The organism is Flavonifractor sp. HCP28S3_F3, from assembly GCF_052065355.1.
Taxonomy (GTDB): domain Bacteria; phylum Bacillota; class Clostridia; order Oscillospirales; family Oscillospiraceae; genus Flavonifractor.
Window position 1 is genome coordinate 230687 of record NZ_JBQHUF010000002.1, and the last position, 41567, is coordinate 272253.

Genomic DNA, 41567 nt, shown 5'->3' on the forward strand with positions numbered 1-41567 from the left:
GCCGGTGATCGAGGCTGCGGCTGCCCTGGCTGCCTGCGCGGTGCTGGGCATTTAAAGGAGCGAATGAACATGACCGAACTGGAAGGATACCGGCAGGAGATCGACCGCATCGATGGGGAACTGGTCAAGCTGTTCCTGGAGCGGATGGCGGTCACCGGCAAGGTGGGGGAATACAAGCAGCGAGCGGGTATCCCGGTGCTGGACGCCGGCCGGGAGAAGCAAGTCATTGCTGCCAAGACCGCCCTTACCGACGATCCCGCCCGGAAGGCGGACATTGCTGCCCTGTACGAGTCCATTATGGCCATCTCCCGCCGGCAGCAGCGCCATCTGGTGCATGAGGGAACGGAAGATCCGGGCTACGCCGCCTACCTGGCTGATTTGGCTCGTGCTCGCCAGCCGGTAGAGCATCCCCGGGTGGTGTACCAGGGGGAGCCGGGCTGTTACAGTGAGGAGGCCGCAGCCGGCTTCTTTGGGGATGACGTGGACAGCCGGGGCCTTGCCTGGTTTACCGACGTCTTTGCAGCCCTGGAGCGCGGCGAGGCTGACTACGCCGTGGTTCCGGTGGAGAACTCCTCTACCGGGTCTATCCGGCAGGTATACGACCTGATGGCCCAGTACCGCTATTCCATTGTGGGAGAGTGGCAGGTGAAGGTGGAGCACTGCCTCATGGCTCTGCCGAGTGTGGAACTCTCTGATATTAAGACCGTCTACTCCCATGAACAGGGACTGATGCAGAGCGAGAAGTATCTGGATGCCCACCGGGACTGGAAACGGGTGCCCACCCTGGACACCGCCGGTTCGGCCAAGCTGGTGGCTGAGACCGGGGACCGCACTGCCGCCGCCATCTGTTCCCGCCGGGCGGCCAAGCTCTACGGCCTGAATATTCTGGTGGAGGGGGTCAACTACAACAGCATGAACCACACCCGGTTTGCCGTGGTGTCTCCCGTGCCCGAACTGCGGCCTGACCGGAACAAGATCAGCGCCATGTTCCGCCTACCCCACCAGAGCGGCTCTCTCCATGAGATTCTGACCATCTTCGCCGTTCAGGGCCTCAACCTGCTGAAGATCGAGTCCCGACCCATTCCCGGCCGGGGCTGGGAGTATCTGTTCTTCCTGGACTTCACCGGCGATTTGGCCGCCGAAGGCATGGACGGCGTGCTCCATGAGCTGAGCCAACTGGCGGCGGAGATCCGTATTCTGGGCAACTACAAGGGGTACGAGGGATGAAGGACAATGTGGTGCTCATCGGCATGATGGGCTGCGGCAAGACCACGGTGGGGGAGCTGCTGGCCAAGCGCCTGGGATTTAGCTTCGTAGACACCGACCAGTACATCGAGGCGGCCGTGGGCCGTACCATCCCCGATATCTTTGCCAAGGAGGGGGAGGCCGTTTTCCGGGACTGGGAGCTGGGCGCTGCGGAAGAGCTGGCCCTGAGGAAAAAGCAGGTCATCGCCTGCGGCGGAGGCCTGCCCACCCGGTGTGATTCTATTGCCAGTTTAAAATACAGCGGCACGGTGATCTTCCTCCGGCGGGATCCGGGGGAGATCTACGACAACGTCTCCATGGGGGGACGGCCCCTGGGCCAGCAGGGAAGGGAAGCCTTCCTGGAGCGGTACGCTGCCCGGGAGCCTATCTATCTGGAGTGGGCCGACCATGTGGTGGACGTACAGCCCACCCCGGTGGAGACGGTACAGCGGATTTTGGAGGTGCTGAACAAATGAAGTTCCTGGTCATCAACGGACCTAACCTGAACCTGCTGGGCCAGCGGGAGCCCGGCATTTATGGGGAGAATACCTACGAGAGCCTGTGCAAGCGACTGAAGGACTTTGCCGCCGCCCATGACTCCACTGCCGAGTGCTTCCAGTCCAACCACGAGGGCGCTATCATTGACGCTATCCACGCCGCCCAGGGGAAATTTGACGCCATTATCATGAATCCCGGTGCCTACACCCACTACTCCTACGCCATTTTGGACGCCCTGAAGGCGGTGGATGTGCCCTGCATCGAGGTCCATATTTCCAATGTCCATCAGCGGGAAGAGTTCCGGCACAAGAGCGTCACCGCTCCCGCCTGTGTGGGCCAGATCTGCGGGCTTGGTTTCTATGGCTATGAAGCGGCCATCCGTTACTTCCTGGAGATGGCGGGCCGATAAAGGAGATTTTATGAGACATCCTTCCGTTCCTCTGCCCCGCATCGGTATGCGGGTAATCAAGACCGCTGTAGCGGTGATGGTGTCTTATGCCCTGTTTCTGCCCTTTGGGCTTACCTACCGGGAGGAACTGGGAGGTGTGCTGGGGCAGATGGGGCCTCTGTACGCCTGCATCGCCTGCATCATCTGCACCCAGAGCACCCTGGGCCAGACTTTCCGACAGGGGATCTCCCGACTCATCGGCGTGATCGTGGGAGGCGCTTTGGGCACGGCCACCCTGCTGCTGGGCCCCGCTCTGGAGAATCTCTGGGTCAAGACGCTGGTGCTGGGGGCGGTGTGCGTGGCAGGTGTGTGGATCTGCCTGCTCATTAAACGGCCCACCGCCTGCGGCATGGCCTGCATCCTGCCCTGCGTCATTCTCATCACCGGCGTCACCGGCGTGACTCGGTACTACTATGCCGCTGCCCGAATGATCGAGACTATTGTGGGTCTGCTGGTGGCCCTGGCGGTGAACGCGGCCCTGCCCGACCACCGGCCGGAAGGGCAGAGGGGAGAGTGTGATATGAAAGTGGAAGTGGACAACACCACAAAGAAGCTGTGTGTCATCGGTGACCCGGTGGAACATTCCAAGTCCCCTTTGATCCAGAATACCATGATTCGGGAGCTTGGGCTGGACTATGTCTATCTCTGCCAGCCGGTGCCCCGGGGGAAGTGCAGGGAGTGGCTGGACTGCGCCAAATTTGCCGATTATGCCGGATTCAACGCCACCATGCCCCACAAGGAGGAGCTGGTACCTCTGATGGATGAACTGGATGCCGACGCCGCGCTGATCGGGGCGGTGAATACCGTGTGCATCCGGGACGGGAAGGCCTGCGGCTACAACACCGACGGAGAGGGCTTCCTCCGCTCTCTGGCCGACGAGGGAATCGACCCGGCGGGGAAGCATGTTCTGGTGCTGGGAGCTGGCGGAGCCGCCAAGGCGGTGTGCCTGAAGCTGGCCCAGGCCGGAGCTGATGTGACGGTGTGCAACCGCACCATTGACAAGGCGCAGGCCATCTGCGCCCACGATCCGGCTCATCTCCACCCGGCGGGCTTCGATACAGCTACCTTATATAAAGAAGCACAGAGCTGCGACGTACTGGTGAACTGCACCTCTCTGGGTATGGCGGGGACAAAGGGGCAGTTTGAGGACTTCGACTTCCTGGACGGCCTGAAGCCCGGGGTTCCGGTGGTGGACCTGATCTATGCTCCCGCCGAGACCGAGCTGCTTCGCCAGGCTCGGCAGAGAGGGCACAAGACCGTCAACGGTTTTGGCCTGCTGGTCAATCAGGCTGTGCTGGCTCTGGAGCACTTTACCGGCACTGAAATCGACGCTGCCCGGATGAAAAAAGTGCTCTCCGGACTGCTATAAAGAAAGCCGGAAAAAATTCAAAAACCCCCTTGACTTTGGGAGAAAGTTGTACTATTATTATTGAGCGCCTGTTTAGGGCGCATTGTGCGATGATGCGGGAGATTGCTCAGCAATGAGGTAACTTCCGCGGAGTATGTCCGAGCTAGAATCGGGCGGCTGAGGGATCCGTGCACGGCGTATATCGCCGCGCATGGAAAAAACCGGCCTGCTTGTGCCGGTTTTCTTCATGTCACGGAGTGATACGCACGGAAACGTGTACTGAAATCCCTCACCGTACGAAGCGAGGAAAACACCGCGCTGGAGCCCCGTGGACCCGGCGAAAGCGCACACCACTTCGTATGTTTTAAGGAGGAACAAACACCATGGCAGCTCAGAAAGAAATGATCCGCATTCGTCTGAAGGCCTACGATCATCAGCTCATTGACCAGAGCGCTGAGAAGATCGTTGAGACCGCTAAGCGCACCGGCGCTTCCGTGTCCGGCCCCATCCCCCTGCCCACCAAGAAGGAAGTCGTCACCATCCTGCGGGCCGTCCACAAGTACAAGGACAGCCGTGAGCAGTTCGAGCGCCGCACTCACAAGCGCCTGATCGACATCCTGAAGCCCTCTCCCAAGACCGTCGAGGCCCTGATGAGCCTGGAGCTCCCCGCCGGTGTGGAGATCGAGATCAAGCTGTAAGAGACAGCGACATTCATTCCTTTGTTAGTACCGCAGTCCGCCGCGTTTTGAGGCGGACGGGTCAAGTTGGCCGAGCAATACCAGCCAATGGGTAACTCGCCCAACCAATAACCTTAATAAGGAGGAAGAAACATGGAAAAGGCCATTATCGGCAAGAAGGTCGGCATGACGCAGATCTTTGACGCCGACGGCAAGGTCATCCCGGTTACCGTCATCGAGGCGGGCCCCTGCACCGTGGTGCAGAAGAAGACCGAGGAGAAGGACGGCTACAACGCCGTGCAGCTGGGCTACGAGGACGTAGCCGAGAAGAAGCTCACCAAGCCTGAGCTGGGTCACCTGAAGAAGGCTGGCGAGGCTCGCAAGCGCACCCTGAAGGAGTTCAAGCTGGCCAACTGCGACGCCCTGAACGTGGGCGACGAGGTGAAGGTCGACGTGTTTGCCGAGGGCGACCGCGTGGACGTGACCGGCATCAGCAAGGGCCACGGCTACCAGGGCGTTATCAAGCGTCACGGCGCCGCCCGCCTGAAGGAATCTCACGGTACCGGCCCTGTGCATCGTCACGCTGGTTCCATGGGCTCCAGCACCGATCCCTCCCGCATCTTCAAGGGTAAGATCGGCGCCGGCCAGATGGGTAACGAGCAGGTCACCGTCCTGAACCTGGACGTGATCAAGGTCGACACCGAGCTGGGCATCATCGCTGTCCGGGGCGCCATTCCCGGCCCCAAGGGCGGCATCGTGTATCTGCGCAACTCCGTCATCAACGTCAAGGAGAAGGGCGCCGCTGCCGGCATCTCCAGCAACCCGCAGAAGGCTTCCGCCCGCGTCAATCCCCAGAAGGCTTCCGCCCGTAACAAGTAAGAAAGGAGAGAACTCAAATGCCTAAGGCAATTCTTGTGAATATGGCCGGCGCTCAGGTCGGCGAAGTGGAGCTCTCCGAAGCTGTGTTCGGGATCGAGCCCAACCAGACCGTTGTGCACGAGGTGGTCAAGAATCACCTGGCCAACTGCCGTCAGGGCACCCAGAGCGCTCTGACCCGCGCCGAGGTTTCCGGCGGCGGCATCAAGCCCTGGCGCCAGAAGGGCACCGGCCGTGCCCGTCAGGGTTCCACCCGCGCTCCCCAGTGGACTCACGGTGGTATCGTTTTTGCTCCCAAGCCCCGCGATTACAGCTACGTGCTGAACAAGAAGGTCAAGCGTCTGGCCCTCAAGTCCGCCCTCTCCGCCAAGGCCGCCTCCGGCGACATCGTGGTGGTGGACGGCCTGAACCTGGACGAGGTCAAGACCAAGACCATGCAGGGCTTCCTGAACACTGTGGGCGCCAAGAAGGCCGTCATCGTCACCCCAGAGGTGAACGAGACCGTCATCAAGTCCGCCCGCAACATCCCCGGCGTGGTGACCACCACCGCCAAGATCCTCAGCGTTTACGACATTGTGAACGCCGGCAAGTTCATCGTTGACAAGGCGGCCCTGGCCGTCATCGAGGAGGTGTTCGCATAATGGCTACCACCGCTTACGACATCATCAAGCGCCCCATCATCACCGAGCAGTCCATGGCTGAGACCGAGGCCAAGAAGTACACCTTCGAGGTGGCCAAGGACGCCAACAAGATCGAGATCGCCAAGGCGGTCGAGGAGATCTTCGGCGTGAAGGTGGCTAAGGTGAACACCCTGAACATGCAGGGTAAGGCCAAGCGCACCGGCCGCTTCCCCGCCGGCCGCCGGGCCAACTGGAAGAAGGCCATGGTCACCCTGACCGAGGACTCCAAGACCATCGAGTTCTTCGAGGGCATGGTGTAAGGAGGAGAATGAGAAATGGCGATCAAAACTTATAAGCCCACGACGCCCTCCCGCCGCCACATGACCGTGAGCGCCTTCGAGGGCATCGACAAGAAGGCTAAGCCCGAGCGCAGCCTGACTGAGAACCTGAAGAAGAACGCCGGCCGCAACAGCTACGGCCGCATCACCGTCCGCCACCGCGGCGGCGGCAACAAGAAGAAGTACCGCATCATCGACTTCAAGCGGGACAAAGAGGGAACTGCTACCGTTATCAACCTGCAGTACGATCCCAACCGCTCCGCCAACATCGCCCTGATCCAGTATGAGGACGGCGAGAAGCGTTATATCCTGGCTCCCGTGAACCTGAAGGCCGGCCACATCATCATGACCGGTCCCGACGCCGACATCCTGCCCGGCAACTGCCTGCCCATCGCCAACATCCCCGTGGGCGAAATGATCCACTGCATCGAGCTGTACCCCGGCAAGGGCGCTCAGCTGGTGCGTGCCGCCGGCGAGGCTGCTCAGCTGATGGCTAAGGAGAACGGCATGGCTCAGGTCCGTCTGCCCTCCGGCGAGGTTCGCTACGTCCGCGAGGAGTGCAAGGCCACCATCGGTCAGGTTGGCAACACCGACTGGTCCAACATCCAGATCGGTAAGGCCGGCCGTAAGCGCCACATGGGTTGGCGGCCCACCGTCCGCGGCTCCGTCATGAACCCCAATGACCACCCCCACGGCGGCGGCGAGGGCAAGAGCCCTGTCGGTCGTCCCGGCCCTGTTACTCCTTGGGGCAAGCCTGCTATGGGTTACAAGACCCGCAAGCTGAAGAACCGCACCGAGAAGTTCATCGTCAAGCACCGCAACGCGAAGTAAGGGAGGCAGTAAAAGATGAGCAGAAGTATCAAGAAAGGCCCCTTTTGCGCTCCCGAGCTGCTGAAGCGGGTCGACGAAATGAATCAGACCGGCGAGAAGAAGGTTCTGAAGACCTGGAGCCGCGCCTCCACCATCTTCCCCTCCTTCGTCGGACACACCTTTGCCGTGCACGACGGCCGCAAGCACGTTCCCGTCTATGTGACTGAGGATATGGTTGGCCACAAGCTGGGCGAGTTCGCCCCCACCCGTACCTTCCGCGGCCACGCCGGCGCCAAGTCTGGTAAGTAAGGAGGAGAGAGAACATGGAAGCAAAAGCACATCTGAGATATGCCCGTATCTCTCCCCGTAAGGTCCAGGTCGTGTGCGACCTGATCCGCGGCAAGAGCGTGGCCCAGGCCAACGCCATCCTGATGGCGACTCCCAAGGCTGCCTCCGAGCTGCTGCTGAAGCTCCTCAAGAGCGCCGCGTCCAACGCGGAGAACAACCACCAGATGGACCCCGAGAAGCTGTACGTTTCCCAGGTGTTCGCCTGCCCTGGCCCCATCATCAAGCGGATGCGTCCCCGGGCTCAGGGCCGCGCCTATCGGATCAACAAGCGCACTTCTCACATCACCATCGCGGTGGCTGAGCGCTAAGGGAGGAGGAAGAATATGGGACAGAAAGTGAATCCCCACGGCCTGCGCGTGGGCGTCATTAAGGACTGGGACTCCCGCTGGTATGCCCGCAACGAGAAGGTGGGCGACCTGCTGGTGGAGGACAAGAAGATCCGGGACTACCTGAAGAAGACCCTGTATTCCGCCGGTATCCCCAAGATTGAGATCGAGCGTGACAACGCCAAGGTGCGCATCTACCTGCACTGCGCCCGTCCCGGCGTGGTCATCGGCAAGGGCGGCGAGGCTATCGAGGCCCTGCGCCTGAAGCTGGAGAAGATGCTGGGCAAGGCTGTTGCCCTGAACATCGTCGAGGTCAAGAGCCCCGACATGGACGCCCAGCTGGTGGCTGAGAACATCGCCCAGCAGCTGGAGAAGCGCATCGGCTTCCGCCGCGCTATGAAGAACGCCATGGGCCGCGCCATGCGGATGGGCGCCCGGGGCATCAAGACTCAGGTGTCCGGCCGTCTGGGCGGCGCCGAGATCGCCCGCACCGAGCACTATCACGACGGCACCATTCCCCTGCAGACCCTGCGCGCCGATATCGACTACGGCTTCGCTGAGGCTGCCACCACCTACGGCCGCATCGGCGTGAAGGTGTGGATCTACAAGGGCGAGGTGCTGACTCAGACCCTGCGCACCACCCCCCGCACCCTGGACACCAAGAACTTCAAGGAGCGCTCCGACCGTCCCCGCCGCGACCGTCGCGACGGCGACCGTAAGGGCGGCTTCAACCGCAACGGCGGCGGCTTCAACCGCGGCGCCGGCCGTCCCCAGGGCGGCTACAACAACAACCGTCCCCAGGGCGGCTTCAACCGGCCCCAGGGCGGCGCCCGTCCTGCTGCTCCCAAGGAAGGAGGATCCAACTAATGCTGCTGCCTAAGAGAGTGAAATATCGCCGCGTGCACCGTGGCCGCCTGAAGGGCAAGGCCATGCGCGGCAACACCGTGACTTACGGTGATTTTGGCCTGCAGGCCACCGAGCCCAGCTGGATCACCAGCAACCAGATCGAGGCCGCTCGTATCGCCATGACTCGTTACACCAAGCGTGGCGGTAAGGTGTGGATCAAGATCTTCCCCGATAAGCCCATCACCGAGAAGCCCGCTGAGACCCGCATGGGTTCCGGTAAGGGTTCTCCCGAGTACTGGGTGGCCGTGGTTAAGCCCGGCCGTGTGATGTTCGAGATCGCCGGCGTCTCCGAGGAGATCGCCCGCGAGGCCCTGCGTCTCGCTTCCCACAAGCTGCCTGTCAAGTGCAAGATTGTGGCGAAGGAGACCGCCGAGACCGAGAATGGTGGTGAATGAAGATGAAGGCTACTGAAATCCGTAAGATGAGCGCCGCCGAGCTGGAGAACAAGCTGGGCGACCTGAAGAAGGATCTCTTCCAGCTGCGTCTTCAGCACGCCACCAATCAGCTGGAGAATCCGGTGAAGATCGCTGAGGTCAAGCGGGACATCGCCCGCGTGAAGACCATCATCCGTGAGCAGCAGCTCGCAGGCCGATAAGAAGGAGGAACTAGGACATGGAAAACAGAACTTCTTCCCGCAAGACCAGAGTCGGCCTGGTAGTCTCCGATAAGATGGACAAGACCGTGGTGGTGGCCATCGCCGACCGTGTGGCCCACCCCCTGTACAAGAAGATCGTCAAGAGCACCTACAAGCTGAAGGCTCACGACGAGAAGAACGAGTGTGGCATCGGCGACCGCGTGCGGGTCATGGAGACCCGGCCCCTGTCCAAGGACAAGCGGTGGCGCGTCGTTGAGATCATCGAAAAGGCGAAGTAAGGAGGTGTCGGTATGATTCAGCAGGAGAGCTATCTGAAGGTTGCCGACAACACCGGCGCCAAAGAGATCAAGACCATCCGCGTGTTGGGTGGTTCCAGCCGCAAGTTCGGCAACATCGGCGATGTGATCGTCGCTTCCGTCCGCAAGGCTCAGCCCGGCGGCACCGTGAAGAAGGGCGAGGTCGTGAAGGCTGTTATCGTCCGCTCTGTGAAGGGTGTGCGCCGCAGCGACGGCAGCTATGTCCGCTTTGACGAGAACGCCGCCGTCCTGATCAAGGACGACAAGAATCCCCGCGGTACCCGTATCTTTGGGCCCGTGGCCCGCGAGCTGCGCGACAAGGATTATATGAAGATCCTGTCTCTGGCTCCCGAAGTGCTGTAAGGGGGTAGGAGTAGACATGAATAAGATGAGCATTCGTAAGGACGACCTGGTGGTCGTTCTGTCCGGCAAGGACAAGGGCAAGCAGGGCAAGGTCCTGGAGGTCATGCCCAAGGAGGGCAAGGTCGTCGTGGAGAAGGTCAACATCGTCTCCCGTCACCAGAAGCCCCGCAAGCAGGGCGAGCAGGGCGGCATCATGAAGAAGGAAGCCCCCATCTACGCCTGCAAGGTGCAGCGCGTCTGCCCCAAGTGCAACAAGCCCACCCGGCCCGCTCACAAGCTGCTGGCCGACGGCAAGAAGGTCCGCGTCTGCAAGAAGTGCGGCGCCGAAATCTGAGAGAGGAGGAGTATAGACAATGGCTGATAAGAAAGTGCCCAACCTGAAGGCCAAGTACCAGGCCGAGGTCGCTCCTGCTCTGATGCAGAAGTTCGGTTACAAGAGCGTCATGGAGATCCCCAAGATCGACAAGATCGTGGTCAACTGCGGCTGCGGCGAGGCTCGGGACAACTCCAAGGTGCTGGAGGCCGTCGTGGGCGATCTGACCAAGATCACCGGCCAGAAGGCCATCATCACCAAGGCTAAGAAGTCCGTGGCTAACTTCAAGCTGCGTGAGGGTATGCCCATCGGCGCCAAGGTCACCCTGCGTGCCGACCGTATGTGGGAGTTCCTGGACCGCCTGTTCAACGTGGCCCTGCCCCGCGTGCGTGACTTCCGGGGCATCAACGGCAACTCTTTCGATGGCCGCGGCAACTACGCCCTGGGCATCAAGGAGCAGCTGATCTTCCCCGAGATCGAGTACGACAAGATCGACAAGATCCGCGGCCTGGACGTGGTCATCTGCACCACCGCCAAGACCGACGAAGAGGCCAAGGAACTGCTGACTCTGATCGGCGCTCCCTTTGCCCGGTAAAGGAGGAGAACGAAATGGCTAAGAAGTCTATGATCCTGAAGCAGCAGGCGGAGCCCAAGTTCTCCACCCGCCGCTACAACCGCTGCAAGATCTGCGGCCGTCCCCACGCCTACCTGCGGGACTACGGCATCTGCCGTATCTGCTTCCGCGAGCTGGCTTACAAGGGTCAGATTCCCGGTGTCAAGAAGGCGAGCTGGTAAATCCAGCCCGCCTCTTGGCCGGTAATTTGATAAATTTCCCCAGCCGGCGTGCAATAGGTCGCAGCTGCCTAACTGCGATACCTTGCCGCTGATACGGGCAAAGCCCGTAATTCTAAAAGGAGGTAAACATCATGCATATCACCGATCCCATTGCGGATATGCTCACCCGCATCCGCAACGCGAACAGCGCCAAGCATGACACCGTGGACGTCCCCGCGTCCAACATGAAGAAGTCCATCGCGCAGATCCTGCTGGACGAAGGCTATATCAAGAACTTCCAGCTCATCGACGACGGCACTCAGGGCGTGATCCGCATCACCCTGAAGTACAACCCCGGCAAGGAGAAGGTCATCACTGGCCTGCGCCGCGTTTCCAAGCCCGGCCTGCGTGTATATGCCGGTGCTGACGAGCTGCCCCGGGTTCTCCACGGCCTGGGCATCGCCATCGTGTCCACTTCCAAGGGCGTCATGACCGACAAGGCTGCCCGTGCGCAGCACGTCGGCGGTGAGGTCCTGGCGTTTGTCTGGTAAGGAGGGAGAGTAGAAAATGTCTCGAATCGGAAGAATGCCGATCTCCATCCCCGCCGGTGTGGACGTGAAGATCGAAGCCGGTAACCTGATTACCGTGAAGGGGCCCAAGGGCACTCTGACCCAGCAGCTCCACCCCAACATGACCATCACCCAGGAGGGCGATGTGATTCATGTGACTCGTCCCAATGACGAGAAGGAAAACCGCAGCCTCCACGGCCTGACCCGCACCCTGCTGCACAACATGATCGTGGGCGTCACCGAGGGCTTCAAGAAGGAGCTGGACGTGAACGGTGTTGGTTACCGTGTGGCCAAGGAAGGCAACAAGCTGGTTATGAACCTGGGCTTCTCCCATCAGGTCACCATGGAGGAGATCGATGGCATCAGCATCGAGGTTCCCAGCGCCAACAAGATCGTCATCAGCGGCGTCGACAAGCAGAAGGTGGGCCAGTTTGCCGCCGAAGTGCGTGAGAAGCGTCCCCCCGAGCCTTACAAGGGCAAGGGCATCAAATACACTGACGAGGTCATCCGCCGCAAGGAAGGCAAGACCGGCGTCAAGAAGAAATAAGGAGGTGTGCCACTATGATCAACAGACCCGATACCAACGCTCAGCGGCTTAAGCGCCACAAGAGAGTGCGCGGCAAGATTTCCGGCACGCCCGAGCGTCCCCGTCTGAACGTGTTCCGCAGCAACACCAACATCTATGCCCAGATCATCGACGATGTGACCGGCAAGACTCTGGTGTCTGCTTCTTCCCTGGAGAAGGGCTTTGAGGGCAAGGGCTCCGACTGCGAGGCCGCCAAGAAGGTTGGCCAGGCTGTCGCTGAGCGCGCCAAGGCCGCCGGCATCGAGACCGTCGTGTTTGACCGCGGCGGCTACGTGTACCACGGCCGCGTGCAGGCCCTGGCCGAGGGCGCCCGTGAGGGCGGCCTGCAGTTCTAAGGGAGGAGGAAAAGATAAATGGCTCGTTTTGAAAGAGAACCCAGCGAGTTTACCGAGAAGCTCGTTTCCCTCAACCGCGTGTCCAAGACCGTTAAGGGCGGCCGCGTCATGAAGTTCGCCGCTCTGATGGTGGTGGGCGACGAGAAGGGCCGTGTGGGTTTCGGCACCGGTAAGGCCGCCGAGGTCCCTGAGGCCATCCGCAAGGGTATTGAGGATGCCAAGAAGAACCTGGTGACCATCACCACTTCCGGCACCACCATTCCCCATGAGGTCATCGGCGAGTTCGGCGCCGGCCGCGTGCTGCTGAAGCCCGCTGCCCCCGGTACCGGCATCATCGCCGGCGGCCCCGTCCGCGCTGTCATGGAGGCCGCTGGCATCCGTGATATCCGCGCCAAGTGCCTGCGCTCCAACAATCCGCAGAACGTGGTCTCCGCCACCTTCGAGGGCCTGAAGGCTCTCCGTGGTCCCGAGGAGGTCGCTCGCATCCGCGGCAAGAGCGTGGACGAGATCGTAGGTTAAGGAGGGCCGTGAACATGGCTAATCTGAACATCAAGCTGGTCAAGAGCCTGAACGGCCGCATCGCCAAGCATAAGGCCACCGCCGAGGCTCTGGGGCTGCGCCACATTGGCGACACCACCGTACAGCCCGATAACGAGGCTACCCGCGGCAAGATTGCCCACATCGGCTATCTGCTGCAGGTGACCGAGGAACAGTAAGGAGGTGCGCGAAATGAATCTGCATGATCTGTCTCCCGCTGCCGGCTCCAACCCCAAAGCTTACCGCAAGGGCCGCGGCAACGGTTCCGGCAACGGCAAGACTGCCGGCCGCGGTCAGAAGGGCCAGTGGTCCCGTTCCGGCGGCGGCGTCCGCGTGGGATTTGAGGGCGGCCAGATGCCTCTGACCCGCCGCATCCCCAAGCGCGGCTTCAACAACATTTTTGCTAAGCCCCTGGAGGCCATCAACGTGTCCGCCCTGGAGAAGTTCGAGGACGGCGCTGTGGTCAACGTGTGCGACCTGCTGGAGAAGGGCATCCTCTCCAAGTGCGAGTACGGCTACAAGGTGCTGGGCAACGGCACCCTGACCAAGAAGCTGACGGTCCGTGCCTCCGCTTTCTCCGCCTCCGCCAAGGAGAAGATCGTGGCGGCCGGCGGAAAGTACGAGGTGGTATAAGTGATCGAAACCATCCGTAACGCGTGGAAGATCGCCGAGCTGCGCAAGAAGATCCTCTTCACTGTGTTTGCTCTGCTGATCTTCCGGCTGGGCTCTGTGGTTCCCGTGCCGTTCATCGACAGCGAACTGCTGGGCAACACCCTGAACAGCATGGGTGGTATCTTCACCCTGCTGGGCACCATGAACGGCACCGCCTTCTCCATGGCAGCCGTCTTCGCCCTGGGCGTACAGCCGTATATCAACAGCTCCATCATCATCCAGCTGCTCACCGTTGCCATCCCCGCTCTGGAGCGTCTCCAGCGGGACGGCGGCGAGGAGGGCCGGAAGAAGCTCGCGGCCATCACCCGTTACGTCACTGTGGCCATCGCCCTGCTCCAGGGCTTCGGCTACTACACCTTGATCCGCACCCAAAACGACGGTGCTCTGCTGGACACCGCCGGTCTGCCCGGCTGGTGGGCTGCCATCGTCATCATCCTGTGCTTCACCGCCGGTTCTGCCTTTGTTATGTGGCTGGGTGAGCAGATCACCGAGTTCGGCATCGGCAACGGCATCTCCATCATCCTGTTTGCCGGTATCCTGTCTCGTGTGCCTTCCATGGTGTACACCATGTATCAGGGCATCAGCTACAATCTGCAGGGTATCACCGAGGATGCTAACGGCAACAAGCTGTTCACCCTGCCCTGGTGGGGCGCCATCCTCATCATCATTGGCATGCTGGCCATCGTGGTGCTCATTGTGTTCATCCAGAACTCCGAGCGCCGCATCCCCGTGCAGTACGCCAAGCGCGTGGTGGGTCGGAAGATGTATGGCGGTCAGACCAGCCACATCCCCCTGAAGGTGAACATGAGCGGCGTTATGCCCATCATCTTCGCCCAGGCGATCGCCTCTCTGCCCGCTACCATCGGCATGTTCTTTGGTAAGAGTGTCGAGAGCGAGGGCGCTTGGGGCGCTTTCCTCCGCGTGTTCAACACCACCAGCGTGGTGTATATCGTGATCTATTTCCTGCTCATCGTGGGCTTCAGCTACTTCTACTCCAGCATGCAGTTCAACCCGGTGGAGGTGGCCAACAACCTGAAGAAGAACGGCGGCTTTATTCCCGGCTTCCGTCCCGGCAAGCCCACCGCCGACTTCATCCACAAGGTACTGGGTAAGATCACCATGTTCGGCGCCCTGTACCTGGCTGTCATCGCCATCGCGCCCATCATCACCGGCGCGGTCATTGGTCAGCAGAGCCTGGCCATCGGCGGTACCTCTATCATCATCGTGGTAGGCGTGGCCCTGGAGACCACCAAGGCTTTGGAGGCTCAGATGCTCATGCGGCATTATAAGGGCTTCCTCGAGTAAGAGGAGATTTTATCATGAAGATCATCCTGTTAGGCGCCCCGGGCGCCGGTAAGGGGACCCAGGCGGATATCATCAGCGCTAAGCTGAACATCCCCACCATCTCTACCGGCAACATTCTCCGCGCGGCCGTGAAGGCGGGTACGCCCATCGGTCTGCAGGCAAAAAGCTATATGGACGCAGGCAAGCTGGTTCCCGACGAAGTCATCATCGGCATCATTGAGGAGCGGCTGGCCCAGGCCGACTGCGCCAACGGCTTCATTCTGGACGGGGTGCCCCGCACCATCGCCCAGGCTGAGGCTCTGGAGCAGCACGGCATCCGTTTTGACGCGGTGCTCTCTCTGGAGATCGCCGACAGCGTCATCGAAGAGCGGATGACCGGACGCCGGACCTGCCACACCTGCGGCGCCACCTATCATGTCAAGGCGGCTCCTCCCCAGAAGGAAGGGGTCTGCGACAAGTGCGGCGGCGAGCTGGAGCAGCGCAAGGATGACCAGCCGGAGACTGTACGCCACCGGCTGGAGGTCTACCACAATGAGACCGAGCCTCTGAAGGACTTCTATCAGGCCCACGGGGTGCTGATGATCGTTCCCGATATGGGCGGCATTGAGGAGACCAACGATAAGATCATGGAACTTTTGGGGAAGTGACTGAGATGGATATGATCTCGCTCAAATCCCCTCGGGAGATCGACTGTATGCGCCGGGCCGGGCGGCTGACCGCCCAGGCCCGAGCGCTGGCCGGCTCCATGGTGCGGCCCGGTATCACTACTCATGAGATTGACACTGCGGTGCGCAAATTCATCGAAAGCCACGGCGCAAAGCCCTCTTTTCTGGGGTACGGCGGTTTTTCCGGCTCGGCCTGCATCTCCGTTAACGAGCAGGTGATCCACGGCATCCCCGGTCCCAGGAAGCTGAAGGAGGGCGACATCGTCAGCATTGACGTGGGCGCTTACCTGGACGGCTTCCATGGCGACTGCGCTGCCACCTTCCCCTGCGGGGAGGTCAGCGAGGAGGCCATGCGGCTGATCCGGGTCACCCAGCAGAGCTTCTGGGAGGGCATCAAATTTGCCCGTCCCGGTCAGCGGGTCTACGACATTTCCCACGCAGTCCAGCAGTATGTAGAGGGCAACGGCTTCTCCGTAGTGCGGGACTTTGTGGGTCACGGCGTGGGCGCCAAGCTCCATGAGGCACCTGAGGTGCCCAATTTCGGCCCCGCGGGCCATGGCGCCCGGCTGCAGCCGGGTATGACCATTGCGGTGGAGCCCATGGTATGCGCAGGCGACTGGCGGGTGAAGGTATTGAAGGACGGCTGGACTACGGTGTCCGCCGACGGCAGCCTGACCGCCCACTATGAAAACACCATTCTCATCACCGACGGGGAGCCAGAAGTGCTTACCGTAGCGGAGGACTGAGAATGGAGCTGGAACGACCGGAGATCGTCCGCTCCCTGGCGGGACACGACAGGGGCGGGTTGTTCTGCGTACTGGGAGCCGACGGCCCCTATCTGCTGCTGTGTGACGGCAAGCGGAGAAGGGTGGAGGCGCCCAAGCGGAAGAAGGCCGTCCACACGGCCCCTGCCGGGGACTTTCAGCATCCCGTACTGGAGAAGCTCCGTGCGGGGATCCCCACCAGCAACCGCGAGGTACGGAGGGCGCTGGCCGCTTTCCGAGCTGAGGAATCAAGGAGGGTATGACGCTTTGGCGAAGGACGATATGATCGAAGTGGAGGGCATCGTGACCGAGTCCCTTCCCAATACCACTTTCAAAGTGGACATCGGAAACGGCCATATCATTCTGGCTCACATCTCCGGCAAGCTGCGGATGAACTTCATCCGCATCCTGCCCGGCGACAAGGTGACAGTCCAGATGTCCCCCTACGACGTGACAAGAGGCCGGATCACCTGGAGAAGCAAGTGAGGCCCGGGCCTCTGAACAGGAACCAACAACGACCGGTGCGGGACAGCGGGGCCTTGCCTCCGCCGCGCCGGGGCCATAAAGGCATTCAAGGAGGTTTATCATGAAAGTAAGACCGTCCGTGAAGCCCATGTGCGAAAAGTGCAAGATCATCAAGCGCAAGGGCAAGGTCATGGTAATTTGCGAAAACCCCAAGCATAAGCAGAGACAAGGTTAACAGGAGGTGCTGAAACAGTATGGCACGTATTGCTGGCATTGATTTGCCTAAGGATAAGCGGGTCGAGATCGGCCTGACCTATATTTACGGCATCGGGCGCACCAGCGCCAATAAGATCCTGGCTGAGGCCGGTATCAACCCCGACACCCGCGTGAAGGATCTGACCGAGGCCGATGAGGCCAAGCTGCGCGAGATCATCAGCCACAGCTACACTGTGGAAGGCGACCTCCGCCGCGACGTTGCGATGGACATCAAGCGTCTGACCGAGATCGGCTGCTACCGCGGCCTGCGTCACCGCAAGGGCCTGCCCGTCCGTGGCCAGCGGTCCAAGACCAATGCGCGTACCCGCAAGGGTCCCAAGCGCACCGTCGCTAACAAGAAGAAGTAAGGGAGGGAGAAACACATGGCTACCGCTACCAAGGGTAAGAAGGTTATCCGTAAGCGCCGTGAGCGCAAGAATGTTGAGAAGGGCCAGGTGCATATCCGTTCCTCCTTCAACAACACCATGGTCACCGTGACCGATATGGGCGGCAACGCCCTGTCCTGGGCTTCCTCCGGCGGCCTGGGCTTCCGCGGCTCCCGTAAGTCCACCCCCTTCGCCGCTCAGACTGCTGCTGAGACTGCCGCCAAGGCTGCCATGGAGCACGGCCTGAAGACCGTGGAGGTGTACGTGAAGGGCCCCGGCGCCGGCCGTGAGGCCGCTATCCGCGCCCTGCAGGCCGTGGGCCTGGAGGTCACCCTGATTAAGGACGTGACCCCCATCCCCCACAACGGCTGCCGTCCGCCGAAGCGCCGCCGCGTGTAAGAGAAGGAGGAAGAACAAATGGCAAAGAATATGCAGCCTATTGTCAAGCGCTGCCGCGCGCTGGGCATTTCTCCTGCCGCCATGGGCTATGCTGGCAAGAGCAAGCAGGAGTCCAACCGCAATCCCGGCGGCCAGATGAGAAAGAAGAAGAGTGAGTACGCCCTGCAGCTGACCGAGAAGCAGAAGGTCAAGTTTGTCTACGGCGTCATGGAGAAGCAGTTCCGGATGTACTACGAGAAGGCCACCCGGATGCCCGGCAAGACCGGTGACAACCTGCTGAGCCTGGTGGAGCGCCGCCTGGACAACGTGGTGTATCGTCTGGGCTTCGCCGCTACCCGTCGTGAGGCCCGCCAGCTGGTGAGCCACGGCCACTTCACCGTGAACGGCCAGCGGGTGGACATCCCCTCCTTCCTGGTGAAGGCGGGCGACGTCATCGAGGTCCGTGAGGCCAGCCGCTCCTCCGTCAAGTTCAAGAAGCTGGTTGGCGAGGACGCTCCCACCGTGCTGCTGCCCCAGTGGCTGGAGCGGGAGAAGAACTCCCTGAAGGGCACCGTGACCAAGCTGCCCGTCCGCGAGGACGTGGATCTGCCTGTCGAGGAGCACCTGATCGTCGAGCTGTACTCCAAGTAAGTAAGATTGTACCCTCGATTATTGGTGAGCTGTATATGGCTGCGGGCCTTTGCCCGCAGCCGCGAAAAGGAGGGTAACACATGGTAGAAATCGAGAAGCCCCGCATCGAATGTGTGGAGAACCCCGGCGACGGTTCTTACGGCAAATACGTGGTTGAGCCCCTGGAGCGCGGCTACGGCACCACTCTGGGCAACTCTCTGCGTCGCATCCTGCTCTCGTCCCTGCCCGGCACGGCGGTTACCTCCATCAAAATCGCCGGCGTGCAGCATGAGTTCTCCACCATCCCCGGTGTGAAGGAAGACGTGACGGAGATCGTCCTGAACGTCAAGAGCATCATTGCCAAGCTTCACTCCGAGGGCGTCAAGACGGTCTATATCGAGGCCAACGGCGAGTGCGAGGTGACAGCCGGCGACATCAAGGCCGACGGCGAGGTGGAGGTCCTGAATCCCGACCTGCACATCGCCACCCTGGGTCCCGACGCCAGCCTGAATATGGAGCTGACTCTGTCCCACGGCCGCGGCTACGTCCCCGCCGACCGGAACAAGCCGGCTCAGACCATCATCGGGCTGATCCCGGTAGATTCCATCTATACGCCGGTGCGTAAGGTCAATTACACGGTTGAGCCCACCCGCGTGGGTGATCAGACCGACTTTGACAAGCTGACCCTGGAGGTGTGGACCAACGGTACCATCACCGCCCGGGACGCCGTCAGCCTGGGTGCCCGCATCCTGTGCGACCACTTCGTCCTCTTCACCGATCTCTCTGAGACCATGGGCTCCAAGTCCACGGTGGTGGAGAAGGCGGAGGCCCAGCGGGATAAGGTGCTGGAGCTGACCATCGAGGAGCTGGACCTGTCGGTCCGTTCCTTCAACTGCCTCAAGCGTGCCAACATCAACACGGTGGAGGATCTGATCTCCAAGACCGAGGACGAGATGATGAAGGTGCGCAACCTGGGCCGCAAGTCCCTGGAAGAGGTCATCAACAAGCTGGCCATGATGGGCCTGCACCTGGCCGACGAGGAAAACTGAGGTCAGAGAGGAAACGGGCGGTCCGGGGGCACGTAACGTCCCCTCCCGGACCCGCCGGCCATGAGGTGCCTGTTTCCGGGGAGCATAGTACTCCCTCCGGACGAATCTTGATTGCCATAGGAGTTGGAAATTATGTCTCATTATCGTAAACTGGGCAAGCCCACCGATCAGCGTATCGCTATGCTGCGTGCCATGACCACCTACCTGCTGGAGAACGGCCAGATCAAGACCACCGTTTCCCGCGCCAAGGAAGTGGCTCCCGTGGCTGAAAAGATGATTACCCTGGCCAAGAACCCCAGCCTGGCCAACTACCGTAAGGCTCTGTCCTACCTGACCAAGGAGGACGTGGCCAAGAAGCTGTTCGACGAGATCGGCCCCAAGTACGCCACCCGCAACGGCGGCTACACCCGGGTCGTGAAGATCGGCCCCCGTCGCGGCGACGCCGCCGAGATGGCCATCGTCCAGCTGGTGTAATCATAAAAAAGGATGTGCACATGTGCACATCCTTTTTTTATGCCTTTTGGCCCAGCTTGACAGGAGAGACCGGGCATTTTATAATGCAGACAACGGATCCGATGGGAAGGGAGGGGCGAATATGAGCCGGAAGGCGGGTAAGCTGGATGGCCGTTTGCTCCTGCTGCTGGTGTGCCTGGCCTACGGGGCCATGCTCCTGGCAGATGTGCCCTGCCTGTTCAATGCGTGGCTGGGCGTACCCTGTCCCGGCTGCGGCATGCGCCGTGCGCTGGCGGCCGCGGTGTCCCTGCGCTTTGGCGAGGCATTCCAGCTGCACCCTATGTTCTGGTCCCTGCCGGTACTGGCCCTGTCCATCTGGAAAAACGGACGGCTGACAGGTAAGCGGACGGTGAATATTGCACTCCACGCAGCCCTGGCGCTGGGGTTTCTGGCCCACTATGGGGCTGTGCTGCTGTGTGTTCTGTAAGGAACGGATTGAAAAGAGAGAGGAATGATCGCTATGTATTGCCCCAACTGCGGACAGCCGGTAGATGACCGCGCCTCCTTCTGCTCCAACTGCGGAGCTCCGCTGGGCCAGGGAAATTCTCAGTACATACCCGGCCAAAAATCCAGACTGGCGGCCGGCCTGTTCGGTATCTTCCTGGGCGGACTGGGTGTCCACAGCTTCTACCTGGGCTATGTCGGTAAGGGCATCGCCCAAATCCTGTTGTCCTTCTGCTTCGGGATCGGTGCTATCTGGGGCCTGATTGAGGGTATCCTGATTTTGGCCAGCGTGATCAACACCGACGCCCGTGGTGTCCCCCTGCGGGACTGGTAAGGAGAAGGAAGCCCCCATTCTCTCCTTGCATTTTTCCGGGGGCTATGATATACTACACTCCAATAACTGATAAAGGAGACGGTGAGCCCTCGTGGACGAACCTCCGCCTAGTCACAATTGCAAAAGAAAAAGCAACCAGGACAGCTCTATTCCGCCGGGATAGGGGTGTCCTTTTGCGCGTTCCTGTCAAAAATAACAGTTGGAGTTGATTGTAAGTTTATGTTAGACAGTGCCAGTATTGGGATGATCGTTGCCCTGGTGTTCCTGGTCGCCATGTCGGGATATTTTTCCGCTACGGAGACCGCCTTTACCTCCCTCAACCGGGTCCGGCTGAAAAGCCGGGCGGACAATGGAGACCGGCGTGCCGCCCGCACGCTGGCGCTGGCGGAAGATTACGACAAGCTGCTCTCCACCATTCTGATTGGCAATAATATCGTCAATAACGTGGCCACCACCATCGGCGCGGTGCTGTTCATCCGCCTGATCGACGATGTCAGGGGCCCCACGGTGTCCGCCATGGTATTGACGGTGGTTATCCTGATCTTTGGCGAGGTCTCCCCCAAGAGCCTGGCCAAGGAGTCCCCTGAGCGCTTTGCCATGTTTTCCGCGCCGCTGCTGCGCATGTTTGAGGTGCTCCTTACCCCGCTGAACTTCCTGTTCAGCCTGTGGAAGCGTCTGCTGTCCAAGGTGTTCCACAAGTCGGACGACAGCGGCATCACCGAAGAAGAGCTGGTGACCATGGTGGACCAGGCGGAGAGCGAGGGCGGCCTGGACCAGCATGAGAGCAAGCTGATCCGCTCCGCCATCGAGTTCAACGATCTGGAGGTGGATGAGATCCTCACCCCCCGGGTGGACATCGTGGCGGTGGAGGACACCGATACCATGGACGATATCGCTCAGGCCTTTGCCGAGAGCGGATACTCCCGCCTGCCGGTGTATCATGAGGACATCGACGACATCGTAGGCGTCATCCACGAAAAGGATTTTCACGCCGCCCGCTATCGTGGCATGGAGGACGTGAAGACCATCATGGGTCCCATGCTCTACACCACTGGCAACACCAAGATCTCTGAGCTGCTGCGCATCCTCCAGCGGGAGAAGGCCCACATGGTAGTTGTAGTGGATGAATACGGCGGCACCGAAGGCCTGGTCACCCTGGAGGACATTGTGGAGGAGCTGGTAGGCGAGATCTGGGACGAACATGACGAGGTCATCGAGGAGTTCAAGAAGCAGGAGGACGGCAGCTACATCATCTCCTGCTCCGCCGATTTGACCGACCTGTTCGACCTGTTCTCCATCAAGGGCGAGTGCGACGCCAATACCATCTCCGGCTGGGTGATGGAGCAGATCGGCCGCATCCCGGAGGAGGGGGACCAGTTCACCTCCGACGGACTGGACGTCACCGTGACCAAGGTGGATCACCGCCGGGTGTTGGAAATTCGCGTGGTGGTGCGTCCTGAGGAAGAGGAGACAGGCAAGGACAAGGAAAAGAACAAAGAGAACTGACAGGTTCCGTATATACAGGAGGAAACAGATATGGCAAATACATTGGATGATCTGAAGAACCGCCGCAGCTGCCGCAGCTATCAGTCCCGGCAGATCACGGAGGAGGAACTGCAGCAGGTGCTGGAAGCGGGTATGTACGCCCCCACCGGACGGGGCGCGCAGGCCCCCATCATCGTGGTGGTGCAGGATCCGGAGACTATCGAAACCCTGCGGAAGATGAATGCCGCCATCCTGGGCAACCCGGAGGCCGACCCCTTTTACGGTGCTCCCACCGTGCTCATCGTTCTGGCGGACAAGAGCCGTCCCACCTATCTGTATGACGGCAGCTGCGTGATGGATAACCTGCTCAATGCCGCTCAGGCCGTGGGCCTGGGAGCCTGCTGGATCCACCGGGCCAAGGAGGAATTTGACTCCGAAGCGGGTAAAGCCATGCTGGAGCAGTGGGGCATCAAGGGCGACTACGAGGGCATCGGCCACTGTGTGCTGGGCTATCGGGCCGACGCGGTGCCCGCTCCCGCTCCCCGGAAGGCCAATTACGTGTATTACGTCCGCTGAATCAGGAAAAATGCGCTGAAATTTCCGTATGAGACTTTACAATACGGGAAAAATGTGATAGTCTATCATAGCCTGTGTAATGCGGGCACTACCCCGGACTTCGTCTCCCGGCTTACACCGGCCGGTCACGCAGCCCGCGGGCACATTTTATGAAAGGTGGAACTTAACCATGATCCGTAAGGACGAAAAGACTGCTGTTATCGAAGCCAACCGCACTCATCCCACTGACACCGGCTCTCCCGAGGTGCAGATCGCTATTCTGACTGCCCGCATCCAGGAGCTGACCGAGCACCTGAAGGTGCACAAGCACGACAACCACAGCCGCCGCGGCCTGCTGAAGATGGTCGGTAAGCGCCGCAAGATGCTGGACTACCTGATGGCCAAGGACATCGAGCGCTATCGTGCCATCATTGCCAAGCTGGGCATCCGTAAGTAATTGTATTTTGATAGGGGTGGCGCGGGACACCGTGCCACCCCTTCTTCCCATCCGTCAGAGCACGCTTTTTAGCAGTTGAACCTGGGCCCGGAAGCCGGACATGGGTTCAAGTGCTAAAAAGAGCCCGGCTCTGATGTGTGGGGAACACCAACGAAAAAGGAGGCAAAACTCACATGTCAACCGTGATCAAGCACAAAGAATTCAACAACCGCAGAGTGTACAAGACTGAGGTTGCCGGACGTCCCCTGACCATTGACGTGGGCAAGGTCGCCGAGCTGGCTACCGCGTCCGCCATGGTGACCTACGGCGAGACCACCGTGCTGGTGGCCGTCACCGTGTCTCCCCGTCCCCGGGACGGCGTGGACTTCTTCCCCCTGAGCGTGGACTTTGAGGAGAAGCTGTACGCTGTGGGCCGCATCCCCGGCTCCTTCATGCGCCGTGAGGGCCAGCCCTCTCTGCCCGCCGTGCTGGCTTCCCGCGTCATCGACCGGTCCATCCGGCCCCTGTTCCCCTATGACTTCCGCAACGACGTGGTGGTCACCGCTACCGTCATGAGCGTGGATCGGGACTGCTCTCCCGAGGTCACTGCCATGATCGGCGTGTCCGCCTGCCTGGCCTTCTCTCCCATTCCTTGGGCCGGCCCCATCGGCTGCCTGGAGGTGGGCTATGTGGACGGCCAGATCGTCATGAACCCCACCAACGAGCAGAAGCACAACTCCCAGCTGGACCTGACCGTGGCCGCTACCGACAAGAAGGTCATCATGATCGAGGCCGGCGCCAAGGAGCTGCCCGATGACATCATGTATGACGCCATCGTCAAGGCTCACGAGGAGATCAAGGCTCAGGTGGCCTTCATCAACCAGATCGTGGCGGAGATCGGCAAGGAGAAGATGACCTACGATCACGCCGACTTCGATCAGGAGCTGTTTGACAAGATCGTGGCCGCCACCATGGACGAGGCCAAGGCCGCCATGGATACCGACGACAAGAACGTGCGCGAGGAGCGCTGGAACGCCCTCATCGAGCACTGGCATGAGCTCTTCCTGGAGGACTATCCTGAGATGGATAAGTACCTGGAGGAGATCACCTATAAGTTCCAGAAGAAGATCGTCAAGGCCTGGCTGCTGGAAGGCCACCGCGTGGACGGCCGTGCCAAGAACGAGATTCGTCCTCTGGCCGCCGAAGTGGGCGTGCTGCCCAAGGTCCACGGCTCCGGCCTGTTCACCCGCGGTCAGACCCAGGTGCTCTCCATCTGCACCCTGAATACCCTCTCCGCCGCCCAGAAGCTGGATACCATCTGGGAGGAAGAGGAGAAGCGGTACATGCACCACTACAACTTCCCCGCCTACTCCACCGGCGAAGCCCGTGCTGCCCGGTCCACCAACCGGCGTGAGAAGGGCCACGGCGCTCTGGCCGAGCGTGCCCTGGAGCCCGTTATCCCCTCCGTGGAGGACTTCCCCTACGCCATCCGCGTGGTGTCCGAGGTGCTCTCCTCCAACGGTTCCACCTCTCAGGGCTCCATCTGCGGCTCCACCCTGGCTCTGATGGATGCCGGCGTGCCCATCTCCGCCCCCGTGGCCGGCATCTCCTGCGGCCTGATCCAGGACGATGACGGCGGCTTCACCACCTTCATCGACATCCAGGGTGTGGAGGACTTCCACGGCGAGATGGACTTCAAGGTGGCCGGTACCAAGGCCGGTATCACCGCCATCCAGATGGACATCAAGAACGACGGTCTGTCCCATGAGATCATTAAGGAAGCCCTGGCCATCACCAAGGACGCCCGGTATGCCATCCTGGACGAGATCATGCTGCCCTGCATTTCCAAGCCCCGTGAGGACGTGGCTGACACCGCGCCCAAGATGGTGAAGATGAAGATCGACGTGGACAAGATCCGCGAGGTCATCGGCTCCGGCGGCAAGGTGATCCAGAAGATCTGTGCCGATACCGGTGCCAAGATCGACATCGAGGACGACGGCACCATCTATATCGCCGGTACCGACAAGGCCTCCTGCGACGCCGCCAAGAAGACCATCGAGACCATCGTGTTTGTACCCGAGGTGGGCCAGCTGTACTACGGCAAGGTGGTCCGCATCCTGCAGTTCGGCGCCTTCGTAGAGCTGGCTCCCGGTAAGGACGGCATGGTCCACATCTCCAAGCTGGCTGACCGCCGCGTGGAGAAGGTGGAGGATGTGGTGAACATCGGCGATATGATCTGGGTCAAGGTCACCGACATCGACGAGAAGGGCCGGGTCAACCTGTCCTACCGCGACGCGCTGAAGGAGATCAAGGCCAAGAAAGAGGCCGGCGAGCCCATTAAGTAAAAGCATATATTGAGGCCGGGCGGAGGGTTCCGCCCGGCCTTTTTCCCGTCCCTTGACAAGGCGGGCAGGGCTGTGATACACTCCGACCAAAGGGAGAAAAGATATGGACCCGATCATCAATTTGGAAAAATGCGTGGGCTGTGGGGCCTGTGTCCGGGACTGCCTGCGAAGCCTATTTATTGTAGAGAACGGTAAGTCCCATATGAGGGAGGGCATCTGTATCCAGTGCGGTCACTGTGTAGCGGTGTGCCCCATGGACGCCATCCGGCTGGAGGGAGCTCCCGAGGAGGAGATCATCCCCTATGAGCCGTCCGCCTTTGATATTCCGGCGGACCATTTGCTGAACTTCATGAAGTTCCGGCGGAGCATCCGCCATTTCCAGGATAAGCCGGTGGAGAAGGAGAAGCTGTCAGCCCTTCTGGAGGCGGCCCGATATGCGCCCACCGGCGGCAATCAGCAGAAGACCCGGTATATTCTGCTGGAACAGAATAAGGACGAGCTGACCGAGCTGGCCCTCAAAACTCTGTATGAAGCGGCGGAACGGATGGATACCGATCCTGCGCTCCAGAGTGCCAAGCGTTATCAGCCCAAGTGGCGGAGTATGTATCCGGCGTGGAAGGAGCAGGGGAAGGACGGACTGTTTTTCCACGCGCCCTGTGTGCTGCTGACTATATCCCGCTTCCCCAGGTCCAACAGCGGCCGGCTGGATGCGGGCCTGGCCTCCGCCAATGTGGAGCTGATGGCCCACGCGCTGGGTCTGGGCGCCTGCTATATTGGCTTTTTCACCATGGCGGCCTCTCTGGAGCCGGAGCTCTACCGGCGATTGGGTGTCGGGGAAGAAGAAGCAGTGGTGTCCACTCTGGCCATCGGATATCCGGACGTAAAGTATTACCGGACGGTGAATCGCAATCCCGCTGATGTGACCCGGCTGTAAGCGGCAAGGAGAGAAAGGAGCGGTATGTCCATGAAGAAAAAGGTAGTGGGCTATCTGGCATTGATCCTGGCCATCACGGCGGTGGTGCTGCTTTTGATCGCTCTGCGGGGGTAGGGCGGCTGTCTGCTGCGCATACTAGAGAAAACGCCACAGAAGTGCGAGGTTATTCTATTTGGATTATGAACGATTGACGCTCCCCAATGGGGTGCGGATCTTAACAGAACGGGTCCCGGGGGTGCGCTCAGCATCCCTGGGCATCTGGGTAGGCACCGGCTCCCGCCATGAGACGGCAGGGGAGAACGGCGCCGCCCATTTTATTGAGCATATGCTCTTCAAGGGCACCGCCCGCCGCACGGCGGCTCAGCTGGCTGAGGAGATGGACGCGGTGGGGGGACAGATCAACGCCTTCACCACCAAGGAATGCACCTGCTTCTATGCCCGGGTGCTGGACACCCATCTGCCTCGGGCGGCAGATATTTTGTGCGACATGTTCTTCCACTCCCGGTTTGACGATGCCGACGTGGAGACCGAGCGGGGGGTCATCCTGGAGGAAATCGGCATGTACGAGGACAATCCGGAGGACCTGTGCGCCGAGCGGCTGGCGGGCGCGGTGTTCCACGGGACCCCGCTGGCCCGGCCCATCCTGGGCCGGAAATCCACCCTGGAGAAGATGGACGGGGCCTGGCTGCGGAACTACCAGCGCACCCACTACGGTCCGGAGCGGATCGTGGTGGCTCTGGCGGGCAGCTTTACCCAGGCTGATGTGGATGATCTGACCCAACGCTTTGCCAGCATGGAACCCACCACCCGCCAACCGGCAGGTAAGCCCGCCTTCTATACTCCTGGCGTGGTGGTGAAGAAGAAGGCCATTGAGCAGAACCACCTGACCCTGGCCTTCCCCGGTCTGCCCTTTGCCGACAAGCGGCGATTCACCCTCCAGCTGCTGTCCTCTGTCCTGGGAGGCGGCATGTCCTCCCGTCTGTTCCAGCAGGTGCGGGAGAAGAAGGGCCTGTGCTACTCCATCTACACCTACGGTACCTGTCACGACGACACCGGTTACTTCGGCATCTATACCGCTTTGGGGAAGAAGACCGAGGGCCAGGCCCTGGACACCATCCTCACCGTGATCCGGGACTTTACCGAGCAGGGAATCACCCAGGAGGAGCTGGACCGGGCCCGGGAACAGTCTAAGGCCAACGTGCTTATGGGCCTGGAGTCCACCCAGTCCCACATGAGCAGTCTGGGCCGGGGGGAGATCCTCCAGGGTGAGGTGCTGGATGAGGACCAGATCATCGCCGCCTATGATGCAGTCACCCGGGAGGATGTGCGGGATCTGGCCCGTGAGCTGTTCCGCTTTGAGAACGCATCCCTGTCCGCTGTGGGCCGGGTAGGTACCCAGGCGGAGTATCAGGCTCTGCTGCAATAAAAGAAAGCACGGGCCCGCTGCCATGGCAGCGGGCCCGTGTTTTTTATTCATATAGCTTGTCCAGTACCCGGATGATCTGGGCTATGCAGCCTTCCTCGCAGCTGCCCATGATGTAGGCGCCCCAGTCCTTCACTTCCTGTGCACAGTTGGAGGGAGCGAAGGGAACGGCAGAGCGGGCCAGCATGGGGATGTCGTTCTGGTTGTCACCCACGCAGTAGACCTTCTTGGGGTCCATGCCCAGGTATTTTACCAGGTAGTCCACCATACCACCCTTGTTGCTGCCCTTCCGGGTCATCTCTAACAGTACTGCGTTGGAGAAAATGATTTCGTAGTGCTCGGCCCATCGCTCCAGCATATAGCGCTGGACCCGGCGGAGCACCTCGTTGTCCTGCTGGAGGATCACCTTGCTCCAGGGCAAGGGCATCTCCCCGATGGGCACCTCAGCAGCGTCCATCCCTGCCCGTTTCAGATGGTTGAAGGTGACACGGTTGGGCTGGTAGACGTAGATGTCGTCGTGGTTGTAGGCCTCGAACCCGATCTCCGGGATGTCCTGGGCCAACTGCTGAAGGTCTTCCCTGGCCCGGTCGGGCAGGAAGGTCTCATGGATCATGCGGTCGGCCTTGAAGTCGTACAGGGCGGAGCCGTTGGACAGAATCACCGGTGCGTTGATATTTACAAGACGGGCGTGGGGTGCAAAGGTAGGATGGGCCCGGCCGGTGGCTACCGTAAAAGTGCCGCCGTTGCGGGTAAAGTACTCGATGGCCTCCACATTGACGGGCGGTACCCGCAGATCGGCCCCGTAGAGGGTGTCGTCAAAATCGCTGACCAGCAGCACGCCGTCAAATTTGCCCAAATCAGTCAAACCTTTCTTATTTCAGATCGGCCCCTGTAAAGTAGCGATTCAGAGGCTTGAAGAGCAGGCCAGCCACCACCCCGGTGATAATGATCTCGGGGATCATGTAGCTGGCGTTGTACGCGATGGACCACACAGGAGCAGCCCAGCCCAGTTCGTTGGGCCAGAGAACTTCCCAAATCAGTACGCCGGAGAGAAAGTGGCACAGCAGCCGGACCAGGAAGGTAAAGACGATGCCAACCTCCAGGCTCACCAGCCGGTTTTTGATGACGCCGTTGAACATGGAGGACAGGCCGACCACGCTGAACGCGATCACATAGTCCAGCAGGATAATGGCGATGGCCATGCCCACGGAGGTGGCGTACTGCACATTCTGGATACCCAGGAGCATCTGCAGCAGGCTGTACACAAAGGCGGTAAACAGGCCCCACTTACAGCCGTAGCGATGGGAGACGATCACCAGGGGCAGCATAGAACAGAAGGTGATGCCTCCGCCCAGGGCCCAGGGACCGGAGAAAGTAAACATGCTGAGTACAGTGCCAATAGCCAGCATGATGGCGCTTTCCACCAACCGGAGCACCAACAGGCCGGAGCGGGAACGTCGGGAAGCGGCTGCGTTTGACATGAAAATATTCCTCCTAAAAATTTGTACCGCAACGCAAACCGGGCTGCGCAATGCGGTACGGGAGGAACGACAAAAGCCGAATCCGCTTCCTACGCCGGCATTACCCGGATCAGGTTCTAGGGACACGGGCGGCAATACGCCCTGATCTCAGCCGGACTTGCGTCCAGCGCCCCTGTATTCGATTTGTCCTGCGGCCAAGCAAAGTTTATACCAAATGCCCCAGCTTTGTCAATATATCCTGGAACCACGGAGGCAGAGGACATTCCAGAGTGAGGCGTTCCCCAGTACGGGGGTGGATAAAGGACAGCCGACGGGCGTGAAGGCACTGGCCGGCCAGGCCGGGATAGGGCTTTTTGGACCCGTACACCACATCGCCCAGCAGGGGGTGGCCGATATGGGCCATGTGGACCCGGATCTGGTGGGTACGTCCCGTCTCCAGCCGGCACTGGATGTGGGCATAGCCGGGGAAGCGCTCCAGCACGGTCCAGTGGGTGATAGCCTCCCGTCCCTGGAGGAAATTCACCGCCATCTTCTTTCGATCGGTGGGATGGCGGGCGATGGGGGCGTTCACCGTTCCCTGATCCTCCTTTAAATTACCTACGCACACCGCCTCGTACTCCCGGTAGAGGGAGTGGTCCTGGAGCTGCTCTGCCAGGGCCAGGTGTGCAAAATCGTTCTTGGCAGCGATAATGAGCCCGGAAGTGTCCCGGTCGATACGGTGGACGATGCCGGGACGGAGGGCTCCGTTGATTCCGGAGAGTGAATCTCCGCAGTGATATAACAGAGCGTTGACCAAAGTGCCATCGGGATGGCCTGCCGCCGGGTGGACCACCAGGCCCACTGGCTTGTTGACGGCGATAACGTCCTCGTCCTCATATACCACGTCCAGGGGGATATCCTGGGGTACGATGTCCACCGGCGCAGGGTCGGGAAGAACTACCACCAGCTCGTCTCCCGGGACGGTTTTGTAGTTCTTTTTCACCGGCTTGCCGTTCAGGGTCACGGCCCCCTCCTCCAGCAGCTTCTGGGCCGCCGAGCGGGTGAGCTGAGGCAGGGCATCGGCCAAAAACTGGTCGACCCTCCTGCCGGCCTGGTCAACCCTCAGATGCAGGGGCGTCATGCTCTTTTTCCTCCTTGCCGTAGAACAGCAGATAGTATGCGCAGAAGGCGATGCCGCCGCATACCACGCAGATATCCGCCACGTTGAACACGGCAAAATTCATAAACAGGGTCTGGAACATATCGGTGACGTAACCCAGAAAGGCCCGGTCAATCAGGTTGCCCACAGCCCCGGCCAGCACCACCGACAGGCAGACCATGGCGAAGGGGTGGGGGAATACCTTTTTAATAAGCAATACCGCCAGCAGGATGGAGGCGGCCAGAGACACCAGGGTCAGGATCCAGGTGTGCTCCTCAAAGAGGGAAAAGGCAGCGCCGGTATTCTTCACATAGGTCAGCTGCAAAATGTGGGGGAGAAAGGGCACGCCCTCACCCAGATCAATGTTGGCCCGGACCAGAAATTTGACCAGCTGGTCCAGTGCCACCAGGGCCACCACAAGAACGGCGTAGAGCATAAGACAGGGCTCCTTTGCAAAAAGTAAGGGCCGGAAGGCCCGATCAAGTTTTTTTTATTGTACCATGCCCGTCTCCGGCGGGCAAGTCCCAGCTGCGCTTGTTTCCCTCAGATGAGTGTGATACAATGGGAACGGATGGAAGCCGCCGGAACTTTTTTGGCATTGTATCATGGTTTACATTCTTTTCTCCGACGCGGTGCCATACTACCAAGTATAAAGTGAAGCAATTAGGAGGCCGTTCCTATGAAGGAATATCCGGTTCAGCGGGCCGCGGTGCTGAAAGAAAAGCCCGACCCCAATACACTGGTTTTCGGTAAGACCTTTACCGACCATATGTTTATCATGGATTATACTGCCGGCCAGGGCTGGCACGACGGGCGCATCGTCCCCTACGGTCCTATTCCGCTGGAGCCCTCCGCCATGGTGTTCCACTATGCCCAGGAGGTTTTTGAGGGCCTGAAGGCCTACCGCGCCCCCGACGGCGGTGTGCAGCTCTTCCGGCCCACCGAGAACATCAAGCGCATCAACTCCTCCTGTGAGCGTATGTGCATTCCTCAGCTGAATGAGGAGGACGCTCTGGCCGCCATCGAGCAGCTGGTTCGTCTGGAGGCTGACTGGGTGCCCAGTGCCCCCGGCACCTCCCTGTATATCCGTCCCTTCATCATCGCCACCACGCCCTCCCTGGGTGTCCACGCCGCCCACAATTACATCTTCTGCATCATCACCTGCCCTGTGGGCGCCTACTACGCCGAGGGCATCAACCCGGTGAAGATTTATGTGGAAAATGAGGACGTCCGTGCCGTCAAGGGCGGCACCGGCTACACCAAGTGCGGCGGCAACTACGCTGCCTCCATCCGCGCCGGTGAGCGGGCGGAGGAGAACGGCTACGCCCAGGTGCTGTGGCTGGACGGTGTCCACCGCAAGTACATTGAAGAAGTGGGCTCCATGAACGTCATGTTCCAGATCGGCGACACGGTGGTTACCCCCAAGCTGACTGGCTCCGTGCTGCCCGGCATCACCCGTAAGTCCTGCATCGAGCTGATGGAGAGCTGGGGCCTGAAGGTGGAGGAGCGGCTCATCACCGCTCAGGAGCTCTTTGACGCCGGAGCTGACGGCTCCCTGAAGGAAGCCTGGGGCACCGGTACCGCCGCCGTCATCTCTCCCATCGGCGAGATGGGCTGGGAGGACAAGCATGTTGTGGTCAACGGCGGCAAGATCGGCCCTCTGGCCCAGAAGCTGTATGACACCCTCACCGGCATCCAGTGGGGCACTCAGCCTGATCCCCATGGCTGGGTCGTCAAGCTGTAAATTTGCGTTCTTCTAACCTTCCTATATACCTTCCCAGACCAAGGGGCGGGACATTTGTCCCGCCCCTTGGTCTATTTTCTTCAGAGAATCTGATATTTCCCTTTTGGTTTCTTTAGCTTTCACCTCTGACGGGGGTTGTTATGGTACAATGGCCCAAATGAAATGAGGTGCTGCTATGAAACGATGCAAATATATCCCCGCGCTGCTGGCCCTGCTCCTGCTGTTGTCTGCCTGCGGCGGGCCTTTCGGGCTGGCCGACTCCAAGGTCCGGAGCGAGGCCAGCCGTCTGGCTGTCGCCCAGCTGGGCAAGCTGGACCCGTATGTCACCGGGGAGGAGCGGCGGCAGGTGACCCAGCTGCTGGAGCGGATGCTCTCCCTCCGCCAGGTCCGGGAAGATGCGGGCATTTGGACGGTCTCCGCCGGGGAAGAGCAGCTGGCAGTCCAGCTCAACCAGCTCTATGAGGACTTCACCCGCCGCAGCCTGGGAGAGCCGGAGAGCTGGAGTGCAGACGAGGAGAAAATGGAACTGCTGGCCGAATATGATGTAAAGGGCAGCGGCCTGGAACTCTCCGAGGGGGAGGACTCCTACCGGGCCCTGTGGGAGCAGGTGGAAGCCATGCTGCCTCAGGGCAGTCTGGACGCCTTTGACCGCTTTACCGTCTTTACCGACGGGGAGGAGGAAATCCTGGCCTATGTGGTACCCACCGACGATGAAGGCGCCCGTTGGGAGCTGGCGGTGGACCCCAAGGACGCGGGGGACGAAACCTATTTTGCCGAGACAGTGTTCCACGAGTATTGCCACTACCTGACCCTTAACGACCAGCAGGTGGCCTATGAGACGGCTCCCTCCCAGGGCCGCTATACGGAGGAGGGCATGATTACCCGTCCCGGGTCCTATCTCAATGCTTTCTATCAGGAGTTCTGGACGGACTACCTGTCCGACCGGCTGGCCGACCCGGAGAGCACCGGCTTCTACCTCCGCCACTCCGATGACTTCCTCACCGGCTATGCGGCCACCAGCCCTTCTGAGGATATTGCCGAGAGTTTTGCCTTCTTCATCATGGGCGACAAGGCTGAGGGAGAGAGCGTCCAGGCCCGGAAGCAGAATTTCTTCTACGCTTATCCCGAGCTGGTGACCTTCCGGGACCAGGCACGGGCGAAGCTGGGCCTGTGAGATTCAGCGGGTCAGACCGCGGAAGCCCTTGGGAACCTCCGCGCGGAAGACCCGCTTTTCTCCTGTGAAGGGGTCGGTAAGGATCAGTTCATGGGCGTGGAGACACAGCCGGCCCAGGGGATCGGTGGCTGCACCGTAATCCCGGTCTCCTGCCACCGGACAACCCAGCTCGCTGAGATGGGCCCGGATCTGGTTTTTCCGACCGGTGTCGATGTCTACCTCCAGCAGGGTATAGTCCTTTCCGCTGCTCAGAGTGGTATAGTGAGTGATTGCTTCTTTCCCGCCGGAGCGGACGGAGTATACCTTGTGGGCAGCGTTCTCCCGCAGCAGGGTGCGGATGGTGTCCGACTCTTTGGGCGGGTGGCCTTCCACCGCCGCCAGGTAGCCACGGCGGGTCACCAGGGTGTCCCAATTGTCCTGATAGGCACGCTTGGTCTCCTCGTCTTTGGCAAAGAGGAGCACGCCGGAAGTGTCACGGTCCAACCGATGGACGATGAACACCCGGCCTTTGGGCTGGGTCCGGCGCACATAGTCGGTGGCCATGTGGTAGGCGGTGCGTACCTTTTCCCGGTCATTGGCCATGCTCAGCAGTCCGGCAGGCTTTTCGATTACCAGGATCCGCCTGTCCTCATACAGAATGGGGAAGGGGGCCTTCCTATCCCGGCTCCCCTGAGGGCGGATGGTGACACGCTGACCCGGTTCCAGAGGATGGTCATGGCGAGTGACGGTGGCCCCGTCCACCTGTACCTGGCCACGGGTGAGCAGACCCTTGATGTTGTTGCGGCTCTGGCCCTTTACCTGTTCCAGCAGAAAGGGGAGCAGGGGGCCGGCCTGGGTGACAGAATAGGTTTTTTCCTGCATAATTTCACATCCTAACAAAAGCGCGGCGCAAGCGAATGCTGCTTGCGCCGCGCTGGCACGCCTGAGGGGATTCGAACCTCCGACCTACCGCTTAGGAGGCGGTCGCTCTATCCTGCTGAGCTACAGGCGCATGTAAATAATATGGTGACGTTTTCGTCAGATACCGGACCATTGTAACCCAACTTTCCGCATCTGTCAACGGCGGCGGGGAGAAATGGAACGGATTTCGGCGGATTTTTTGCGGAAACCGGTTGCATGGCGGAAAGTCATACGGTATAATAAATGGTCGAGCTTATTGGAATACTGTATGATATCGGATTGAGGTGTACCATCTTGCAGGATACAAAATTGCGTAACGTAGCCATTATTGCCCACGTCGACCACGGCAAGACCACCCTGGTGGACGAGATGCTCAAGCAGGGCGGCATCTACCGGGAAAACCAGGCCACAGTGGATCGCGTCATGGACTCCAACGACCTGGAGCGGGAGCGCGGCATCACTATTCTGGCCAAAAACACCGCTGTCCATTACAAGGACGTCAAGATCAACATCGTGGACACCCCGGGCCACGCCGACTTCGGCGGCGAGGTGGAGCGCATCCTGAAGATGGTCAATGGCGTCATCCTGCTGGTGGACGCTGCTGAGGGCCCCATGCCCCAGACCCGGTTTGTGCTGTCTAAGGCCCTGGAGCTGGGCCACAAGGTCATCGTGGTGGTCAACAAGATCGACCGCCCCGACCAGCGCATCCACGAGGTCATGGACGAGGTGCTGGAGCTGCTGCTGGACCTGAATGCCACCGACGAGCAGTTTGAGTCTCCCACTCTGTTCTGCTCCGGCCGTCAGGGCACTGCTTCCTATTCTCCCGACGTGCCCGGCACCGACCTGGTGCCTCTGTTCGAGACCATCCTCAACTATATCCCCGCTCCCGAGGCGGATGTGGATGCCCCCTTCCAGATGCTGGTGTCCTCCATCGACTACAACGAGTTCGTGGGCCGTATTGCTATCGGCCGTATCGAGCGGGGCACTGTGAAGCAGAATCAGGAGATCGTGGTGTGCAACTACCACAAGCCGGACGAGGCCCCCACCAAGGCAAAGGCCACCGCTCTGTATCAGTTCGACGGCCTGGGCAAGGTTCCGGTTACTGAGGCCACTGCCGGCAACATTATTGCCATGAGCGGCATTGGCGAGATCACCATCGGCGACACCATCTGCGCCCCTGAGGCGGTGGAGCCCATCGAGTTCGTGAAGATCTCCGCTCCCACCATTGAGATGACCTTCTCGGTCAACGATTCCCCCTTCGCCGGTAAGGAGGGCAAGTTCGTCACCTCCCGGCAGATCCGGGAGCGCCTGTTCCGTGAGACCATGAAGGACGTGTCCCTGCGGGTCACCGAGACTGACTCCACCGATGCTTTCAACGTGGCGGGCCGCGGCGAGATGTCCCTGTCCATCCTTATCGAGACCATGCGCCGTGAAGGCTACGAGTTCCAGGTGTCTCCGCCCCGCGTGCTCTTCCAGGAGATTGACGGCAAGAAATGCGAGCCCATCGAGCGCCTGGTGGTGGACGTGCCCGCCGACAGTGTGGGCTCTGTCATCGAGAAGATCGGCTCCCGCAAGGGCGATCTGGTGGAGATGACCCCCGTGGGCGACCGGATGAAGATCGAGTTCCTGGTGCCCTCCCGCGGTCTGTTCGGCTACCGCAACGAGTTCCTGACTGACACCAAGGGTGAGGGCATCATGGCCTCCGTGTTTGAGTGCTACGCCCCCATGAAGGGCGAGATCCAGCGCCGCAACTCCGGCTCCCTGGTGTCCTTCGAGACCGGCGAGAGCGTGACCTACGGCCTGTTCAACGCTCAGGAGCGCGGCGTGCTGTTCATCGGCGCGGGCGTGCCTGTGTACGCCGGCATGGTGGTGGGTGAGACCCCCAAGCAGGAGGACATTTCCGTCAACGTCTGCAAGAAGAAGCAGCTGACCAACATGCGCGCCTCCGGCTCTGACGATGCTCTGCGGCTGACCCCGCCCCGTCAGATGTCTCTGGAGCAGTGCCTGGAGTTCCTGGCCGACGACGAGCTGCTGGAGGTCACTCCTCAGTCCCTGCGTCTGCGCAAGCGTCTGCTGGACCACGCGGCCCGCATGCGTGAGGCGTCCAAGAAGAAAGGTTAATAAAAAATGCCCGCTGTCTTTAGACGGGTGCTCGTAAGAAAGTAATTCACTCAAAATTACACTTACGGCATCTGTCAGACGGGATTGGGTAAATGAAATATGCTGGACATGGTTGAAATCAACCGTGTCCAGCATGTTTTTTTGCCTATTTGCGCTTTCTTTTTCCTTTTCCATGGGTCATGTTGGTTTTCCCTCGCTGGTTAATAGAGGGTTTCAGGTGTTTGGACAGTTTCAAGACCTCTATTAGATTTACAAACTGCTCCATCGTGATCGCATCATAGTCAATACCAAAGGTTGCGAGGAAAATGCGGGCCTGCTTTTCCGCATTGCTGCCTTTGTAGTTCGTGGCTTCCTGCAAACTCTTTTGCACATCCAGCGCCGGAGAATGGCTGTCAGCAGTGGTTGCATCATTTTGATGGGCTTCCCGAATATCCCGAAGGATCAGCTTCAAATCGTCAGAAATAACATGGCCAAAATACTCGTCCTCTTGTATTTGTGCAAGTTCCAGTGTCCGCAGATACAGATCATTTTCCGTTTCTCCCTGCTGCATCAGTACCATTTGACGAACGGCTTGCAGTACAGCGTTCATATCGCTAATCCGCATATCAGCGATCCGATCCACATAAATCTCCGCATCCAGCATCATTTTCTGAAAATCATGGTGACAGATAATTTCCGACAGCAGCCGGGGGTTGAATTTCCCGGCTTTCAGAACATCAATCGCATCATCACTCAGGTGCAGGGCACTCAGCTCTGTGTCTGAGTGATTTTTTTGTTCTGACACCCCCAACAGATAATCCGTAGTCACATGATAAAACTTTGCCAGTGTGACGATGGAAAAAGGGCTTATGTCCTTATAATCATCATTCTCGTATTTGCCGAGCGCAGATTTGGAAAGCCCGGTCTGGTCGGCCAGCTGTTCCAAGGTAAGTCCGTGCTCCACCCGCAAATCCTTCAATTTTTCCTGAATCGTTAAGGTCGTATTCATGCCAAGCCTCCCCACCGCTCCATTTCTTTTATTATAACACAGCTTGTCCATAAGCGTGGAAATTTCTGCTTTTTCAGAGTCTTTTCCATCCTTTTGGATATACGGGAAGGGTCATGTTTTTTCGCTAAAATGTATTTGTCACCAGACATTGCAGCTTGAAAAGTACATGACCGTCCGAATGGGATATGCCGGTTGGCGAAGCAGCGCCAGAACCAGCCTCGGGACAATTTGTCCCGAGGCTGCGAGCGTGCCAAGGCCGGGGATACGCCGGGGTGAGAGTCCCGGGTAGGAACGGCATTCGGGAAAAACGGCGCTAAAAAAAACACAGGCAAAAATCAATCTATGTGAAATCAGCGAATAAATTGCAATTTTTGTATTGCCGCCCGCACCAAAGAGCGTTGCACCGCACAGCGTACACAGTACAGCGTTCCGTGTGGATATTCGCTGTTTTGCTTGATTTCACACAAACCAGCAAAACGGAAAAGCGGGTGCTGTGAATAGGGCATCACAAGCAAAAATTTCAGTTTGAAATTGAGTTTTACCAAAACAATGCTTTGCAGAAAATGGAATTTATCACGGAATAGATTCTGTTCGCCGCAGAGCCAACAAAACAGGAGGACTTTTTCTATGAGCAACCACGAGAATTACAGGAACGAGATCAAAGCCTACATTGTCAGGGCTGGCATGACCATGAGCGAGGTAGTGGAGATTTTGGCTGACGAATACGGATGGAGCAGCAGTGTCCCAAACTTGTCCGGAAAACTAAAGCGTGGTTCTTTACGCTATGGCGAGGCGGTGGAGCTGGCGGATGTGCTGGGGTACGACATTGTGTGGCAGAAACGGAGGAAATAAGATCGAGCAGAAAATTTATGGGTACATCCGTGTTTCTACCAGAGAGCAAAATGAAGATCGTCAGGTCATTGCCCTCCGGAAAGTGGGCGTACCTGAGAAAAATGTTTATATCGACAAACAATCCGGCAAAGATTTTGAGCGTCCGCAGTATAAGAAACTGTTGCGAAAAATGAAAAAAGACGATCTGCTCTATATCAAGAGCATCGACCGTCTGGGACGCAATTACGCCGAAATATTGGAGCAATGGCGCTTTCTCACAAAGGAAAAAGGCATTGACATTGTGGTTTTGGATATGCCGCTTCTGGATACACGGAGAGGTAAGGATTTACTGGGAACTTTCCTCAGTGACATTGTGCTGCAAGTACTGTCTTTTGTGGCAGAGAACGAGCGCACCAACATCCGGCAGCGGCAGGCTGAGGGTATTGCTGCGGCAAAAGCCAAGGGCATTCGGTTTGGGCGGCCACCCAAACCGCTGCCCGAGAATTTCCATTCTGTTTACCAGCGTTGGAAAATGGGAGAAATCACCGGGACGGCAGCAGCAAAGGAATGTGGGATGCCCCTTGCTACTTTCCGTTACCGGGCAGAGATTTACGAAAAAGCCAAGTTGTTGTAAAGGGGGTGTTTTTACAGGAATGTGTACCTTTCTGTAAAAGGTGCAAAAGCTTATACAAAATTATTATATCATGGGTCTACAAAATTTTCCATACTGTTTTGGCGAAAAGCCACACAAAACAGCGAACAAAAAACTGGTCATGTTTTCTTTACAGAAAGGTACACGATTTTGCATTTGTTATCCCAGCGAGAGCTTTTATCAATTTTAAGACAGGGAGAGGAATCAATTATGGCAGCAAAATGTCCGGTGTGTGGAGCACCGATGGAAAACAACAGCTGCGGATATTGCGGATACAAAGAAGAAACCATCCCCAATTCTGCAACTGTACCGCCTCAGCCGGGGCAGCCTTTTGTTCAATCGCAGGTTATTATCAACAATCAAAACATTCCCAATTCGGGGGTAGTGCCAGGAGTCAGCAAGAAAAATAAGATGGTCGCACTGTTGCTTTGCATCTTCTTGGGGGTACTTGGCGTACACAGGTTTTATGTAGGTAAGATTGGTACCGGTCTCCTCTACTTGTTTACAGGCGGTTTGTTTGGAATTGGATGGATTATTGACATCATCTTGATTGCGGTTGGCTCCTTCAAAGACCAGTTCGATTTGCCGCTGCGTCAGTAAGAGGCGGTGATTATATGGGACTGTTAGATGCAGTAAAAGACCAGTTTCTTGATGTAATCGAGTATGTAGATCAGAGTAACAAACTAATTGTTTCCAAATACCAGCGTGAAAGTGGAAATAATGAATTGAAACAAGGTTCCAAGGTAATCGTGCGGGAAAGTCAGAACGCCGTTTTTTTGAAGGGCGGAAAGCTTGCCGATATTCTGCCGCCCGGAACCTATTCGCTGACAACGGATAACTTTCCGGTGCTGTCCAGCCTCAAGGCATTCCCTTATTTATTCGTTTCTCCGGTAATTGCCGATGTGTACTTTGTGAGCACCAGACAATTCATCGACAATAAGTGGGCGACCAAGAATCCGATTATGAAGCGTGATAAGGACTTTAATATGGTTCGTATCCGTTCCTTTGGAAAGTTTGCTTTTCGCATCACCGATGTTTCAGCTTTTATGAGGGAGATCTTTGGGACAAAGGGAATTGTGATGACCTATGATATTGTCGAATACCTTTCTTCCATGGTCACAGAAGCTTTCTCAATCGTAGTAGCGGAAAGCGAGATGTCCGTGCTTGATCTGGCCACAGAATATCGAAAACTATCTGGTGAGCTTCAACAGAGACTAAATGCACAAGCTGCTGCAATGGGTGTGCAGTTCAGCGATATTCTCATTGAAAATATCTCCCTGCCCGATGAGGTTGAAAAACTGATTGACGAACAATCCGGGATTGGCATGGCAAAACAGGATATGGCAACCTTCATGCAGTATCAGACTGCCAGAGCTATGCGGGACGCCTCCAAACAGAAAGGCGGACTGGCCGGACTGGGCGCTGGTATGGCATTAGGCAATACAATGGCACAAGGGATTCAGGCAACCGTGAATACAGCTGCATCCAAGAGCATGGCCGAGCAGTTACGGGAATTGAAAGAATTGCTGGATGATGGTATACTGACGCAGGAAGAGTTTGATACACAAAAGAGAGCAATTTTAGAAAAACGGTCATAACCATTGAGAAAGAGGAGAGAGAAATGGCGAAACAACCTAAAATTCGAGTGTGTAAAAATTGCAACAACCCGCTTCCAGAGAAGGCAACTGTATGTCCATCATGCGGAGCCAAAAACAAAAAGCCAATTTATAAGAAATGGTGGTTCTGGCTGATTATTGCCCTGATTGTGATTGGCGCAGCCTCAAGCGGCGGTACTGAGTCTGATCCTTCCGATAATCAGCCTTCTTCTTCGGTTTCTTCTGGAATCGACAATGATGCAACTTCTGGTGATGTTTCTTCTGGTGAGACAGAGGATGCTTCCTCGAACGAACCTTCTGAAACTGACTCCATCCCCAAAGAGTACAAATCCGCTCTGAAAAAAGCGGAATCTTATAGTGACATAATGCATATGTCAAAGGCCGCAATCTACGACCAACTCGTGTCTGAATATGGTGAACAGTTCTCAGAGGAAGCCGCACAGTATGCCATCGACAATCTGGTTGCTGACTGGAATGCAAATGCTTTGGCCAAGGCCGAGGATTACGCAAAGACCATGCAAATGTCGAAAGCTGGAATCTATGACCAGTTGATTTCTGAATATGGTGAGAAATTTACGCCGGAAGAAGCTCAATACGCCGTGGATAATGTAGAAGCCGATTGGAAAGCAAATGCACTTGCAAAGGCGGAAAGCTATCAGGAAATGATGAGTATGTCTCCCAGTGCAATCTATGATCAGCTGGTTTCTGAGTATGGCGAAAAATTCACTGCGGAAGAAGCGCAGTATGCTATTGATAACCTGAGTTGACAAATATCCCTTGGTAACAAGGGCGCACTTCTATACAGGGTAAACCCTGTATGCGTGCGCTCTGCGAGGCAGACAGCCCGGACAATGATTGTCCGGGCTGTTTTGCGTCACTGCGTTCCGTACAAGGGGCTGCACCCCTTGCGCCGCTTATGCGGCTATCCTTGCCCGCTTCGGATGGAAAACAATCTGTTTGCACAGACAGTTTCCCATCCAAAGCCTAAAACTCAACACGCAAATTTTACCGCTTGTCCGAAAGACAGGCGGTATTTTTATCTGTAAGTAAAGGAGGAATCTACGATGCCAACAACC

59 protein-coding genes, 1 tRNA gene and 1 riboswitch (1 of these 61 cut by a window edge) are annotated in these 41567 nt (G+C 58.7%); of the genes, 53 read left to right on the top strand and 7 right to left on the bottom strand.

The window, feature by feature from the left end; translation table 11 throughout:
* The 45 genes from aroC to ACTNB1_RS03865 all read left to right on the top strand — a co-directional run.
* Nucleotides 1-55, top strand: partial view of a chorismate synthase gene (gene aroC / locus ACTNB1_RS03645; RefSeq protein WP_441167967.1) — the 3' portion only. 980 nt of this gene lie to the left of the window's left edge; 55 of the gene's 1035 nt are visible here — the last part of the coding sequence; its start codon lies off the left edge, out of view; the stop codon is at nucleotides 53-55.
* A 14-nt stretch (nucleotides 56-69) separates the two neighbouring features.
* Nucleotides 70-1227 carry a prephenate dehydratase gene (gene pheA, locus ACTNB1_RS03650; RefSeq protein WP_441167920.1) on the top strand — a complete coding sequence of 386 codons (1158 nt, stop codon included), beginning with the start codon at nucleotides 70-72 and terminating at the stop codon, nucleotides 1225-1227.
* Nucleotides 1224-1721, top strand: coding sequence for a shikimate kinase (locus tag ACTNB1_RS03655; RefSeq protein ID WP_441167921.1), 498 nt, complete (start codon nucleotides 1224-1226; stop codon nucleotides 1719-1721). Before pheA ends, ACTNB1_RS03655 begins: the two co-directional genes overlap by 4 nt.
* Nucleotides 1718-2152 carry a type II 3-dehydroquinate dehydratase gene (gene aroQ, locus ACTNB1_RS03660; RefSeq protein WP_441167922.1) on the top strand — a complete coding sequence of 145 codons (435 nt, stop codon included), beginning with the start codon at nucleotides 1718-1720 and terminating at the stop codon, nucleotides 2150-2152. The genes ACTNB1_RS03655 and aroQ overlap by 4 nt, the downstream gene beginning before the upstream one ends.
* Nucleotides 2153-2162: 10 nt before the next feature.
* Nucleotides 2163-3560, top strand: coding sequence for a shikimate dehydrogenase (aroE, locus tag ACTNB1_RS03665; protein WP_441167923.1), 1398 nt, complete (start codon nucleotides 2163-2165; stop codon nucleotides 3558-3560).
* A 362-nt stretch (nucleotides 3561-3922) separates the two neighbouring features.
* A complete protein-coding gene (gene rpsJ / locus ACTNB1_RS03670) occupies nucleotides 3923-4237 on the top strand; it encodes a 30S ribosomal protein S10 (protein WP_006573401.1) in 315 nt (104 codons plus the stop codon).
* 132 nt (nucleotides 4238-4369) lie between these two features.
* Nucleotides 4370-5095, top strand: a complete 726-nt coding sequence (gene rplC / locus ACTNB1_RS03675) for a 50S ribosomal protein L3 (protein WP_441167924.1) — start codon at nucleotides 4370-4372, stop codon at nucleotides 5093-5095.
* Between the two features lie 17 nt (nucleotides 5096-5112).
* A complete protein-coding gene (gene rplD / locus ACTNB1_RS03680; RefSeq protein ID WP_441167925.1) occupies nucleotides 5113-5733 on the top strand; it encodes a 50S ribosomal protein L4 in 621 nt (206 codons plus the stop codon).
* Nucleotides 5733-6032 carry a 50S ribosomal protein L23 gene (gene rplW, locus ACTNB1_RS03685; protein WP_087240965.1) on the top strand — a complete coding sequence of 100 codons (300 nt, stop codon included), beginning with the start codon at nucleotides 5733-5735 and terminating at the stop codon, nucleotides 6030-6032. Before rplD ends, rplW begins: the two co-directional genes overlap by 1 nt.
* Before the next feature lie 15 nt (nucleotides 6033-6047).
* Nucleotides 6048-6881, top strand: a complete 834-nt coding sequence (rplB, locus tag ACTNB1_RS03690) for a 50S ribosomal protein L2 (RefSeq protein ID WP_441167926.1) — start codon at nucleotides 6048-6050, stop codon at nucleotides 6879-6881.
* Between the two features lie 15 nt (nucleotides 6882-6896).
* Complete coding sequence (gene rpsS, locus ACTNB1_RS03695) at nucleotides 6897-7169, top strand: 30S ribosomal protein S19 (protein ID WP_087187785.1); 273 nt, start codon at nucleotides 6897-6899, stop codon at nucleotides 7167-7169.
* A 14-nt stretch (nucleotides 7170-7183) separates the two neighbouring features.
* Entirely contained in the window at nucleotides 7184-7516 is a 333-nt protein-coding gene (gene rplV, locus ACTNB1_RS03700; protein WP_297213344.1) for a 50S ribosomal protein L22, read from the top strand.
* A gap of 15 nt (nucleotides 7517-7531) precedes the next feature.
* A complete protein-coding gene (gene rpsC, locus ACTNB1_RS03705) occupies nucleotides 7532-8401 on the top strand; it encodes a 30S ribosomal protein S3 (protein ID WP_441167927.1) in 870 nt (289 codons plus the stop codon).
* On the top strand, nucleotides 8401-8835 hold the full coding sequence (rplP, locus tag ACTNB1_RS03710) for a 50S ribosomal protein L16 (RefSeq protein WP_087343098.1): 435 nt from the start codon (nucleotides 8401-8403) through the stop codon (nucleotides 8833-8835). Before rpsC ends, rplP begins: the two co-directional genes overlap by 1 nt.
* Entirely contained in the window at nucleotides 8832-9035 is a 204-nt protein-coding gene (rpmC, locus tag ACTNB1_RS03715; RefSeq protein WP_130869688.1) for a 50S ribosomal protein L29, read from the top strand. Before rplP ends, rpmC begins: the two co-directional genes overlap by 4 nt.
* Before the next feature lie 17 nt (nucleotides 9036-9052).
* Entirely contained in the window at nucleotides 9053-9313 is a 261-nt protein-coding gene (gene rpsQ, locus ACTNB1_RS03720; protein WP_007494646.1) for a 30S ribosomal protein S17, read from the top strand.
* A 12-nt stretch (nucleotides 9314-9325) separates the two neighbouring features.
* Nucleotides 9326-9694, top strand: a complete 369-nt coding sequence (rplN, locus tag ACTNB1_RS03725) for a 50S ribosomal protein L14 (protein ID WP_441167928.1) — start codon at nucleotides 9326-9328, stop codon at nucleotides 9692-9694.
* Between the two features lie 16 nt (nucleotides 9695-9710).
* Nucleotides 9711-10028: a 50S ribosomal protein L24 gene (rplX, locus tag ACTNB1_RS03730; protein WP_441167929.1), complete on the top strand. Its 318-nt coding sequence runs from the start codon at nucleotides 9711-9713 to the stop codon at nucleotides 10026-10028.
* 19 nt (nucleotides 10029-10047) lie between these two features.
* Nucleotides 10048-10602, top strand: a complete 555-nt coding sequence (gene rplE, locus ACTNB1_RS03735; RefSeq protein ID WP_349139566.1) for a 50S ribosomal protein L5 — start codon at nucleotides 10048-10050, stop codon at nucleotides 10600-10602.
* A 14-nt stretch (nucleotides 10603-10616) separates the two neighbouring features.
* On the top strand, nucleotides 10617-10802 hold the full coding sequence (locus ACTNB1_RS03740; RefSeq protein WP_006573415.1) for a type Z 30S ribosomal protein S14: 186 nt from the start codon (nucleotides 10617-10619) through the stop codon (nucleotides 10800-10802).
* Nucleotides 10803-10933: 131 nt separating this feature from the next.
* Nucleotides 10934-11332 carry a 30S ribosomal protein S8 gene (gene rpsH, locus ACTNB1_RS03745; protein ID WP_441167930.1) on the top strand — a complete coding sequence of 133 codons (399 nt, stop codon included), beginning with the start codon at nucleotides 10934-10936 and terminating at the stop codon, nucleotides 11330-11332.
* Between the two features lie 16 nt (nucleotides 11333-11348).
* The gene (gene rplF, locus ACTNB1_RS03750) at nucleotides 11349-11897 is read left to right on the top strand and encodes a 50S ribosomal protein L6 (RefSeq protein ID WP_441167931.1); all 549 of its coding nucleotides are present in this window, start codon (nucleotides 11349-11351) and stop codon (nucleotides 11895-11897) included.
* A 14-nt stretch (nucleotides 11898-11911) separates the two neighbouring features.
* A complete protein-coding gene (rplR, locus tag ACTNB1_RS03755) occupies nucleotides 11912-12271 on the top strand; it encodes a 50S ribosomal protein L18 (protein ID WP_441167932.1) in 360 nt (119 codons plus the stop codon).
* Between the two features lie 18 nt (nucleotides 12272-12289).
* Nucleotides 12290-12790: a 30S ribosomal protein S5 gene (rpsE, locus tag ACTNB1_RS03760; protein ID WP_441167933.1), complete on the top strand. Its 501-nt coding sequence runs from the start codon at nucleotides 12290-12292 to the stop codon at nucleotides 12788-12790.
* Nucleotides 12791-12804: 14 nt separating this feature from the next.
* The gene (gene rpmD / locus ACTNB1_RS03765) at nucleotides 12805-12987 is read left to right on the top strand and encodes a 50S ribosomal protein L30 (RefSeq protein WP_087335586.1); all 183 of its coding nucleotides are present in this window, start codon (nucleotides 12805-12807) and stop codon (nucleotides 12985-12987) included.
* A 13-nt stretch (nucleotides 12988-13000) separates the two neighbouring features.
* On the top strand, nucleotides 13001-13441 hold the full coding sequence (rplO, locus tag ACTNB1_RS03770; protein WP_297213309.1) for a 50S ribosomal protein L15: 441 nt from the start codon (nucleotides 13001-13003) through the stop codon (nucleotides 13439-13441).
* On the top strand, nucleotides 13442-14785 hold the full coding sequence (gene secY, locus ACTNB1_RS03775) for a preprotein translocase subunit SecY (RefSeq protein ID WP_441167934.1): 1344 nt from the start codon (nucleotides 13442-13444) through the stop codon (nucleotides 14783-14785).
* Between the two features lie 14 nt (nucleotides 14786-14799).
* Nucleotides 14800-15432, top strand: a complete 633-nt coding sequence (locus tag ACTNB1_RS03780) for an adenylate kinase (RefSeq protein ID WP_441167935.1) — start codon at nucleotides 14800-14802, stop codon at nucleotides 15430-15432.
* Between the two features lie 11 nt (nucleotides 15433-15443).
* Nucleotides 15444-16196, top strand: coding sequence for a type I methionyl aminopeptidase (gene map / locus ACTNB1_RS03785; RefSeq protein WP_441167968.1), 753 nt, complete (start codon nucleotides 15444-15446; stop codon nucleotides 16194-16196).
* Nucleotides 16197-16198: 2 nt separating this feature from the next.
* Nucleotides 16199-16477 carry a KOW domain-containing RNA-binding protein gene (locus ACTNB1_RS03790; protein WP_441167936.1) on the top strand — a complete coding sequence of 93 codons (279 nt, stop codon included), beginning with the start codon at nucleotides 16199-16201 and terminating at the stop codon, nucleotides 16475-16477.
* Nucleotides 16478-16481: 4 nt separating this feature from the next.
* A complete protein-coding gene (gene infA / locus ACTNB1_RS03795) occupies nucleotides 16482-16700 on the top strand; it encodes a translation initiation factor IF-1 (RefSeq protein WP_441167937.1) in 219 nt (72 codons plus the stop codon).
* Nucleotides 16701-16800: 100 nt separating this feature from the next.
* Nucleotides 16801-16914 (top strand): 50S ribosomal protein L36, encoded by a 114-nt coding sequence (gene rpmJ, locus ACTNB1_RS03800; protein WP_006573428.1) that lies wholly within the window; start codon nucleotides 16801-16803, stop codon nucleotides 16912-16914.
* 19 nt (nucleotides 16915-16933) lie between these two features.
* The gene (gene rpsM, locus ACTNB1_RS03805) at nucleotides 16934-17302 is read left to right on the top strand and encodes a 30S ribosomal protein S13 (protein WP_441167938.1); all 369 of its coding nucleotides are present in this window, start codon (nucleotides 16934-16936) and stop codon (nucleotides 17300-17302) included.
* Between the two features lie 15 nt (nucleotides 17303-17317).
* Entirely contained in the window at nucleotides 17318-17719 is a 402-nt protein-coding gene (gene rpsK, locus ACTNB1_RS03810; RefSeq protein ID WP_007494608.1) for a 30S ribosomal protein S11, read from the top strand.
* 18 nt (nucleotides 17720-17737) lie between these two features.
* Nucleotides 17738-18349, top strand: a complete 612-nt coding sequence (rpsD, locus tag ACTNB1_RS03815; protein WP_441167939.1) for a 30S ribosomal protein S4 — start codon at nucleotides 17738-17740, stop codon at nucleotides 18347-18349.
* Nucleotides 18350-18429: 80 nt separating this feature from the next.
* Entirely contained in the window at nucleotides 18430-19377 is a 948-nt protein-coding gene (locus ACTNB1_RS03820; RefSeq protein WP_441167940.1) for a DNA-directed RNA polymerase subunit alpha, read from the top strand.
* 132 nt (nucleotides 19378-19509) lie between these two features.
* On the top strand, nucleotides 19510-19851 hold the full coding sequence (rplQ, locus tag ACTNB1_RS03825; RefSeq protein WP_441167941.1) for a 50S ribosomal protein L17: 342 nt from the start codon (nucleotides 19510-19512) through the stop codon (nucleotides 19849-19851).
* A gap of 121 nt (nucleotides 19852-19972) precedes the next feature.
* Nucleotides 19973-20317: a DUF2752 domain-containing protein gene (locus tag ACTNB1_RS03830; RefSeq protein ID WP_441167942.1), complete on the top strand. Its 345-nt coding sequence runs from the start codon at nucleotides 19973-19975 to the stop codon at nucleotides 20315-20317.
* A gap of 24 nt (nucleotides 20318-20341) precedes the next feature.
* Entirely contained in the window at nucleotides 20342-20668 is a 327-nt protein-coding gene (locus ACTNB1_RS03835; protein WP_441167943.1) for an NINE protein, read from the top strand.
* A 219-nt stretch (nucleotides 20669-20887) separates the two neighbouring features.
* Nucleotides 20888-22174, top strand: coding sequence for an HlyC/CorC family transporter (locus ACTNB1_RS03840; RefSeq protein WP_441167944.1), 1287 nt, complete (start codon nucleotides 20888-20890; stop codon nucleotides 22172-22174).
* A gap of 30 nt (nucleotides 22175-22204) precedes the next feature.
* Entirely contained in the window at nucleotides 22205-22729 is a 525-nt protein-coding gene (locus ACTNB1_RS03845) for a nitroreductase family protein (RefSeq protein ID WP_441167945.1), read from the top strand.
* 169 nt (nucleotides 22730-22898) lie between these two features.
* Nucleotides 22899-23165 carry a 30S ribosomal protein S15 gene (gene rpsO, locus ACTNB1_RS03850; RefSeq protein WP_441167946.1) on the top strand — a complete coding sequence of 89 codons (267 nt, stop codon included), beginning with the start codon at nucleotides 22899-22901 and terminating at the stop codon, nucleotides 23163-23165.
* A gap of 173 nt (nucleotides 23166-23338) precedes the next feature.
* Nucleotides 23339-25489, top strand: a complete 2151-nt coding sequence (locus ACTNB1_RS03855) for a polyribonucleotide nucleotidyltransferase (RefSeq protein WP_441167947.1) — start codon at nucleotides 23339-23341, stop codon at nucleotides 25487-25489.
* A 103-nt stretch (nucleotides 25490-25592) separates the two neighbouring features.
* The gene (locus ACTNB1_RS03860; protein WP_441167948.1) at nucleotides 25593-26423 is read left to right on the top strand and encodes a nitroreductase family protein; all 831 of its coding nucleotides are present in this window, start codon (nucleotides 25593-25595) and stop codon (nucleotides 26421-26423) included.
* Between the two features lie 172 nt (nucleotides 26424-26595).
* Entirely contained in the window at nucleotides 26596-27849 is a 1254-nt protein-coding gene (locus ACTNB1_RS03865) for a M16 family metallopeptidase (RefSeq protein ID WP_441167949.1), read from the top strand.
* Nucleotides 27850-27892: 43 nt separating this feature from the next.
* Here the strand turns inward: ACTNB1_RS03865 and ACTNB1_RS03870 are convergent, their stop codons facing one another.
* The 4 genes from ACTNB1_RS03870 to lspA all read right to left on the bottom strand — a co-directional run bounded on the left by ACTNB1_RS03870 (nucleotide 27893) and on the right by lspA (nucleotide 30901).
* Complete coding sequence (locus ACTNB1_RS03870) at nucleotides 27893-28702, bottom strand: HAD-IIB family hydrolase (protein ID WP_441167950.1); 810 nt, start codon at nucleotides 28700-28702, stop codon at nucleotides 27893-27895.
* A 16-nt stretch (nucleotides 28703-28718) separates the two neighbouring features.
* Nucleotides 28719-29327, bottom strand: coding sequence for an energy-coupled thiamine transporter ThiT (locus ACTNB1_RS03875; protein WP_441167951.1), 609 nt, complete (start codon nucleotides 29325-29327; stop codon nucleotides 28719-28721).
* 67 nt (nucleotides 29328-29394) lie between these two features.
* Nucleotides 29395-29511: riboswitch (TPP riboswitch) on the bottom strand.
* Nucleotides 29512-29532: 21 nt separating this feature from the next.
* Nucleotides 29533-30447: an RluA family pseudouridine synthase gene (locus ACTNB1_RS03880; protein WP_441167952.1), complete on the bottom strand. Its 915-nt coding sequence runs from the start codon at nucleotides 30445-30447 to the stop codon at nucleotides 29533-29535.
* Nucleotides 30422-30901, bottom strand: coding sequence for a signal peptidase II (gene lspA, locus ACTNB1_RS03885; RefSeq protein WP_441167953.1), 480 nt, complete (start codon nucleotides 30899-30901; stop codon nucleotides 30422-30424). The genes ACTNB1_RS03880 and lspA overlap by 26 nt, the downstream gene beginning before the upstream one ends.
* A gap of 243 nt (nucleotides 30902-31144) precedes the next feature.
* Between lspA and ACTNB1_RS03890 the strand changes: the two genes are divergently transcribed.
* The gene (locus ACTNB1_RS03890; protein WP_441167954.1) at nucleotides 31145-32209 is read left to right on the top strand and encodes a branched-chain amino acid aminotransferase; all 1065 of its coding nucleotides are present in this window, start codon (nucleotides 31145-31147) and stop codon (nucleotides 32207-32209) included.
* A 175-nt stretch (nucleotides 32210-32384) separates the two neighbouring features.
* The gene (locus ACTNB1_RS03895; protein ID WP_441167955.1) at nucleotides 32385-33383 is read left to right on the top strand and encodes a hypothetical protein; all 999 of its coding nucleotides are present in this window, start codon (nucleotides 32385-32387) and stop codon (nucleotides 33381-33383) included.
* A gap of 3 nt (nucleotides 33384-33386) precedes the next feature.
* Here the strand turns inward: ACTNB1_RS03895 and ACTNB1_RS03900 are convergent, their stop codons facing one another.
* Together ACTNB1_RS03900 and ACTNB1_RS03905 are read right to left on the bottom strand one after the other, a co-directional pair.
* Nucleotides 33387-34244 (bottom strand): RluA family pseudouridine synthase, encoded by an 858-nt coding sequence (locus tag ACTNB1_RS03900; RefSeq protein WP_441167956.1) that lies wholly within the window; start codon nucleotides 34242-34244, stop codon nucleotides 33387-33389.
* A 53-nt stretch (nucleotides 34245-34297) separates the two neighbouring features.
* Nucleotides 34298-34374, bottom strand: a tRNA-Arg gene (locus ACTNB1_RS03905).
* A 203-nt stretch (nucleotides 34375-34577) separates the two neighbouring features.
* Here ACTNB1_RS03905 and typA point away from each other — a divergent pair.
* Complete coding sequence (gene typA / locus ACTNB1_RS03910; RefSeq protein WP_441167957.1) at nucleotides 34578-36404, top strand: translational GTPase TypA; 1827 nt, start codon at nucleotides 34578-34580, stop codon at nucleotides 36402-36404.
* Between the two features lie 145 nt (nucleotides 36405-36549).
* Here the strand turns inward: typA and ACTNB1_RS03915 are convergent, their stop codons facing one another.
* Nucleotides 36550-37392, bottom strand: coding sequence for a helix-turn-helix domain-containing protein (locus tag ACTNB1_RS03915; protein ID WP_441167958.1), 843 nt, complete (start codon nucleotides 37390-37392; stop codon nucleotides 36550-36552).
* A 627-nt stretch (nucleotides 37393-38019) separates the two neighbouring features.
* Between ACTNB1_RS03915 and ACTNB1_RS03920 the strand changes: the two genes are divergently transcribed.
* Genes ACTNB1_RS03920 through ACTNB1_RS03940 form a run of 5 tightly spaced genes read left to right on the top strand, consistent with a single transcriptional unit; the run spans nucleotide 38020 to nucleotide 41258 of the window.
* Nucleotides 38020-38244 carry a phosphoribosylglycinamide formyltransferase gene (locus ACTNB1_RS03920; protein ID WP_087267365.1) on the top strand — a complete coding sequence of 75 codons (225 nt, stop codon included), beginning with the start codon at nucleotides 38020-38022 and terminating at the stop codon, nucleotides 38242-38244.
* Nucleotides 38201-38857, top strand: coding sequence for a recombinase family protein (locus tag ACTNB1_RS03925; protein ID WP_441167959.1), 657 nt, complete (start codon nucleotides 38201-38203; stop codon nucleotides 38855-38857). Before ACTNB1_RS03920 ends, ACTNB1_RS03925 begins: the two co-directional genes overlap by 44 nt.
* A gap of 21 nt (nucleotides 38858-38878) precedes the next feature.
* Complete coding sequence (locus tag ACTNB1_RS03930) at nucleotides 38879-39475, top strand: TM2 domain-containing protein (protein ID WP_441167960.1); 597 nt, start codon at nucleotides 38879-38881, stop codon at nucleotides 39473-39475.
* A gap of 14 nt (nucleotides 39476-39489) precedes the next feature.
* Complete coding sequence (locus tag ACTNB1_RS03935; protein ID WP_441167961.1) at nucleotides 39490-40473, top strand: SPFH domain-containing protein; 984 nt, start codon at nucleotides 39490-39492, stop codon at nucleotides 40471-40473.
* Nucleotides 40474-40496: 23 nt separating this feature from the next.
* Entirely contained in the window at nucleotides 40497-41258 is a 762-nt protein-coding gene (locus ACTNB1_RS03940) for an Ltp family lipoprotein (RefSeq protein WP_087267355.1), read from the top strand.
* The last annotated feature ends 309 nt before the right edge of the window (nucleotides 41259-41567 follow it).

What these genes read in the sequence shown, in the direction of transcription:
- rplR (WP_441167932.1), top strand. Translation starts at nt 11,912, where the DNA reads ATGATCAACAGACCCGATACCAACGCTCAGCGGCTTAAGCGCCACAAG.
- rplB (WP_441167926.1), top strand. Translation starts at nt 6,048, where the DNA reads ATGGCGATCAAAACTTATAAGCCCACGACGCCCTCCCGCCGCCACATG.
- ACTNB1_RS03935 (WP_441167961.1), top strand. Translation starts at nt 39,490, where the DNA reads ATGGGACTGTTAGATGCAGTAAAAGACCAGTTTCTTGATGTAATCGAG.
- ACTNB1_RS03875 (WP_441167951.1), bottom strand. Translation starts at nt 29,327, where the DNA reads ATGTCAAACGCAGCCGCTTCCCGACGTTCCCGCTCCGGCCTGTTGGTG.
- rplX (WP_441167929.1), top strand. Translation starts at nt 9,711, where the DNA reads ATGAATAAGATGAGCATTCGTAAGGACGACCTGGTGGTCGTTCTGTCC.
- ACTNB1_RS03900 (WP_441167956.1), bottom strand. Translation starts at nt 34,244, where the DNA reads ATGCAGGAAAAAACCTATTCTGTCACCCAGGCCGGCCCCCTGCTCCCC.
- rpsD (WP_441167939.1), top strand. Translation starts at nt 17,738, where the DNA reads ATGGCAAAGAATATGCAGCCTATTGTCAAGCGCTGCCGCGCGCTGGGC.
- rpmJ (WP_006573428.1), top strand. Translation starts at nt 16,801, where the DNA reads ATGAAAGTAAGACCGTCCGTGAAGCCCATGTGCGAAAAGTGCAAGATC.
- ACTNB1_RS03915 (WP_441167958.1), bottom strand. Translation starts at nt 37,392, where the DNA reads ATGAATACGACCTTAACGATTCAGGAAAAATTGAAGGATTTGCGGGTG.
- ACTNB1_RS03840 (WP_441167944.1), top strand. Translation starts at nt 20,888, where the DNA reads ATGTTAGACAGTGCCAGTATTGGGATGATCGTTGCCCTGGTGTTCCTG.
- rpmC (WP_130869688.1), top strand. Translation starts at nt 8,832, where the DNA reads ATGAAGATGAAGGCTACTGAAATCCGTAAGATGAGCGCCGCCGAGCTG.
- ACTNB1_RS03740 (WP_006573415.1), top strand. Translation starts at nt 10,617, where the DNA reads ATGGCTAAGAAGTCTATGATCCTGAAGCAGCAGGCGGAGCCCAAGTTC.
- pheA (WP_441167920.1), top strand. Translation starts at nt 70, where the DNA reads ATGACCGAACTGGAAGGATACCGGCAGGAGATCGACCGCATCGATGGG.
- rplO (WP_297213309.1), top strand. Translation starts at nt 13,001, where the DNA reads ATGAATCTGCATGATCTGTCTCCCGCTGCCGGCTCCAACCCCAAAGCT.
- ACTNB1_RS03655 (WP_441167921.1), top strand. Translation starts at nt 1,224, where the DNA reads ATGAAGGACAATGTGGTGCTCATCGGCATGATGGGCTGCGGCAAGACC.
- rplE (WP_349139566.1), top strand. Translation starts at nt 10,048, where the DNA reads ATGGCTGATAAGAAAGTGCCCAACCTGAAGGCCAAGTACCAGGCCGAG.
- rpsK (WP_007494608.1), top strand. Translation starts at nt 17,318, where the DNA reads ATGGCTACCGCTACCAAGGGTAAGAAGGTTATCCGTAAGCGCCGTGAG.
- ACTNB1_RS03860 (WP_441167948.1), top strand. Translation starts at nt 25,593, where the DNA reads ATGGACCCGATCATCAATTTGGAAAAATGCGTGGGCTGTGGGGCCTGT.
- rpsS (WP_087187785.1), top strand. Translation starts at nt 6,897, where the DNA reads ATGAGCAGAAGTATCAAGAAAGGCCCCTTTTGCGCTCCCGAGCTGCTG.
- rplN (WP_441167928.1), top strand. Translation starts at nt 9,326, where the DNA reads ATGATTCAGCAGGAGAGCTATCTGAAGGTTGCCGACAACACCGGCGCC.
- lspA (WP_441167953.1), bottom strand. Translation starts at nt 30,901, where the DNA reads ATGCTCTACGCCGTTCTTGTGGTGGCCCTGGTGGCACTGGACCAGCTG.
- rplQ (WP_441167941.1), top strand. Translation starts at nt 19,510, where the DNA reads ATGTCTCATTATCGTAAACTGGGCAAGCCCACCGATCAGCGTATCGCT.
- ACTNB1_RS03855 (WP_441167947.1), top strand. Translation starts at nt 23,339, where the DNA reads ATGTCAACCGTGATCAAGCACAAAGAATTCAACAACCGCAGAGTGTAC.
- ACTNB1_RS03925 (WP_441167959.1), top strand. Translation starts at nt 38,201, where the DNA reads ATGTGCTGGGGTACGACATTGTGTGGCAGAAACGGAGGAAATAAGATC.
- rplW (WP_087240965.1), top strand. Translation starts at nt 5,733, where the DNA reads ATGGCTACCACCGCTTACGACATCATCAAGCGCCCCATCATCACCGAG.
- ACTNB1_RS03895 (WP_441167955.1), top strand. Translation starts at nt 32,385, where the DNA reads ATGAAACGATGCAAATATATCCCCGCGCTGCTGGCCCTGCTCCTGCTG.
- rpsC (WP_441167927.1), top strand. Translation starts at nt 7,532, where the DNA reads ATGGGACAGAAAGTGAATCCCCACGGCCTGCGCGTGGGCGTCATTAAG.
- rplP (WP_087343098.1), top strand. Translation starts at nt 8,401, where the DNA reads ATGCTGCTGCCTAAGAGAGTGAAATATCGCCGCGTGCACCGTGGCCGC.
- rplV (WP_297213344.1), top strand. Translation starts at nt 7,184, where the DNA reads ATGGAAGCAAAAGCACATCTGAGATATGCCCGTATCTCTCCCCGTAAG.
- rplD (WP_441167925.1), top strand. Translation starts at nt 5,113, where the DNA reads ATGCCTAAGGCAATTCTTGTGAATATGGCCGGCGCTCAGGTCGGCGAA.
- ACTNB1_RS03845 (WP_441167945.1), top strand. Translation starts at nt 22,205, where the DNA reads ATGGCAAATACATTGGATGATCTGAAGAACCGCCGCAGCTGCCGCAGC.
- rpsQ (WP_007494646.1), top strand. Translation starts at nt 9,053, where the DNA reads ATGGAAAACAGAACTTCTTCCCGCAAGACCAGAGTCGGCCTGGTAGTC.
- rpmD (WP_087335586.1), top strand. Translation starts at nt 12,805, where the DNA reads ATGGCTAATCTGAACATCAAGCTGGTCAAGAGCCTGAACGGCCGCATC.
- rplF (WP_441167931.1), top strand. Translation starts at nt 11,349, where the DNA reads ATGTCTCGAATCGGAAGAATGCCGATCTCCATCCCCGCCGGTGTGGAC.
- aroE (WP_441167923.1), top strand. Translation starts at nt 2,163, where the DNA reads ATGAGACATCCTTCCGTTCCTCTGCCCCGCATCGGTATGCGGGTAATC.
- ACTNB1_RS03790 (WP_441167936.1), top strand. Translation starts at nt 16,199, where the DNA reads ATGGAGCTGGAACGACCGGAGATCGTCCGCTCCCTGGCGGGACACGAC.
- ACTNB1_RS03835 (WP_441167943.1), top strand. Translation starts at nt 20,342, where the DNA reads ATGATCGCTATGTATTGCCCCAACTGCGGACAGCCGGTAGATGACCGC.
- ACTNB1_RS03820 (WP_441167940.1), top strand. Translation starts at nt 18,430, where the DNA reads ATGGTAGAAATCGAGAAGCCCCGCATCGAATGTGTGGAGAACCCCGGC.
- rpsO (WP_441167946.1), top strand. Translation starts at nt 22,899, where the DNA reads ATGATCCGTAAGGACGAAAAGACTGCTGTTATCGAAGCCAACCGCACT.
- aroQ (WP_441167922.1), top strand. Translation starts at nt 1,718, where the DNA reads ATGAAGTTCCTGGTCATCAACGGACCTAACCTGAACCTGCTGGGCCAG.
- rpsE (WP_441167933.1), top strand. Translation starts at nt 12,290, where the DNA reads ATGGCTCGTTTTGAAAGAGAACCCAGCGAGTTTACCGAGAAGCTCGTT.
- ACTNB1_RS03880 (WP_441167952.1), bottom strand. Translation starts at nt 30,447, where the DNA reads ATGACGCCCCTGCATCTGAGGGTTGACCAGGCCGGCAGGAGGGTCGAC.
- map (WP_441167968.1), top strand. Translation starts at nt 15,444, where the DNA reads ATGATCTCGCTCAAATCCCCTCGGGAGATCGACTGTATGCGCCGGGCC.
- ACTNB1_RS03780 (WP_441167935.1), top strand. Translation starts at nt 14,800, where the DNA reads ATGAAGATCATCCTGTTAGGCGCCCCGGGCGCCGGTAAGGGGACCCAG.
- ACTNB1_RS03940 (WP_087267355.1), top strand. Translation starts at nt 40,497, where the DNA reads ATGGCGAAACAACCTAAAATTCGAGTGTGTAAAAATTGCAACAACCCG.
- rpsH (WP_441167930.1), top strand. Translation starts at nt 10,934, where the DNA reads ATGCATATCACCGATCCCATTGCGGATATGCTCACCCGCATCCGCAAC.
- rplC (WP_441167924.1), top strand. Translation starts at nt 4,370, where the DNA reads ATGGAAAAGGCCATTATCGGCAAGAAGGTCGGCATGACGCAGATCTTT.
- rpsJ (WP_006573401.1), top strand. Translation starts at nt 3,923, where the DNA reads ATGGCAGCTCAGAAAGAAATGATCCGCATTCGTCTGAAGGCCTACGAT.
- rpsM (WP_441167938.1), top strand. Translation starts at nt 16,934, where the DNA reads ATGGCACGTATTGCTGGCATTGATTTGCCTAAGGATAAGCGGGTCGAG.
- ACTNB1_RS03830 (WP_441167942.1), top strand. Translation starts at nt 19,973, where the DNA reads ATGAGCCGGAAGGCGGGTAAGCTGGATGGCCGTTTGCTCCTGCTGCTG.
- ACTNB1_RS03920 (WP_087267365.1), top strand. Translation starts at nt 38,020, where the DNA reads ATGAGCAACCACGAGAATTACAGGAACGAGATCAAAGCCTACATTGTC.
- ACTNB1_RS03890 (WP_441167954.1), top strand. Translation starts at nt 31,145, where the DNA reads ATGAAGGAATATCCGGTTCAGCGGGCCGCGGTGCTGAAAGAAAAGCCC.